Source organism: Nocardia sp. NPDC059236 (assembly GCF_042754085.1).
Classification (GTDB): Bacteria; Actinomycetota; Actinomycetes; order Mycobacteriales; family Mycobacteriaceae; genus Nocardia.
This window is the reverse complement of sequence record NZ_JBHZAF010000009.1, coordinates 1-55,224: the sequence shown is the minus strand read 5'-3', so window position 1 is coordinate 55,224 and position 55,224 is coordinate 1. Positions and strand designations below refer to the sequence as shown.

General features: G+C 67.7%; 56 protein-coding genes and 2 pseudogenes (1 of these 58 only partly in view). 20 read left to right on the top strand and 38 right to left on the bottom strand.

Annotation, left to right across the window (positions count from 1 at the left end; genetic code table 11):
* Window positions 1–571: the 5' portion of an expansin EXLX1 family cellulose-binding protein gene (locus ACFXIV_RS23830; RefSeq protein ID WP_379403268.1), read on the bottom strand. The gene continues 335 nt to the left of window position 1, outside the view; 571 of the gene's 906 nt are visible here — the first part of the coding sequence; its start codon is at window positions 569–571; the stop codon falls past the left edge of the window.
* A gap of 220 nt (window positions 572–791) precedes the next feature.
* On the opposite strand from ACFXIV_RS23830, the gene ACFXIV_RS23825 reads away from it, so the two are divergent.
* Window positions 792–1,649: a cyclopropane mycolic acid synthase family methyltransferase gene (locus ACFXIV_RS23825; protein ID WP_379403279.1), complete on the top strand. Its 858-nt coding sequence runs from the start codon at window positions 792–794 to the stop codon at window positions 1,647–1,649.
* Here ACFXIV_RS23825 and ACFXIV_RS23820 read toward each other — a convergent pair.
* Window positions 1,633–2,646: a zinc-binding alcohol dehydrogenase family protein gene (locus tag ACFXIV_RS23820; protein WP_379403278.1), complete on the bottom strand. Its 1,014-nt coding sequence runs from the start codon at window positions 2,644–2,646 to the stop codon at window positions 1,633–1,635. The two genes, ACFXIV_RS23825 and ACFXIV_RS23820, sit on opposite strands and share 17 nt — an antisense overlap.
* A gap of 264 nt (window positions 2,647–2,910) precedes the next feature.
* Here ACFXIV_RS23820 and ACFXIV_RS23815 point away from each other — a divergent pair, with 264 nt between their 5' ends.
* The gene (locus ACFXIV_RS23815; protein ID WP_379403267.1) at window positions 2,911–4,497 is read left to right on the top strand and encodes a glycosyltransferase family 39 protein; all 1,587 of its coding nucleotides are present in this window, start codon (window positions 2,911–2,913) and stop codon (window positions 4,495–4,497) included.
* 102 nt (window positions 4,498–4,599) lie between these two features.
* Here ACFXIV_RS23815 and ACFXIV_RS23810 read toward each other — a convergent pair whose 3' ends face one another.
* From ACFXIV_RS23810 to ACFXIV_RS23730, 17 genes are all read right to left on the bottom strand, one after another.
* A complete protein-coding gene (locus ACFXIV_RS23810; RefSeq protein ID WP_379403266.1) occupies window positions 4,600–5,352 on the bottom strand; it encodes an SDR family NAD(P)-dependent oxidoreductase in 753 nt (250 codons plus the stop codon).
* Window positions 5,353–5,444: 92 nt separating this feature from the next.
* Window positions 5,445–6,059 carry a methyltransferase domain-containing protein gene (locus ACFXIV_RS23805; RefSeq protein ID WP_379403265.1) on the bottom strand — a complete coding sequence of 205 codons (615 nt, stop codon included), beginning with the start codon at window positions 6,057–6,059 and terminating at the stop codon, window positions 5,445–5,447.
* 114 nt (window positions 6,060–6,173) lie between these two features.
* The gene (locus tag ACFXIV_RS23800) at window positions 6,174–6,812 is read right to left on the bottom strand and encodes a TetR/AcrR family transcriptional regulator (RefSeq protein ID WP_379403264.1); all 639 of its coding nucleotides are present in this window, start codon (window positions 6,810–6,812) and stop codon (window positions 6,174–6,176) included.
* Window positions 6,809–7,390 (bottom strand): TetR/AcrR family transcriptional regulator, encoded by a 582-nt coding sequence (locus tag ACFXIV_RS23795; RefSeq protein WP_379403277.1) that lies wholly within the window; start codon window positions 7,388–7,390, stop codon window positions 6,809–6,811. Before ACFXIV_RS23795 ends, ACFXIV_RS23800 begins: the two co-directional genes overlap by 4 nt.
* 62 nt (window positions 7,391–7,452) lie before the next feature.
* The gene (locus ACFXIV_RS23790; RefSeq protein ID WP_379403263.1) at window positions 7,453–8,142 is read right to left on the bottom strand and encodes a hypothetical protein; all 690 of its coding nucleotides are present in this window, start codon (window positions 8,140–8,142) and stop codon (window positions 7,453–7,455) included.
* Window positions 8,143–8,156: 14 nt separating this feature from the next.
* Window positions 8,157–9,107 carry an MlaD family protein gene (locus ACFXIV_RS23785; protein ID WP_379403262.1) on the bottom strand — a complete coding sequence of 317 codons (951 nt, stop codon included), beginning with the start codon at window positions 9,105–9,107 and terminating at the stop codon, window positions 8,157–8,159.
* The gene (locus ACFXIV_RS23780) at window positions 9,108–10,133 is read right to left on the bottom strand and encodes an MlaD family protein (RefSeq protein WP_379403261.1); all 1,026 of its coding nucleotides are present in this window, start codon (window positions 10,131–10,133) and stop codon (window positions 9,108–9,110) included. It abuts the gene before it with no gap.
* Window positions 10,130–11,059: an MCE family protein gene (locus ACFXIV_RS23775; protein ID WP_379403260.1), complete on the bottom strand. Its 930-nt coding sequence runs from the start codon at window positions 11,057–11,059 to the stop codon at window positions 10,130–10,132. The genes ACFXIV_RS23780 and ACFXIV_RS23775 overlap by 4 nt, the downstream gene beginning before the upstream one ends.
* Window positions 11,060–12,073, bottom strand: a complete 1,014-nt coding sequence (locus ACFXIV_RS23770; RefSeq protein WP_379403259.1) for an MlaD family protein — start codon at window positions 12,071–12,073, stop codon at window positions 11,060–11,062.
* On the bottom strand, window positions 12,073–13,080 hold the full coding sequence (locus ACFXIV_RS23765) for an MCE family protein (RefSeq protein WP_379403258.1): 1,008 nt from the start codon (window positions 13,078–13,080) through the stop codon (window positions 12,073–12,075). Before ACFXIV_RS23765 ends, ACFXIV_RS23770 begins: the two co-directional genes overlap by 1 nt.
* Window positions 13,077–14,105 carry an MlaD family protein gene (locus ACFXIV_RS23760; protein WP_379403257.1) on the bottom strand — a complete coding sequence of 343 codons (1,029 nt, stop codon included), beginning with the start codon at window positions 14,103–14,105 and terminating at the stop codon, window positions 13,077–13,079. Before ACFXIV_RS23760 ends, ACFXIV_RS23765 begins: the two co-directional genes overlap by 4 nt.
* A gap of 3 nt (window positions 14,106–14,108) precedes the next feature.
* Entirely contained in the window at window positions 14,109–14,978 is an 870-nt protein-coding gene (locus ACFXIV_RS23755) for an MlaE family ABC transporter permease (RefSeq protein ID WP_379403256.1), read from the bottom strand.
* Entirely contained in the window at window positions 14,978–15,808 is an 831-nt protein-coding gene (locus tag ACFXIV_RS23750) for an MlaE family ABC transporter permease (RefSeq protein WP_379384824.1), read from the bottom strand. The genes ACFXIV_RS23755 and ACFXIV_RS23750 overlap by 1 nt, the downstream gene beginning before the upstream one ends.
* A 299-nt stretch (window positions 15,809–16,107) precedes the next feature.
* Window positions 16,108–17,397, bottom strand: a complete 1,290-nt coding sequence (locus tag ACFXIV_RS23745) for an NAD(P)/FAD-dependent oxidoreductase (RefSeq protein WP_379403255.1) — start codon at window positions 17,395–17,397, stop codon at window positions 16,108–16,110.
* Window positions 17,394–17,576 carry a rubredoxin gene (locus ACFXIV_RS23740; protein ID WP_354849896.1) on the bottom strand — a complete coding sequence of 61 codons (183 nt, stop codon included), beginning with the start codon at window positions 17,574–17,576 and terminating at the stop codon, window positions 17,394–17,396. Before ACFXIV_RS23740 ends, ACFXIV_RS23745 begins: the two co-directional genes overlap by 4 nt.
* Window positions 17,573–17,758, bottom strand: a complete 186-nt coding sequence (locus ACFXIV_RS23735; RefSeq protein ID WP_379384828.1) for a rubredoxin — start codon at window positions 17,756–17,758, stop codon at window positions 17,573–17,575. Before ACFXIV_RS23735 ends, ACFXIV_RS23740 begins: the two co-directional genes overlap by 4 nt.
* Window positions 17,758–18,996, bottom strand: a complete 1,239-nt coding sequence (locus ACFXIV_RS23730; protein ID WP_379403254.1) for an alkane 1-monooxygenase — start codon at window positions 18,994–18,996, stop codon at window positions 17,758–17,760. Before ACFXIV_RS23730 ends, ACFXIV_RS23735 begins: the two co-directional genes overlap by 1 nt.
* A gap of 108 nt (window positions 18,997–19,104) precedes the next feature.
* Between ACFXIV_RS23730 and ACFXIV_RS23725 the strand changes: the two genes are divergently transcribed.
* The gene (locus ACFXIV_RS23725) at window positions 19,105–19,713 is read left to right on the top strand and encodes a TetR family transcriptional regulator (RefSeq protein WP_379403253.1); all 609 of its coding nucleotides are present in this window, start codon (window positions 19,105–19,107) and stop codon (window positions 19,711–19,713) included.
* 46 nt (window positions 19,714–19,759) lie between these two features.
* Here the strand turns inward: ACFXIV_RS23725 and ACFXIV_RS23720 are convergent, their stop codons facing one another.
* Window positions 19,760–21,709: a GMC family oxidoreductase gene (locus ACFXIV_RS23720; RefSeq protein WP_379403252.1), complete on the bottom strand. Its 1,950-nt coding sequence runs from the start codon at window positions 21,707–21,709 to the stop codon at window positions 19,760–19,762.
* A gap of 124 nt (window positions 21,710–21,833) precedes the next feature.
* Between ACFXIV_RS23720 and ACFXIV_RS23715 the strand changes: the two genes are divergently transcribed.
* The 5 genes from ACFXIV_RS23715 to ACFXIV_RS23695 all read left to right on the top strand — a co-directional run bounded on the left by ACFXIV_RS23715 (window position 21,834) and on the right by ACFXIV_RS23695 (window position 31,488).
* A complete protein-coding gene (locus ACFXIV_RS23715) occupies window positions 21,834–22,313 on the top strand; it encodes a pyridoxamine 5'-phosphate oxidase family protein (protein WP_379403251.1) in 480 nt (159 codons plus the stop codon).
* 113 nt (window positions 22,314–22,426) lie between these two features.
* Entirely contained in the window at window positions 22,427–23,092 is a 666-nt protein-coding gene (locus tag ACFXIV_RS23710) for a respiratory nitrate reductase subunit gamma (RefSeq protein WP_379403250.1), read from the top strand.
* Between the two features lie 102 nt (window positions 23,093–23,194).
* Window positions 23,195–27,484 carry a TIR domain-containing protein gene (locus ACFXIV_RS23705; RefSeq protein ID WP_379403249.1) on the top strand — a complete coding sequence of 1,430 codons (4,290 nt, stop codon included), beginning with the start codon at window positions 23,195–23,197 and terminating at the stop codon, window positions 27,482–27,484.
* Window positions 27,481–28,365, top strand: a complete 885-nt coding sequence (locus ACFXIV_RS23700; protein WP_379403248.1) for a DUF4231 domain-containing protein — start codon at window positions 27,481–27,483, stop codon at window positions 28,363–28,365. The genes ACFXIV_RS23705 and ACFXIV_RS23700 overlap by 4 nt, the downstream gene beginning before the upstream one ends.
* A 111-nt stretch (window positions 28,366–28,476) precedes the next feature.
* Window positions 28,477–31,488, top strand: coding sequence for an alpha-mannosidase (locus tag ACFXIV_RS23695; protein ID WP_379403247.1), 3,012 nt, complete (start codon window positions 28,477–28,479; stop codon window positions 31,486–31,488).
* A 55-nt stretch (window positions 31,489–31,543) separates the two neighbouring features.
* Here the strand turns inward: ACFXIV_RS23695 and ACFXIV_RS23690 are convergent, their stop codons facing one another.
* From ACFXIV_RS23690 to ACFXIV_RS23675, 4 genes are all read right to left on the bottom strand, one after another.
* The gene (locus ACFXIV_RS23690) at window positions 31,544–31,975 is read right to left on the bottom strand and encodes a hypothetical protein (protein ID WP_379403246.1); all 432 of its coding nucleotides are present in this window, start codon (window positions 31,973–31,975) and stop codon (window positions 31,544–31,546) included.
* A gap of 628 nt (window positions 31,976–32,603) precedes the next feature.
* Window positions 32,604–32,954 carry a hypothetical protein gene (locus ACFXIV_RS23685; protein WP_379384847.1) on the bottom strand — a complete coding sequence of 117 codons (351 nt, stop codon included), beginning with the start codon at window positions 32,952–32,954 and terminating at the stop codon, window positions 32,604–32,606.
* Between the two features lie 133 nt (window positions 32,955–33,087).
* A complete protein-coding gene (locus ACFXIV_RS23680; protein ID WP_379403245.1) occupies window positions 33,088–33,303 on the bottom strand; it encodes a hypothetical protein in 216 nt (71 codons plus the stop codon).
* A 115-nt stretch (window positions 33,304–33,418) separates the two neighbouring features.
* Entirely contained in the window at window positions 33,419–34,798 is a 1,380-nt protein-coding gene (locus ACFXIV_RS23675; RefSeq protein WP_379403244.1) for an ABC1 kinase family protein, read from the bottom strand.
* A 170-nt stretch (window positions 34,799–34,968) separates the two neighbouring features.
* Between ACFXIV_RS23675 and ACFXIV_RS23670 the strand changes: the two genes are divergently transcribed.
* Window positions 34,969–36,519, top strand: coding sequence for an acyl-CoA carboxylase subunit beta (locus ACFXIV_RS23670; RefSeq protein ID WP_379403243.1), 1,551 nt, complete (start codon window positions 34,969–34,971; stop codon window positions 36,517–36,519).
* A gap of 16 nt (window positions 36,520–36,535) precedes the next feature.
* Here ACFXIV_RS23670 and ACFXIV_RS23665 read toward each other — a convergent pair whose 3' ends face one another.
* Together ACFXIV_RS23665 and ACFXIV_RS23660 are read right to left on the bottom strand one after the other, a co-directional pair.
* A complete protein-coding gene (locus ACFXIV_RS23665; RefSeq protein ID WP_379403276.1) occupies window positions 36,536–37,915 on the bottom strand; it encodes a lipase family protein in 1,380 nt (459 codons plus the stop codon).
* Between the two features lie 159 nt (window positions 37,916–38,074).
* Complete coding sequence (locus tag ACFXIV_RS23660; protein ID WP_379403242.1) at window positions 38,075–38,908, bottom strand: acyl-CoA thioesterase domain-containing protein; 834 nt, start codon at window positions 38,906–38,908, stop codon at window positions 38,075–38,077.
* Between the two features lie 169 nt (window positions 38,909–39,077).
* Between ACFXIV_RS23660 and ACFXIV_RS23655 the strand changes: the two genes are divergently transcribed.
* The 3 genes from ACFXIV_RS23655 to ACFXIV_RS23645 all read left to right on the top strand — a co-directional run bounded on the left by ACFXIV_RS23655 (window position 39,078) and on the right by ACFXIV_RS23645 (window position 40,563).
* Entirely contained in the window at window positions 39,078–39,665 is a 588-nt protein-coding gene (locus ACFXIV_RS23655) for a hypothetical protein (RefSeq protein WP_379403241.1), read from the top strand.
* Window positions 39,666–39,735: 70 nt separating this feature from the next.
* Entirely contained in the window at window positions 39,736–39,981 is a 246-nt protein-coding gene (locus tag ACFXIV_RS23650) for a hypothetical protein (RefSeq protein WP_379403240.1), read from the top strand.
* Window positions 39,982–40,314: 333 nt separating this feature from the next.
* Window positions 40,315–40,563, top strand: a complete 249-nt coding sequence (locus ACFXIV_RS23645; RefSeq protein ID WP_354849849.1) for a hypothetical protein — start codon at window positions 40,315–40,317, stop codon at window positions 40,561–40,563.
* Window positions 40,564–40,686: 123 nt separating this feature from the next.
* On the opposite strand, the gene ACFXIV_RS23640 is transcribed toward ACFXIV_RS23645, so the two are convergent.
* Together ACFXIV_RS23640 and ACFXIV_RS23635 are read right to left on the bottom strand one after the other, a co-directional pair.
* Complete coding sequence (locus tag ACFXIV_RS23640; RefSeq protein WP_379403239.1) at window positions 40,687–41,574, bottom strand: helix-turn-helix domain-containing protein; 888 nt, start codon at window positions 41,572–41,574, stop codon at window positions 40,687–40,689.
* An 86-nt stretch (window positions 41,575–41,660) separates the two neighbouring features.
* Entirely contained in the window at window positions 41,661–41,891 is a 231-nt protein-coding gene (locus tag ACFXIV_RS23635) for a DUF397 domain-containing protein (protein ID WP_379403238.1), read from the bottom strand.
* A gap of 496 nt (window positions 41,892–42,387) precedes the next feature.
* On the opposite strand from ACFXIV_RS23635, the gene ACFXIV_RS23630 reads away from it, so the two are divergent.
* Both ACFXIV_RS23630 and ACFXIV_RS23625 read left to right on the top strand, forming a co-directional pair.
* Window positions 42,388–42,579, top strand: a complete 192-nt coding sequence (locus ACFXIV_RS23630) for a hypothetical protein (protein WP_379403237.1) — start codon at window positions 42,388–42,390, stop codon at window positions 42,577–42,579.
* Window positions 42,580–42,714: 135 nt separating this feature from the next.
* Window positions 42,715–43,008 (top strand): hypothetical protein, encoded by a 294-nt coding sequence (locus ACFXIV_RS23625; protein WP_379403236.1) that lies wholly within the window; start codon window positions 42,715–42,717, stop codon window positions 43,006–43,008.
* Between the two features lie 79 nt (window positions 43,009–43,087).
* Here the strand turns inward: ACFXIV_RS23625 and ACFXIV_RS23620 are convergent, their stop codons facing one another.
* Complete coding sequence (locus ACFXIV_RS23620) at window positions 43,088–43,864, bottom strand: GntR family transcriptional regulator (RefSeq protein ID WP_379403235.1); 777 nt, start codon at window positions 43,862–43,864, stop codon at window positions 43,088–43,090.
* A gap of 174 nt (window positions 43,865–44,038) precedes the next feature.
* Between ACFXIV_RS23620 and ACFXIV_RS23615 the strand changes: the two genes are divergently transcribed.
* Window positions 44,039–46,045 (top strand): APC family permease, encoded by a 2,007-nt coding sequence (locus tag ACFXIV_RS23615; RefSeq protein WP_379403234.1) that lies wholly within the window; start codon window positions 44,039–44,041, stop codon window positions 46,043–46,045.
* Window positions 46,046–46,048: 3 nt separating this feature from the next.
* On the opposite strand, the gene ACFXIV_RS23610 is transcribed toward ACFXIV_RS23615, so the two are convergent.
* Together ACFXIV_RS23610 and ACFXIV_RS23605 are read right to left on the bottom strand one after the other, a co-directional pair.
* Window positions 46,049–46,753: a polysaccharide deacetylase family protein gene (locus ACFXIV_RS23610; RefSeq protein WP_379403233.1), complete on the bottom strand. Its 705-nt coding sequence runs from the start codon at window positions 46,751–46,753 to the stop codon at window positions 46,049–46,051.
* Window positions 46,754–46,760: 7 nt separating this feature from the next.
* Complete coding sequence (locus ACFXIV_RS23605; RefSeq protein WP_379403232.1) at window positions 46,761–47,120, bottom strand: winged helix-turn-helix transcriptional regulator; 360 nt, start codon at window positions 47,118–47,120, stop codon at window positions 46,761–46,763.
* Between the two features lie 59 nt (window positions 47,121–47,179).
* Between ACFXIV_RS23605 and ACFXIV_RS23600 the strand changes: the two genes are divergently transcribed.
* Both ACFXIV_RS23600 and ACFXIV_RS23595 read left to right on the top strand, forming a co-directional pair.
* On the top strand, window positions 47,180–47,956 hold the full coding sequence (locus ACFXIV_RS23600; protein WP_379403231.1) for an SDR family oxidoreductase: 777 nt from the start codon (window positions 47,180–47,182) through the stop codon (window positions 47,954–47,956).
* A gap of 264 nt (window positions 47,957–48,220) precedes the next feature.
* Entirely contained in the window at window positions 48,221–48,862 is a 642-nt protein-coding gene (locus ACFXIV_RS23595) for a LysE family translocator (protein WP_379384876.1), read from the top strand.
* Between the two features lie 45 nt (window positions 48,863–48,907).
* On the opposite strand, the gene ACFXIV_RS23590 is transcribed toward ACFXIV_RS23595, so the two are convergent.
* The gene (locus ACFXIV_RS23590) at window positions 48,908–49,054 is read right to left on the bottom strand and encodes a hypothetical protein (RefSeq protein ID WP_379403230.1); all 147 of its coding nucleotides are present in this window, start codon (window positions 49,052–49,054) and stop codon (window positions 48,908–48,910) included.
* Between ACFXIV_RS23590 and ACFXIV_RS23585 the strand changes: the two genes are divergently transcribed.
* Window positions 49,053–49,403 carry a hypothetical protein gene (locus ACFXIV_RS23585; RefSeq protein ID WP_354849816.1) on the top strand — a complete coding sequence of 117 codons (351 nt, stop codon included), beginning with the start codon at window positions 49,053–49,055 and terminating at the stop codon, window positions 49,401–49,403. The two genes, ACFXIV_RS23590 and ACFXIV_RS23585, sit on opposite strands and share 2 nt — an antisense overlap.
* Here the strand turns inward: ACFXIV_RS23585 and ACFXIV_RS23580 are convergent.
* The 3 genes and pseudogenes from ACFXIV_RS23580 to ACFXIV_RS23570 form a co-directional block, all read right to left on the bottom strand.
* Complete coding sequence (locus ACFXIV_RS23580; protein ID WP_379403229.1) at window positions 49,400–49,621, bottom strand: hypothetical protein; 222 nt, start codon at window positions 49,619–49,621, stop codon at window positions 49,400–49,402. The two genes, ACFXIV_RS23585 and ACFXIV_RS23580, sit on opposite strands and share 4 nt — an antisense overlap.
* Before the next feature lie 4 nt (window positions 49,622–49,625).
* Window positions 49,626–50,411 carry an oxygenase MpaB family protein gene (locus ACFXIV_RS23575; RefSeq protein WP_379403228.1) on the bottom strand — a complete coding sequence of 262 codons (786 nt, stop codon included), beginning with the start codon at window positions 50,409–50,411 and terminating at the stop codon, window positions 49,626–49,628.
* 14 nt (window positions 50,412–50,425) lie between these two features.
* Window positions 50,426–50,665: pseudogene (locus ACFXIV_RS23570) on the bottom strand (oxygenase MpaB family protein); the annotation flags it as partial.
* A 65-nt stretch (window positions 50,666–50,730) separates the two neighbouring features.
* Between ACFXIV_RS23570 and ACFXIV_RS23565 the strand changes: the two are divergent.
* On the top strand, window positions 50,731–51,390 hold the full coding sequence (locus tag ACFXIV_RS23565) for a TetR/AcrR family transcriptional regulator (protein ID WP_379403227.1): 660 nt from the start codon (window positions 50,731–50,733) through the stop codon (window positions 51,388–51,390).
* A gap of 108 nt (window positions 51,391–51,498) precedes the next feature.
* On the opposite strand, the gene ACFXIV_RS23560 is transcribed toward ACFXIV_RS23565, so the two are convergent.
* From ACFXIV_RS23560 to ACFXIV_RS23550, 3 genes are all read right to left on the bottom strand, one after another.
* Window positions 51,499–52,644 carry an RNA-guided endonuclease InsQ/TnpB family protein gene (locus ACFXIV_RS23560; protein ID WP_379403226.1) on the bottom strand — a complete coding sequence of 382 codons (1,146 nt, stop codon included), beginning with the start codon at window positions 52,642–52,644 and terminating at the stop codon, window positions 51,499–51,501.
* 66 nt (window positions 52,645–52,710) lie between these two features.
* Complete coding sequence (locus tag ACFXIV_RS23555; RefSeq protein ID WP_379403225.1) at window positions 52,711–52,929, bottom strand: FAD-dependent oxidoreductase; 219 nt, start codon at window positions 52,927–52,929, stop codon at window positions 52,711–52,713.
* Window positions 52,930–53,000: 71 nt separating this feature from the next.
* Entirely contained in the window at window positions 53,001–54,533 is a 1,533-nt protein-coding gene (locus tag ACFXIV_RS23550) for an LCP family protein (RefSeq protein WP_379403224.1), read from the bottom strand.
* Between the two features lie 318 nt (window positions 54,534–54,851).
* On the opposite strand from ACFXIV_RS23550, the pseudogene ACFXIV_RS23545 reads away from it, so the two are divergent.
* Window positions 54,852–55,145, top strand: a pseudogene (locus tag ACFXIV_RS23545) (IS110 family transposase); the annotation flags it as partial.
* Between the last annotated feature and the right edge of the window lie 79 nt (window positions 55,146–55,224).

Below are 55,224 nucleotides of genomic sequence, written 5' to 3'. Positions count from 1 at the left end.
TGGGCGAGGAGCTCGGCTGCACCCGGTAGAAGAGCTCGGGGGCCGGATCGGGGTCACGCACCTGGCTGATCCGGATCGGCGCGACACCGTCGGCAGCCTCGGCGATGACCTCGAAAGCCGAACGGCTCAAATCGTATTGGTCCGGGCCGCAACCGGGGCAGCGGTCCACAACCAGGGCGCGGACGCTGCCGAGCGGGCCGTCGATATCGACGTAGGAGCCGCAGGGGGCGGAACCGTCGTACTGACCGGTCGGGACCCCGACGTAGTAGCCGTCCAGCGGCAGACCGGGCAGCGAGCACGCCGCCACGCCCTGATCGAAGGCGTAGAACCGGGCCTCGCCCGGTTCCGGGGCCGGTTCCGACTCCTCGATCTGAATCTGCTGTGGAGTAACCGAACTCAGTGCAGCAGCCGCGGGAAGCGTGATGACGGTTGTGGTGGGTGAGGCCGTACTACAGCTGAGGGACTGCGGTCTTATCCACCACGTGGCCAGTCCCACCACCACCGCTCCCACCAGAATCGTCCACAACCATGGCCTGCCAGAATGGACCTCTTCGCGTCCGGTGCGGTGCATGGCCGGTCCCCAACCCTCCGTATTGTGTTTGCTGACGCGATGCTGCACTCACATCAGGAAAGCAGCCGACGCCGTTTCGCCGGGCTCGAATCGGAAAGTCGGAGGAAAAACGGCGGCGTGTTGCCGGTGTGTCCTGGAGTTAGAACCGCAGGCCACGGCGCTTCGTATGTCCGGGTATCCCGCATTTCCGGATGCCCGCTCGCCTCAGGAGATCGCCGCCATGGCCCAGCTCGCGCCCTTCTACCGGCAGGTGCAGTCCCACTACGACCTGTCGGACGCCTTCTACGCGCTGTTCCTCGACCCGACCATGACCTACAGCTGCGCCTACTTCGACCGCGCGGGCATGAACCTGGAGGAGGCCCAACTGGCCAAGATCGACCTGGCCCTGGGCAAGCTGGGACTCGAGCCCGGGATGACACTGCTCGATGTCGGCTGCGGGTGGGGGTCGACCATGATCCGGGCGGTGCTGACCTACGGGGTACGGGTGATCGGACTGACCCTGAGCCGCAATCAATTCGAGTCGGTCCAGACACGGCTGCGGGAACTCGGTATCTCCGAAGCCGAAGTGCGGCTGCAGGGTTGGGAGGAATTCGAGGGCACCGCCGATCGGATCGTCAGCATCGGGGCCTTCGAGCACTTCCGCAAGGAGCGGTATGCGGAATTCTTCACCCGGTGCCATCGGATGCTGCCCCCGGACGGACGCATGCTGCTGCACACCATCGTCGGGCGCACCCTGGCCGAGCTGCGGTCCGCCGAGATCCCGGTCACCCGCGAGGATGCGCTGTTCCACATCTTCGTCAAGCGGGAGATCTTCCCCGGAGGCCAACTGCCGCAACCCGATACGGTCCCGCGGGAGGCGGAGGCGGTGGGCTTCCGGACCTCGCGGATCCAGTCGCTGCGGCCGCACTACGCCAAGACCCTCGACCTGTGGGCGGCGGCGCTGGAGTCGCATCACGACGAGGCGGTCCGGATCACCTCCGAGGAGGTCTACCAGCGGTATATCCGGTACCTGACCGGGAGTGCGTACTACTTCCGGGCGGGCCACCTGGACGTCGTGCAGTTCACCCTCCAGAAGTAGGCACCAGGACCGCTGCGCCCGCGAATCGCCCGTGGGCCAGATCCCGGAGGGCCCGATCGGCGGCCTCGAGCGGGTAGGGATGGACGGTCACCTCGAGGCGATGGCCGCCCGCGAAGGCGAGGAAATCCCGGGCGTCCTGCCGGGTATTGGCGGTGACGGATCGAATCTCCCGCTCCTGGAACAGATGCCGCTGGTAGTTCAGCGGCGGAATGTCGCTGAGGTGGATGCCGGCGATCGACAGCACGCCACCGCGATCCAGCGCCGCCAGGGCGGGCAGCACCAGATCACCCACGGGCGCAAAGAGAATCGCCGAATCGAGCGGCTCGGGGGGTGCGTCGGCGGCACCCTGCGCCGAGGCCGCACCCAGCTCCAGGGCGAGCTCCCGGGCCTCCTTGTCGCGGGTCATCACGTGAACTTCCGCGCCCTGCGCCAGCGCCACCTGCGCAGCCAGATGGGCGCTCCCGCCGAATCCGTAGATACCGAGACGTCCACCCTGCGGCAGCGCCGCCCGTCGCAACGCCCGGTACCCGATGATGCCCGCACACAGTAGCGGCGCGAGCTCGGCATCGGTGTATCCGCCGGGCAGGGGTAGCGCGTAATCCGCTGGCACGGTGGCGAATTCGGCGTAGCCGCCGTCGGCGTCCCAGCCGGTGTAGCGCGACTCGGGGCACAGGTTCTCGTCGCCCCTTCGGCAGAACCTGCACACTCCACACGTGTGCCGCAGCCAGGCGATCCCGACCCGATCGCCCACCCGGATCTCGCCGTCCACCCCCGCCCCCACCTGCACGACCTCACCGACGACCTCGTGTCCGGGGACCACCCCGGGCCGATGCACCGCCAGATCCCCCTCGGCGACGTGCAGATCGGTCCGGCACACCCCGCATGCCAGCACCCGGACGAGCAACTCCCCGGCGGCGGGTTCGGGTACGGACATCTGTTCGAAGATCACCGGCCGCTCATCGACCGGGCCCGGCCGCTCGACCCGCCACGCTCTCATCGTCGCCATTCCTCCAGTTTCCTCCCGACGGGCTCGCGGCCGGGAGAAACCGCCCTGGTTCCAGGGCGTCGCGAGGGCCGCGATCAGGGGTTGACCCGGGGTTTCGGCGTGGGCATCGTGGGCGACCGGTAGCGCCTGGGCAAGCCCCGGAAAAGAATGGGGCGACCAAACCGGCGGAAACCAGTTATTCTGCAGCCTGATCGACGCCCGGCCTCGCCGAAAATTCGGTGTTGCCGGGCGTTTTTTCGTGGTCCGGGAGGATGGATGTCAACGATCGACGCGGCGCCCGAGGTGGACGCCGCCGAAACGGCAGCCGATCCGGTGCCGTTCGCCTGGCGCGGCGTGCTCGCCGTGTCCCTGGGCTTCGCCATCGTGCTCGGCGTGCCCGCGGCGCGGGTCAATTACTTCGGCGATGAGCTGTACTTCCTGGCGGCCGGTCGGCGGCTGGCGTGGGCCTATCCCGATCAGGGGCCGCTGGCGCCGTTCGTCGCGCACCTCATGGATGTGATCGCGCCGGGTTCGGTGCTGGCGCTGCGGATTCCGGCGCTGTTGCTGATGGCGGCCGCGGCGGTGGTGGCGGCCGCTACCGCGCGGGAGCTGGGGGCGGGCGCGCGGTATCAGGTGCTCGCCGCGGCGGCCTACGCGGTCTCGCCGCTGGCGTTCAACCAGATGCAGCTGATCACGCTGACCTTCGACATTCCCCTGCAGGCGGCGATCGTCTGGCTGCTGATTCGCTGGGTGCGGACCCGGCAGGACTGGCTGCTGATCGTCGCCGGCGTGGTAGCGGCGGTGGCGTTCCAGGCGAAGTGGATGATGCCGGGTGTGTGGGCGCTGCTGGGTCTGGGCGTGCTGATCGCCGGACCTCGCGAGTTGCTGCGCCGCCCGGCGCTGTACGTCGGCACGCTGATCCTCACGGTCTCGATGATTCCCGGCATCCTGTGGCAGATGGACCACGACTGGGTGGAATCCAAGATGACCGCGATCATCGCCCAGGAGCAGTACGCCGCCCACACCGGACCGCTGGTCTGCGCGGTGGAGATCGCCGTCCAGTGCGGCCTGCTCGGCGGCCTGCTGAGCATCCTGGGCCTGTGGGGCCTGGTGCGGCTGGAGTCGTTGCGGCCCTACCGTTTCGCCCTGATCGCGGGCGTGGGACTGCTGGTGATCGTCCTCGTCGAGAACGGCCGCTCGTACTACGTCGCGGGCTTCTGGCCGGCCCTGATCGGCGCGGGCGCGTTCGCGCTGAGCACGGTCGAGGCGCGGCGTCAGGTGCGCAAGGCGGTGAACGCCGTGGCGGTGCTGTCGGCCGTCCTGTACACGGCGTGGATGTGCGCGATCCCGGTGCCGTACAGCTGGGCGTGGGCCCGGGACTTCACCGGGATCGATCGCCCGATCACCGACCAGGCCCAGTACTGGCAGCGCGAGTCGCTGACCGGCCCGGCCGGCTACGAAACCTTCACCAAGGCGGTCGCCGACGCGGTGGCCGGACTGCCCGAATCCGAGCGCGGCAACACCGCGGTGGTCGCGACCGCGTACGTGCAGGCCAGCGCGCTGGAGGAATTCGGCCGCGCCTACAACATGCCGCCGGTCTACAGCCCCAACCGCGGCTTCGGCTACTTCGGCCCGCCGCCGGACTCGGCTCGCACCATCGTCTACCTGTCCGTGGACGGCGTGGGCGACAAGGAGTTCCTCGCCAAGTTCGCCTCCACCACCCAGGTCACCCGCCTCGACGACCCCAACGGCCTCCCCGGCCTGGAACGCCTGGTCACCGTCTACGTCTGCCACGATCCCCTGCAACCCTGGTCCGGGGTCTGGCCGGGCCTGATGACCCTCACCTTCCCCAGCGGAATCTGAGCTACCCGAGCCGGTGTGCGGCCGCGGCGTCACCCGCCGCGGCCGTACTCGTTTCGCTGCCGGACGGCTTGCGGCGGCTGATTCCGCGGTCGCGGGGTGGGGTCAGAGGGACATCTTGCCGTTGTCGACGGTGTAGATGGCGCCGTGGACCGCGGAGGCTTCCTCGGAGCAGAGGAAGGTGACGACGTTGGACACCTGGGCCGGGTCCATGAGGCCGCGGGCGGACGCGGTTTTCATGATGAGGGTGTAGTCGGGGTCCGCGGGGAAGGTGAAGTTCTCCAGGAGGGGCGTGGTCATGCCGCCGGGGCAGACGGCGTTGATCCGGATTGCGCTGCTGTCGAATTCGAGGGCCATGGCCCGGGTGAGGCCGATGAGGCCGTGTTTGGCGGCGCAGTAGCCGGCCGAGTAGGCCTGGCCCTCGAGGCCGGCGATCGAGGCGACGTTGACGATGCAGCCGCCGCGCTCGAGCAGCTGTGGGAGCGCGGCACGGGAGAGGAAGAACGGCGCGCTGAGGTTGACGGCCAGGTCGTACTGCCACTCCTCGTCACTGACCTCGGCGGTGTGCCGCATGGTGTGCGCCCCTGCCGCATTGACCAGAATGTCGATCCCGCCGAATCGCTCCGTACACGCCCGCACCACCGCCGCGGACGCGCCCGGATCAGTGAGATCCGCTGCCAGCCAGCCTGTTTCGTCGCCTTCGAGTGCCGCCTTCAACCGTGCCTCGTCGCGCCCCACCCCGAACACCCGAGCCCCGCCGTCACGCAGCGACTGCGCCACGGCCCGCCCCAACCCGGAGGATGCCCCGGTCACCACCGCGACCCGGTCCTCGAACCGCCCGGCACCATTGCCCGCCATACCGTCTCCATTCCATCCCCGGGCAGCCACGAAACCGCCACCCGCTCGAGCGGCCTCCAAAGTAGCTCAGTCGGCAGCGATGACCGACAGCCTCATCGCGACCTGTCGAAGACGAACAGGTCGCGCCCGCCGAAGGGGGCCGGCCAGCGGTCCGGGTCGTAGGCGATCTCCCGTAACCCGGCCGCCCGCGCTGCGGCTCGGACATCGTCGCGGGACAGCACGCGCCGTACCTGGAGGGCGATACCCGCCGCCATGCCGGAATCCACGAAGCCGACCAGCCGGGAGAGTTGAAAGGCCAAGCGGCCGAAGAAGAATCCGCGCACCACCAGCGACGCGCGGCCCAGCCGGCCGTCCGAGGTGGACTGGAGCACGATCACGCGCGACGCCACCCGGGCCGTCTCACCGAGCACGGCCGCGGGATCGGCGGGAGACTGCAAGACGTGCAGGACCAGCGCTGTCTCGAAGGCGTCACTGGGAAACGGCAGCACGCCGTCCGCGCACAGCACCGGCCCGTGCCCCACGACATGCATGTCCACGACATCGGTTTCGATCACGTCGAGCCCGGTGATCTTGCGCAGCAGGTCCGCATTGTGGCCGGTCCCGGAGCCGACGTCGAGCACCCGCCCGGCCGCGGGCAGATACGGTGCGATCCGCTCGGCGATGCGCGCCGCCCGCTCGCCGGCCGCCCGCTCGAGCCGGGCCTTCACGCCACCCGCTCGGGATCGTGCAACAGCCCGGTCACCTCGAAGCCCACAGTTGATCTTCTCCCCACCCGGCGAACATAGCACCGTCCCCGGAGGGCCCTGGGCAGCCGCGCACGGTCATTCCGGGTCGCCGGCGAGTGCAATCCGGAGAAAGCAGACCAGTTGGGTGCGAACACGGTCCTGGGAGAGCCCGTCGGATCCGGCACGTAGCGCCGACAGCAACGCCGAGACCAGGATCGAGAGCAGGACCTCCCCCGCGATCTCCGGATCGAGCGACGGATCCAGGTACCCGTGGGCGATCCCGCGCCGCACCACCTCCACCGATTGCGCCCCATAGGCGCGGGCATGGTGCAGGCAGCGGTCCAGGACTCGATCGTCGATCGAAGAGGCCTCCAGCAGAAAGAAATTCACCAGCCCGCGTTCGGTCTCGACCAGGTCGTAGCAGCGGTCGACGACGCGGGCGTAGCGCGCGCAGAAGGCGTCGAGGGTGGCGGGGATGTCGTCCCCCTCGGGCCCCAGCAGGCGGGTGCGAATGAGGGTGAAGCAGTGGTCGATGACGGCGTCGAGAATGTCGCGCTTGTTGGCGAAGTAGTTGTAGAAGGTGCCGTGGCTGACCCCGGCGGCCGTGGCGATGTCGTCCACGCCGATGCCGCGGAAGCCGCGCGTGACCACCAATTCGTAGGCGGCGCCGACCAATTCGGCCCGGCGCTGTGCGGCGCGCGGGTGGCGGCCGCGCTCTGCCCGGCCGGCCGTCACGGCGGGGCGCTCCGGGGGCGCAGGGTCTTGTCGAGAACGTCGATCACCGCGGTCATGCTGCGCTCCCGGATGCCCGGATTGGCCGCGCCCAGCAGTTCCCGCATGATCCACGGCCCGACCATGGTGAGGATGGTGTGCCCCAGCACGTCCGGGTCGATATCGGGACGAATCCACCCTTCCTCCCTGCCGCGTGTCAGTTCCCCCGCGATGAGCGAGGCGGTCAGCGCCTCCAGCCCGAGCAGCCGGTGCGCCAGCTCCGGATCGATGGCCCCGGCCTCCACCACCAGCAGCCGCAGCACCTGCGGCTCCCGTTCGAGCAGGTCCCAGAGCCGGTCGAGGGCCGCTCGCACCGCCGCGACCAGCTCGCCGACCTCGCCCGCGGCGCCGAGGACGGTGTCGAGTTCCATGGCGTCGGTCACTTTCTCGATGCCGAGATCGATGACGTGGTCGAGGATTTCGCGCTTGCTGCCGAAGTAGCGGTAGACGGTGCCCTGTCCGATCCCGGCCCGGGCGGCCACCTCGGAGATGGCGGTGGCCTCGTAGCCGTTGGCGGTGAAGACCTCGAAGGCGGCCTCGATGATCTGCCGGCGGCGCCGCGACGGGAGTTCGGGCTGCGGCGGCCGCCCGATGCGTCGCGAGGTTATTTGGCGGCCCCGCCCTTCTGGCCGAGGTCCTTGGGGCCGTAATCGGTGACCAGCCAGTCGCCGCCGCTCTTGGCCACGGTCAGCACCAGCAGGTTCGGCACGGTCGCCGGCTCGGTCTGCTGCACGTTCTGGGTCTTCTGGGTGGCGTAGACGGTGACGGTGTACTGGTCGTTGCCCTTGGCCTCCACCGAGCTGCCGACCACATCACCGGTCGCCACCACCTGGGCGTCGGTCATGATCTTGGCCAGGGTGTCGTGCACCTGGGTGTACCTGTCGCGCAGCGCATCCGAGGTGCCGCGCTCCACGCCGTCGAAGAAGGCGGGCAGGTTGCGGTAGTCGTAGGTGAGCGAGCGCAGGGTGTAGTCCTTGGCCACCTGGGCGGCGCGGTCGCGGTCGGCCTGGCCGTTCTTCAGCGCGTGGTAGTCGCCGGAGGAGTTGTGCCAGAGCACGCCGAGGACCACGGCCACCACCGCGAGCACGGCGGCGGCGACGGTCGCCACCGGGTAGGCGCGTTCGCCGAAACTCTTGGCGGGCACGGTTTTCGAGGGCGCGGGGACCGGAATCGAGATCGGTTCCGCCGCGCCGGTCGGCTCGGCTGCGCCGGTCTGCTCGGTCGCGCCCGTCTGCTCGGTTGCGCCGGTCTCCTCGGTCTCGTCGTTGTGCGCGGTGTTCTCGTTCTCACTCACGAATTGCCTTCTCTCTAGCGAGGAATGTCGATGGCCACATGGGCGGCGCCATCGCCGGGGAACACCGTGGACAGCAGGTCCACGATCGAGCCGGCGTCGACGCGCAGCGGTTTGATCGCGCTGGTCGCGGGTTTCAGGACGGTGGCGATATGGCTCAGGTCGGGCCCGATCAGCTGCAGATAGTCATTGATCTTGGTGACCAGCGGCCCGATCGGATCGTCGTAGATCTTTTCGCCGATGTAGGAGTAGTTCTGGAAGGCGGCGATGATGTGCAGCAGCTCCGGCAGCGCGGTGTCGATGTCCCCGGCGGCCGCGCTCAGGGTGAGGGCGCGCCCGTCGAACTTGTCGCCGAGGTTCTGCACGTTCGCGTACAGCCGTGCGATGGCATCGCGCTTGTCCCGCAACAGGTTCGCGGTGCCGACCAGCGCCCTGGTCAGGTTGGCGACATCGGCATCGCGGCCCTCGAATCCGGCGGCGACCGTGGTGGCCAGGTTCTGCAGCTTGGCCGGATCCAGTTGCGCGGTCAGCGCGTCCAGCTCGGCGAGCGCGTCACCGACGGTGGTCGCGATCTTGACCTGTCGGTTCGGCACCACGCTGCCGTCGTGCAGGAACGGCCCCTGGGTGCCGCTCGGCCGGAAGTCGAGGAATTGCTCCCCCGCCGCCGACAGGTTGGCGATCCGCACCACGCTGTCCACGGGAATCCGGTATTTCGAGTCGTATTCGAGGGTGACGGCCAATCCGCGTCCGGTGGCGCCGATATCGCGGACCTTGCCGATGGGCAGGCCGCGCAGCGTCACCTCGGAGGTCTTCATCAGGCCGCCGGAGCTGTCCAGCAGCACGGTGACGGTGTTGTGCTGGCGGCGCGGGTCCAGATTCAGCACGCCGACGGCCATGTAGCTGCCGCAGACCAGGGTGAGCACCAGCAGCATGACCAGCGAAACCGGCCCGGAGAGTGAGAGTTTCATCTAGGGCACCATCCCGATCGAGCGCAGTGTGGTGATCAGCTGGTCGGCCTGCACATCGGCGGACACCCGCTGCACCTTCACATCCGGCGCGCCGAGGAAGGGGATGATCTTCTCCTTCAGCAGGGTGTGGAAGGTGTCGAGGTCGGCCGCCAGGGTCAGGTCGGCGTATCCGGCCGTGACCGCGGTCGGCGCGAGGATCGACACGATCGACCGGAAGTCGCCGACGTGCGGCAGCAGCAGGTCGCCGGCGTTCTTGGCCAGCGGGCCGCCGCTGATGATCAGGTTGACCACCGCCAGCAGCACATCCGACAATCCGGCGGCCCGGTCGGGCCCGAGCGTGAGGATCTGGTCCACCGCCCCGCGGCCGGATTCCAGCTTGGCGGTGATCTGCTGGGCCGAGGTGAGGATGCGATTCAGATCGTCGGTGTGCGAGGCCATGTCGTGCAGCGCCGCGCGGCCCGCTGCATTGATCCGGTCCAGCTCGGCCGGATCCGACGGGAACGCCGCGTTCACGTCGGTGACCAGCTTCTGGATATCGGACCAGCGTCCACCGGTGATGATGTTGGACAGTGCCCGCAGAATGTCCTCCACATTCGTGGCGGGAATGGTCTGCGACATCGGGATCACATCGCCGTTGGCGAGAAACGAGGTGTCCGCGTGCTGGGGCGCATCCAGCGCGATGTGGATATCGCCCAGAATCGTGGACTGCCGCAATTCCGCGGTCGTGTTCTTCGGCAGTTTGGCGTCGGTGTGCAGTTTCACCGTCGCCACCGCGGTGGTGCCGATCAGATCGATGTGGTCGAGCATGCCGACCTCGACGCCGTCGGCGATCACCTTGGCGCGGTCCGGCAGGTTCAGCACCGAGCCGAATTCGATTCGCACGGTATAGGTGTCGCCGGAGGGATAGGTGCCCGGAATCGGGATGTCGGTGGCCTTCACCCCGCAGCCGGTCAGCACCAGCGCGGCCGCCGTGATGAGCGGCGCCAGCCGGATCGCGGTGCGTCTCAGGACCGGTACGCGCCTCATTTCGCACCCACCTGCGGGAGTTGCGCGGCCAGTGGCGGCAGGGCGGCCAGCAGCGAATTGATATCGCCCTCGTGCTGTTGGACGAAGGTGTGCGCCTGCGGCAGTACCGCATCCAGCAGGCCGTAGATCTGCTGATCGTATTTGCCCACATTGCGGGCGATCACCGGCAGGAACTCCACCGCGATATCCACCGCACCGGAGAATTCGGCCGAGAACTGCCCGATCAGCTGGAGCCCGGCGCGCAGATTGTTCAGCACCTCCGCCATATCCGGCCAGTTGGTCACGAACATCGTGGTGAGCTGGTCCAGATTGTCGACCAGCCGCCGGAAGACGGCATCCTTCTGGGTGGGATCGCCGATCACCGCGGACAGCCGCTGCAGCAATTGATTCCACTGCTGCCCGGTGCCGTCGATGGCATTGTTCGCCGCGGTGAGGGTGTCGTCGAGCAATGTGTCGGGTTTGCCGCCGGTACCGCCGCCCCCGGTCAGGTCACCAGCGAGCTTTCCCATGGCGTCGAGCGCCTCGCTGATGCCGATCGGCGTCCTGGTCCGCTCCAGCGGAATGCATTGCGAGGTGTCGAATCGGGTGCCGCCGGTGTACGGCTTGGTGAGTTCCACATGCCGGTCCGTCACAATGGAACTCGACATGGTGACGGCCTGGATATCGGCCGGGAGTTTCACCGAATCCTCGACGCTCATGGTGACCCGCATGCGGTCGCCGATGCCCTCGATCTTGGCGACGGTGCCGACCTCGACACCGAGCATGGTCACGCTATTGCCCTGGTACAGGCCGACGGTATCGGTGAATTCCGCGCACACGCTCTGTTTCGGATCGCGTTTCGAATTCGCCCACGACACCCCGGTCACCCCGGCGGCCACCACCGCGACGGCGACGCCGGCGGCGAGTGCTGCTCTGCCCCATTTCATTCAGCACGCCTTGCCTTCGTAGGGAATGCACAGCTGGACTCCGGCGGCCGGCTGATCCACTCTCAGCTGGGTGCCCAGCATTCCGTTGAGCCGGTTGATGACATCGCGCATCCCGTTGATGACGGTGTCGATCCGATCCGGGTCCGCGGTCACCTTGGAGACCAGCTGCTCGAATTGCGTCACCGACGGCTCGATGCTGTCGCCGTAGGCCGTGATCGGCCGGTGCAGGATGACCAGCAGCCTTTTGAGCAGGTTGAACATGCTCACGATGTCGTCCTTGCGATTGCCCAGCTGGTCGGCCACGGCGCCCAGCTGTTTCACGAAATCCGCGAGCAGCGCCTTGTCGTCGGCGATGGCGGCGATGTACTCGTCGGACACATCGAGCGCGCTGTTGAGCTGGTCGGTGCGCTCGGCGAGCAGCCCGGTCAGCTCATCGGCATTGCCGATGACCCCGCGCAGCGCGTCGGGCTGTTGCGCCAGCGCCGAATTCAGCTGCCCGATGGTGCCGCGCATGGTGGCGGCGTCGACCTTGCCGAAGATCGGGGTGCCCTTGTCGAGAATGTCGCTCAGCTCGAACGGGGTGGCGGTTCGCTCCGGCGGAATGTGCTTCGCGGCGAGCTCCTTGTCCCCGGCCGGGGACAGCGCCAGGTAGTGGCCGCCGATCGGGGTCAGCATCTTGACCTCGACTGCGGACCGATCCCCCACGCGCACATCGTGATTCACCGTGAAGCTGACCTCGACGTGGTCGCCGACCAGATCCACGGCGCGAATCTTGCCGACATTGATGCCGGCCACCCGCACCTCGTCCCCCGAGCGCGCACCACCGGAGATCTTGAAGTCGGCCACGTAGGTGCGCTGGCCGAAGGGGATCACATACAGCGCCCCGGCGATGGCCAGCGCGATCACGCACACCACGACACCGGCCATCCCCCAGCGTAATTGGGTGTTCTGGTCCCCGCGCCCGGTGAGCACGTCCCGAATCAGCTCGCCGGCATAGGCGATCAGTGCTCTCATCAGTTGCACACCACCAGTTTCTGGTTGGACAGGATGACGCCGACCACGGCCGGGAGCGCTGCCTCACCGTGCGAGCACGTGATGCGCGGCTGGTAGCCCTGACCCGGCACCGCTTGGTTCAGCCCGGTCACCAATTGCGGCGTGAGGGCAAGGATCTGGGTGAGCTGATCGGTCTGCGGCACCAGCCGCCGCAACAGCCCGTCGACCGGTCCGTAGCCGGTGTCGTAGGCGTCGCGACCCTCCTCCAGGATCGGAACCATCGGCCCCAGCACGCCTTTCGCGGTGTCGACCGCGTTCAGCATGGCCTGGGTCTTGGCCGTGAACTGGTGCAGGATGCCCGAGAGCTGCTGCACCAGATCGCCCACCGCCTTGGATTTGCCGCCGAGGGAATCGGCGACCATCCCAAGATTCCGGATGAGCAGCACGATCACAGCCTCGCTGTTGCGGGCGTGCTTGGTGAGTGTGTCCAGATCCGCCAGCACCGGCCCGATACCCGAGCCGTCGCCCTGGATGACCCGCAGCAGGTTGGTGCCGAACTGGTTGAGTTGCGCCGGGTCCAAGGTGTCGAACATCGGCTCGAAGCCGTTGAACAGCTTGGACACATCGAAGCTCGGGATCGTCCGCTCCACCGGAATCGTCGCTCCGGCAGCCAGTTTCGCTCCACCCTGCCCCTCGGTGAGCAGCTCGACGTACCGCTGTCCGATGAGGTTCTGATAGCGCACGGCGGCCTTGGTGTTGTCGTACACCGGCCGCGTCCGATCCACCGTGAAATGCACCCGTGCCCGAGTACCGTCCAGCGACACCGACTCCACCTTGCCGACGGCGACGCCGGACATGCGCACCGAGTCGCCGGCGAAAAGCCCGGAGACATCGGTGAACACGGCATCGTAGCTGACCTTGTCGCCGGGGATCGGGGTGCGCAGCGCCGTCACGATGAAGGTGGTGCAGGCGGCCACGATCACCAGGAAGACGGTCAGCTTGAGGGCCGATTTGGTGATGTCGCTCATTTCGCCCCTCTCGCCAGCGAATCGGCCAGGTACGGCATGGTTTTCGCGATCAGCTCGAGCTGCAGCTGGACCCGGCCGTCCAGCACCGGGAAGGCACCGTCCATGGCCTGCAGCAGATTCGGCACGCGGTTGCAGGCCGGGGCCACCGACCCCACCGACACACTGATCGGCACCGCCAGGTCCAGAATGCTGTCGAGGATCTTCTCCAGATCCGGGTTGTTCTGCTGCAGCAGGTTCGAAAGCCCCACCAGCACCGCGTCGTTCACACCATCGGTGGACTTGTTGGTGCGCGCCTGGTTCTCCGGATCGCCGAAGTAGGCGCTCTGCTCGAGCACGGCCAGGATGGCGTGCCCGGCTGAGGGGGTCAGGTCCCGGAACGCCCCGGTCATGTCCCCGCCGATGCGCAGGTAGTGGGCCAGGGTGTTCTGCTGACCGTCGGCCAGCAGCTTCGCGGTCGCGAAGAACGACTCCAGTACCGGGCCCATGCTCGGGGCATTGTCGAGCAGCAGGTCGAACAGCCGGTGCACCGCCGCCGAATCCAGCACCTGGGTCAGGCGCGCGGCGCGCCGGAAGACCCCGGCCACGGTGGCATTGGTGGCGTTCGCCCCGATCTGTAGCACCGTGTGCTCGCGCAGCTTCCTGCCGTCGGTGCCCGGCACCAATTCGATGGCGCTGGAACCGAACACGTTCGACGAGGTGAAGCGTGCGCTGACGTCGTCGGTGAGGGCGTCGGCCTGGCGGCGCTCGATCGCGAGATCGATGCGCTGATGCCCGTAGCCGACGGTCTCGACCTTCTCGACGGTGCCGATGGCATAGCCGCGGAACTTCACCTCCGCGCCCGGGGCCAGGCCCTCACCCAGCGTCGCGGCATCGACGGTGACCTCGAACCGGTCCGAGAAACCGCCCCGCGCATAGGAACTCACGACAATCGTCACAGTGACGAGCACGATGGCGACCACCAGGCCGCGCGCCCGCAACATCCAGGGACCGGCGCTACGGCCGGAATAGTCCTTGAACACGGCCATGTTTCACCCCGAGATCCGGATGCCGACATCCAGGCCCCAGATCACGATCGTGAGGATCATGTCCAGGATGACCACCAGCACCAGGCTGGCGCGAATGGCCCGGCCGGAGGCCCGGCCCACGCCCTCCGGGCCGCCCGAGGCGTAGAAGCCCTGGTAGCCGTGGATGAGAATGATGACGACCACGAAGATCGTCGCCTTGACCAGCGAGGCCAGCACATCGCCGGGCTGCAGGAAGGCGTCGAAATAGTGGTAGTAGGTACCCGAGGACTGCCCGTGCAGCACGTTCACCACGGTCGCGCACGACAGGTACGACAGGATCAGCGTGAGCAGGTGCAGCGGCACGATGGTGATCACGCCCGCGATCACGCGGGTGGTCACCACGAAGGGCATGGGCCGGATGCCGATGGCCTCCAGCGCGTCGATCTCCTCGGAGATGCGCATGGCCCCGATCTCGGCCGTCATGCGGCAACCCGCCTGGGCCGCAAAGCCGATGGCCGCCACCATGGGCGCCATCTCGCGGGTATTGGCGTAGGCGGAGACGAACCCGGTGAGCGGGCCCATGCCGACCATGTTCAGCGCGGTGAAACCCTCCACCCCGATGGAGCCGCCGACCGCGATGCCCAGGAACGCCAGCACCGCGACGGTGCCGCCGCCGACGATGATCGCCCCGGAGCCCCAGGTGATGTCGGACAGGATGAGCATGGTCTGACGCCGGTAGATCCGCAGCGTGTGCGGGACGGCGGCGAGCACCTCGTAGACGAAAGTCGCCTGGTGGCCCAGGGATTCGAAGACGGACATGGGCGCCTGCGCGCTCGCGCCGATGACCCGGCCCGCCGTCCCGAGCGGCGCGTATCTGGCGGGTACCTGTGTCATCAGCCCACCTGCGTCGGGATGAACATCGAAACCAGCTGGGTGATCACCAGATTCACGCCGAAGGCGGCGATCACGCCGATCACCACCGCGGCGTTCACGGCATTGGCCACCCCGCGCGGGCCGGCCGTGGCCTCGAGTCCGCGCTGACAGGACACCACCAGCACGATCACCCCGAAGACGATCGACTTCGCGATGGCCACCCACAGGTCGGTCAGCTTGGCGAAGGCCGCGAACGCGGACAGGTAGGAGCCGGGCGTCACGCCCTGGAAACCGACGGCGATCACATAGCCGGTGAACACGCCCATGAAGATGATCAGCATGCACAGCAGCGGCGTGAGCGCGATCATGGCCGCCAGCCGCGGCGCGACCAGCCGGCGCACCGGGTCGATTCCCATGACGCGCAAGGCATCCACTTCGTCGCGAATGGTGCGCGCACCCAGATCCGAGGCGATGGCCGACCCGGCCGCGCCGCCCAGCAGCAGCGCGGTCACCATGGGCGCGCCCTGCCGGATCACGCCCAGGCCGCCGGCCGCGCCGGACACCGAACTCGCGCCCACCTGCTGGGTCAGGCTCCCCACCTGCACCGCCACGATGACGCCGAACGGAACCGACACCAGCACAGCGGGAATCGCCGTCACGCTGACGATGAACCAGCCCTGCTGTAGCGTGTCACGCCACGGATGGCGCAGTGTGACGATGTCGACGACCAGGAACCGGAACGCCGCGATCGCCAGCTGAATGGTGCGTCCGAATGTCCGCAGCCCCGAGAGAACGAATTCGATTGCCTGCCGTACCAACGGTTCCGGCCCCCGAACAGCCTTGTCGACCAATGTTCACCACCCCACAGCCCCACTGTTGGTCGATGCCGACCGGTCCCTCTGCTGACCGGTTCGAACTGACCGAGACAGTAATACAGATTTCGGACTGACGTGTCAGTCTTCACGGAAATACTCGCGCACTTGACAGGGGCCCACCGGCCGGGGAAAGATGCGCGCGCCGCGCGAATAGCATGTCCTACCAGCAGGTTTCAGCAATGAGTCGGCAAATGCGAAATGCCGCTGAACCATTCGACTGGTCCAGCGGCATTTCGGATTTTGCGGGCGGTTAGCTCAACTGCGGGCGCATGCCCTCACGACTGTCCGGACAGTGCGACCGCCTCGGCCAGCGGCCGGGATTCGTCGACGCAGGCACCGGGATCCAGCACCGCGCCCCGCCCGATCAGGTCCCTTGCGGCCCGGAACTCCGCCGGCCGGGCAATGGCCACCGCACCGGTCGCGCGGCCCTCGCGCAGCGCGAGCACCGTCGCGTCCCCGGCCTCGACCCGGCCCCGCACCACCAGCTCGTCACCGGCGTGGATTACGCCCGCGAACTGCACGTTCCGGCCATACTGCATCGACCAGCCCCAGGGGACCTCAGCAGCCGCGGCGGGCAGTCCCAGCATCGATCGGGCCGCCGCCGCACCCTGGGACTGGGCGCTGTTCCAATGCTCCTCGCGCCGATACCCGCCCGACACAGGATCGAATCGGGCCACCGCGTCACCGGCCGCATAGACCCCGGGCGCGGATGTCCGATAGTGCTCGTCCACCCGAATCCCGTCACCCACTGCGAGCCCGGCGGCCTCGGCGAGCCGAGTGTCCGGGACAGATCCGATCGCGACCAGCATCGCGGCCGCCGTCCAGGTGCTGTCATCGGCGGCCACGGCGACCACCTCCGCACCGTCCTGGGCGAGATGCGTCAGCCGGACGTCGGTGTGGATCGCGACCCCGTTGTCCGCGTGCAACTTCCGGAGGTAATCGCCGATCGCCCGTGGCGCGACGCGCTCCAGCGGCACGGCCGCCGCGTCCAGCACCGTGACCTCCGCACCCAGCCCCCGTGCGGTTGCCGCGACCTCGCAGCCGATCAGCCCGGCCCCGACGATCAGCAACGATCCACCCTGTGCGATCGCCTCCCGCAGGACCTCCGCATCCGCCCGGCCGCGCAGCATGTGGATCCGCTCGCTCGTGTCGGGACGCCGTCCCCCGATCTCGACACCCCTGCGGTCGAGATCGGGGCGGACCGGCGTGGCAGCCATCGACAATGCGCGCGGCCGGGCTCCGGTGGCCAGTAGCAGGGTGTCGTAGCCGATCGCCGTGCCGTCGGCCAGCCACACCAGCGCCGGGCCCGGGTCGATGGATTCGACCGTGGTGCCGGGGCGCAGGTCGATCCGGTGGGTGTGCCAGAAGTCCATGGGCTGCAACAGGGTCCGGCGGTCCTCGACGGTTCCGGCAAGGAGTTCCTTCGACACCATGGGGCGGCGGTACGGGTGGCCGGGTTCCGCGCCGAGCAGCACGATCTCGCCGGTGTAGCCCTCGGTGCGCAGGGTGCGGGCGGCGGTGGCACCCGCGACGCCTGCGCCCACGATGACGATGCGGCCGCTCACGCGCGGCTGACCTCGACCATCTCGAAATCGCTCTTGGCAGCGCCGCAATCCGGGCAGGACCAGTCGTCGGGGATGTCGTCCCAGCGGGTGCCGGCGGCGATGCCGTCCTCGGGCCAGCCCAGGGCCTCGTCGTATTCGAAGCCGCACTGCAGGCAGCGGAAGAGTTTGTAGTCGCTCATGAGTGGTGTCCTGTCGAGGTGGAAGTGGGTTCGAAATCGACCTTTTCGCGCACCCCGCAGTCGGGGCAGCACCAGTCGTCGGGGACGGCGGACCAGGGGGTGCCGGCCGGGAAGCCTTCCCGCGGCGCGCCTTTCGCCTCGTCGTAGACGTAATCGCAGACCGGGCAACGGTAGGACGACATCACGCCACCCCGTACTTCGCCAGCACGCGCGCACGCTTGCGGGGCTGGATGTTCACCTTGGTGATGTCGCCCGAATAGTGGTCGAGCACCCGATGATCCATCACCCGCCGCCACAGTGGCGGGAAGTAAGCCAGCGAGATCATGCTGGCGTAGCCGCTGGGCAGGTTCGGCGCGCCGTCCATACTGCGCAGCGTCTGATAACGGCGGGTGGGGTTCGCGTGATGGTCGCTGTGCCGCTGCAGGTGGTACAGGAAGATATTCGTGACGATGTGATCGGAGTTCCAGCTGTGCTCCGGGGTGCACCGCTCGTAGCGGCCGCTGGCGGTCTTCTGACGCATGAGGCCGTAGTGCTCGAGGTAGTTGACGGTCTCGAGCAGGGTGAAACCGTAGATCGCCTGGATCACCAGCCAGGGCAGCACCGCCGGGCCGAAGACCGCGGCCAGCACGCCCCACAGCACCACCGACATCAGCCAGGCGTTGAGCACGTCGTTTCGAATCGTCCACGGGCGCTTGCCCAGTCGCTCCAGTCGCTTGGCCTCCAGCTCCCACGACGAGCGCAGGCTGCCCCACACGCTGCGCGGCAGGAAGGACCAGAACGTCTCGGCGAAGCGGGCGCTGGCCGGATCCTCGGGCGTGGCCACCCGCACGTGATGGCCCCGGTTGTGCTCGATGTAGAAGTGGCCGTAGAAGGTCTGGGCGAGCGTGATCTTCGACAGCCAGCGCTCCAATTCGTCCTTCTTGTGGCCGAGTTCGTGCGCGGTGTTGATGCCGACGCCGCCCATGACACCCATGCTCAGCGCCAGGCCGATCTTGGAGACCACGCCGAGGCCGCCGTCGATGCCCAGCCAGGACAGGTCGCTCGCGGTCCACAGGTAGCAGGCGACGGTCAGGCTCAGCAGCTGGAAGGGAATGTAGGTGTAGACGCAGTACCGGTAGTACTTGTCGTTCTCCAGGTACTCCATCACCTCGTCGGGCGGGTTCTGGCCGTCCGGGCCGAAGAAGCGGTCCAGCACCGGCAGCAGCCCGTACACCAGCAGCGGGCCGATCCACCACCAGACCGGGGCGACGACCGACCAGCCGAGTTCGTTGAACGCCCACACCAGCACCATCGCCACGAACAGGGCGGTCGGGGGTACGAGACCGAACAACCACAGATACCGCTTGCGGTCACGCCACTGGGGGCGGGCCGAAGCCTCCGGCTCCCGGCTGCGTCCAACTCGAGAACGAGACGTCGTCATTGCCGTACTCCTTGCATTTACACTTTCCGAAGAACTGTATTCATTAGATACACTGTGATCCAGTCTGTCAACGACGGGACGAAAGTTGAGCTCATGTACCATCAGGACGTGGTTGAAGCGCCGAACTTCCAGACAGAGATGCGGCAGTTGCTGCGCGAGCGGATCGTCGAGGCCGGGCGGCGCATAGTGATCACCGAGGGCTGGGGCGCGGTGAACATGTCACGGCTGGCCAAGGAGGTCGGCGTGAGCCGGCCGGTGCTCTACAAGGAATTCGCCAACAAGCACGAGCTCGCCGAAGTGGTGGTCCAGCAGGAAGTCGACGAGTTCCTGGTCGGCATCGCCGAGAGCCTGGCCGCGCATCCCGCGGACGTGGCGGCCGGCATGACCCAGGCGGTCGATTTCACGCTGCGGACGGGCGCCGACAACACTTTGCTCAAGGCGGTGCTGGCCGGGCGATCGGCGACCGATACCGCCCTGCTGCCGGTCTTGATGACCGAGACCGAACCCGTGCTGGGCCGCGCGATCACCGCGGTGTCGGCGGCCATCCGGGCCCAGTACGGGCTCGCCGGGATGGACGACGCCGAACTGACCTCGATGACCGAGGTGCTGGTCCGGCTCGCCCTGAGCCATCTGTTCCAGCCGACGGGCCCGATCGACCGGGCCGTCGGCCAGATCCATCGGGTGATCGTCGGCGCCTTCGGCGCGGCGCTGGAATAGGCTGCCGCGCAGGCGGATCGGGCTATCTCGCCACGTCGGGACGAAGTCAGGTCAGGCGCGCGGCGAGCCTGGTGGCGTTCATGTGGGCGATGGCCTCGATGCTGACCATCGGGTTCACGCCGGAGGCGGTCGGGAAGCAGGAGCCGTCGGCCACCACGATATTCGGGACGTCCCAGGTGACACCGTCGGGATTGGTGGCCGAATCCGCGGGTGAGCCGCCCATGCGGGCCGAGCCCATGATGTGCAGCGCGCCCATCGAGCACCGGCCCGGCGCGTACCCGGCCGCGGCGGCCTGCGCGGCGAACTCCTCGTGCGAACCGCTCGCGCCGGGCTCGTAGCCGACGCCGGCCTGATGGCCGGAGAAGATCCGCTCCGCCCCGGCCGCCTCCAGAATGCGTGCGGCATTGACGATTCCGATGTGCGTGTGGGCGGCGTCGCGGGCGGAGATCCGGTAGCGCACCACCGCCTCACCCCGGCGGTCGGTCTCGACCGAGCCGTGGTCGCGGTCGCGGGTGATCACGCCGACGGCAACGGTATTGGCGAGCTTCAGCATGCGGTCGCGATGGGCGGCCGCGCCGGTCCAGGCCTGGAAGCCGACCGACATGCCCGGTGTCATGGGGCCGGTCTCGTAGATGACGCCGTAACCGTTCCCGTCGAGGTCACGGTCCTGCTTGGAATACCGGGTCTGCATCCCGCCCTCCCAGGGGCGGATGTCCTCGTCGAAGACCCCGAAAACCGCTGTGGCCGGGTGCAATCGGAGGAAGTCGCCGATATTGCGGTTACCCAGGCCGGAACGGCGCAGCAGGGCGGGGGTCTGGATGGCCCCGGCGGCGACCACCACCGCACGGGCCCGCACCCAGACCGAACGACCCTCGGCCGTCACGGCTTCCACGCCAGTGGCACTGCCATTGGCGACCACGATGCGCCGCACATCGGTGCCCACGAACAGGCGCGCGCCCGCCTCGGCCGCATCCGCCAGCCAGGTCTTGACCACCGACTGCTTCGCGCCGATCCGGCAGCCGAAACCGCACCGCCCGCATTCGATTCCGGCATCGCAGTGGGTGACATTGCGGGGCAGCGGCTCGACGTGCCAGTCCAGCTTGCGCAGGCCGCGCTCGAGAATCTCGTCGCGGTGCGAGGCGGGTGAGTGGTCGAGGTTCACCCCGAGACGCGACACCACGGCCTCGAGGGCGTCGGTGTACTCCTGCTCGGCGAACTGCCGTGCGCCCAGCTTGGCCCATTCCGCGCGGACATCGTCCGGGGTGCGGAAGGAGGTGGTCCAGTTGACCACCGTGCCGCCGCCCAGCGCCGTCCCCGCGACCAGCCCGAGCTGGCCTTCGGCGGTGGCGGCCGGGCCGGGGGCGTACAGCTTCAGGAAGCCTTCCTTCTCCCCGATGCCGAAATCCGGATCGTCGTAGTACTCACCGCGTTCCAGCACCACCACGTCGAGCCCGGCCCGGGCCAGCACCGCCGCGGCGGTGCCGCCGCCCGCGCCCGACCCGATGACGACCACATCGCACACGACGGTGGTGTCGGCATCCGGACGCTGCGGGCTGAGCCCGCGCTGCGCGCCCTCGACCGGTCCGAAGGCGGGCGGAATACCGATCCGATCCCACACCGGATTGATCCCGGTGGGGCCGGGCGTCAAGTAATAGGAGGTGACCGCCGCCCCCTTCAATGCCTGGAACAGCGCCCGCTTCTGTTCGAGCCGCGAATTGGCCATCGCCAGCAGCCACCGCTCCCGGTCCTCGGCGCTCAGCCGCGAGAACTTCCGCCAGCCCGCGCCGTTGAGCAACCCGAACAGCCGTGAATCCCATACGCGCATCAGCAGTTCGAACTGCCGCCGCTCCGCGTCCCGCGGATTGCGCCCGAGTAGTTCGGTGACGGTGTCGACCACCCCCAGCTCGGAGGCCGCCGGCAGATCACCCCCGTCCCCCGGCGCGAAGCTGTCACACACCATTCCGAGTACGGCACGCCGCGCCGCGTCTGAAGCCATGCCGCCATCATGCGCCACACCCCCGCCGCTGTCCCGCCAAATGCGGCACACCGCCCTCACTTGTCTCGCCGGAATCCGGTTACCCTCGAATCGCCCCATCCGTCCGAACCGGTCAGGACCACGCGTGACACTCGACCAGAACTGGGATCGCATCCGCGACACCGTATCCCGCGCCGGACACTGCGCGATCGCCTCGGTGAATGCGGACGGTTCGCCGACTGTCACGCCGATCGGCACGGTCTTCCTGGGCGACACCGCGACCGGGTTCTACTTCGATCAGTACACCGAGGCGCTGGCCCGCAATCTCGATGTCGATTCCCGGGTGTGCGTGCTGGCCGTGGACAGCAGTCCGCTGTTCTGGTTCCGGTCCCTGCTGACGGCGCGCTTCCCCGCCCCGCCCGGGGTCCGTCTCTACGGCACCGTGGGCGCGAAGCGCCTCGCCACCGACGAGGAACTGCGGCAGGTACGGAATCGGGTGCGAATTCCCGTGCGCCTCAAAGGTGGCCGACTGCTGTGGTCGGATTTCAGCCACGTTCGGGATCTCACCTTCACCGATTATCGACCGGTTCGGTACCCGCACATGATGTCTCATCTCTGGCAGTAGTGGAGCCCGAGCGGGTCCGCCGGGTTGGCACGATTCGACACTTCTCTGCAGGCGTCGGGCGTGCGAAAGTTGCTCGGCGAGTAGTGCGGATTCCGACTCCGTGAGGTGAGGGCATGATGATCGCGTTGTGGGTGGCGCTGCCTTACGCCGCCATCCTGTCGTGCGCGATCGGGCATGTCTGGCGGTATCGGCGCGACGGGTTCCGCGGGTATCTGTATGGGCCGCACATCGATCGCGCACAGCGGGCCGGGATCACGGCGGTGCGCGCCGGCTTCCCGACCGTGTTCGTGGTGCGGGTCGTGGAAATGCTTGCGTCCGGGCCGCATTCGCGACCCGGCCACGGTATCCAGCTGGTGCTGGCGGCCATTCAGATCGTGGCCATCCCGGTGACCATCGCGGGGGTGGCGCTCATCCTGATACCGCCGCTGATCGACGCCGATATCCGGCAGCGGGTGACCCCGGTGGACCGAATCACGCTGCCGCTGCTGGCGGCGGCACTCATATCGGCCGTGCTGGTGACCTTCGACGGCGGGTCCACCGACGGCCGATACCGCACCGCCGAAACGCTTTTCACCTGGGCGCGCTCGCTGATCGCCCTGCATCCGGAGCCGGCGGTCATGGACCACGCCCCGATCCTGTACCAGGCGCGCGGACTCATCGTGGTGCTGATCATCGCGGTCTGGCCCTACACCCGCCTGGCCGGCATCCTCACCGTCCCCGTGGTGCGCGTCGTCCGCCAGGTCGCCGCCGCCCCCTACCGGTCCGCGCCGTCGGTCTGATCCTCCCGGACCGCGATTTCCGGGAGGTTGCTCCCATTCCCTGAGCAATTCGAGTAATGCGGTACTCAGGACGCGGCCGCCGGAGTTGGCAACACTCGGGCAATGGCGCGCATTTTCCTCAGCCATTCCAGCCGGGACAACCGGCAGGCTATCGCGCTGAAGGCCTGGCTCGTCGAGCAGGACCCGGCTCTGGTCGACGAGATCTTTCTCGACCTGGATCCCGACACGGGTATTGCGCCCGGGATCCGCTGGAAGGATGCCCTGGTCCGGGCCACTTCCCGGTGCGAGGCCGTGATCTGCCTGATCTCGGAGACATGGGATTCGTCGGCGGAATGCCGCACCGAGGTCCGGACGGCGGAGAACCTCAACAAACGAATTTTCGCCGTGCGTCTGGAACCGTTCGTGAGCCGCGAATCCACCCGGGAGTGGCAGCAGAGCGATCTGTTCGGCCCCGGCCCCATGACAGCCATCCCGGTGCCCGGGGGTCCGCCCGTCGAATTCGCGAGCGAGGGCCTGCGGCGGCTGCGGCGCGGATTGCGCGAAGCAGGTATCGGGGCCGAATACTTCGAGTGGCCGCCGCCGAATGATCCCGGGCGCGCGCCCTATCGCGGATGGGAGCCGTTCGAAGCGATCGACGCGGCCGTGTACTTCGGCCGGGACGCCCAGATCGTGCGCGGCCTGGACATGCTGCGCGGCATGCGGGCCGCCCGCGTCGAGAACCTGTTCGTCATCCTCGGCCCGTCGGGCGCCGGCAAGTCGTCGTTCCTGCGGGCGGGACTACTCCCCCGGTTGCGCCGCGACGACCGGCATTTCCTGGTGCTCGACATCGTCCGGCCCGAACGCGCCGCGGTGACGGGTCCGATCGGCCTGGCCGCAGCACTGTTCGAGGTGCGGCAACGGCTGGGCCTCACCCGACCCACCCTCGGTGCGATCAAGGCGGCATGCGCGTCCGATCCGAGGCAGGTCACCACCTGGCTGCGAGAGGTACAGGCGGCCGCTACGGACGGCTCGCCGGATTCGAGCGACACCGCGCCGCCGACCCTCGTGCTCCCGGTGGATCAGGCCGAGGAACTGTTCGGCGGTGAGGCCGGACCCGAGGCCGGGCTGTTCCAGTCGATTCTCACCCGGCTCGTCGCCGACGGCCTGGATCTCATTGCCGCACTGACCATTCGGGCCGACCGCTACGAGCCGCTGCAGACCTCGCCCGCGCTGGCGGCAGTGAAGAGCGTGGTGTTCGACGAATTGCGTCCCCTGCAGCCCGCGCGGTTCGCCGAGGTCGTCCAGGGCCCGGCAGAGCGCGCGACCGCGGCCGGCAATCCGCTCGTGGTGCGCGAGGATCTCGTGGAACGGCTGCTCGCCGACTGCGCGGACAGCGCGAATCCGCTGCCGCTGCTGTCCCTGACACTGTGGCGGCTGTACCTCGACTACGCCGCCGCCGGAGAACTGACCGTCGCCGACTACCAGGCGATGGGCGGGATGGCGAACGTGGTCGAGTCGGAGATCGATTCGATTCTCACCCAGGACGACTCGGTCCGGCCGCGGCAACTGGCCGAGTTGCGCGCCGCCTTCGTGCCCTGGCTGGCCACCATCGCCCCGGACCACGACCAGCCGCTGCGCCGCATCGCGCGCCTGAGCGACCTACCCGCCACCAGCCGCCCGCTCATCGCCGCGTTCGTCGACCATCGGCTGGTGGTCCAGGACGAACGCGGCGGCGAGGCCACCGTCGAAGTGGCGCTGGAAAGCCTGCTCAGCGAATGGCCCGCGCTCGCCCAATGGCTGCGCGAGGAGGCCACCGATCTGCGCACCGCCGACGGCCTCGACCGCGCCGCCGCCGAATGGGAGAACAGCGGACGCGACGAGGCCTGGCTGATGGCGGGCGCCCGGCTCCACGAGGCCGAAAAAGTCGCCGCGACACCGAATTTCGCCGATCGACTGGCCTGCGCGCGTGAGTTCCTCACCGCCTCCCGGCAGCGGCAGGACGCCGAGACCGCAGCCGAACAGCGCCGCCACGACAAGGAACTGAACGACGCGCGCGCCTACGCCGCCGGACTACGCCGCCGGTCACATATCCTGCGGGCGGTGCTGGCGCTCACCCTCATCGCGGCCCTGGTCGCCGGATTCTTCGCCGTCCGAGCCACATTGGCGCAGAACGAGGCCAGTCAGCGGCTCCACGAAGCGACCGCACTGCGCCTGGTCTCCGAGGGGCAAGCCATGCTCGCCGGGGCACGGCCCGGCGGCGACACGCGAGCCATACAGCAGATCCTCGCGGCGCGCCAGATCGGCTCGCATCCCGACGACGGCGCGGTCCTCGACGCGCTGTCCGTCACGGCCGACGAAGTGAAGATATTCAACACGCCCGCACAGAATTCCGTCACGGCATTCGCCGTCAGCCCGGATGGGCGGCGTGCGGCGTCGGCGAGTGCGGGAGCCATACAGCTGCGCGACGGCAGCACCGGTCAGGCGACGGGGGCATCATTCACCGCGCACAACAACAGCACGGTGACCGGTCTGGCGTTCAGCGCGGATGGGGCCCGGCTCGCGTCCGCAGGCAATGACGGAACAGTGCAGGTATGGGACGCACGGAACGGCTTGCATCTCGCCGGTCCGTTTCGGACTGGAAAGTACGCGGTCATTTCGATCACGTTGAGTTCCGACGGGCGCCGCTTCGCGGCAGGAATGTTCCCCAGCACCATTCAGATATGGGATGTGGATACGGGACAACAGCTCCACGTCGTGCAGGGAACCGGAACACCCCTGCAGATCGCGTTCCTGCCCGATGGAAAACACCTTGTCGCCACTGCCGATTCCGGATTGCAACTCTGGGACGCGGAAACCGGCGACGCGGTCGCACACACACCTGACCAGGACTACAACGCCGCATTCGCCGTCGCCGTATATCCGGGCGGCAGTCTTGTCATGTCCGGCGGCATCGACAACCTCGTCCATTTCTGGGACGCGACCACCTTGCAGCCGGTCGGGTCGGTGCTCAGCGGCCATGCGGACAGCGTGGGAGCCGTCGCATTCAGTGCGGATGGGCGCCGCGTGGTATCCGGCAGCTTCGATGGAACGATCCTCGTGTGGGACGCCGCATCCCGGCAGCCAATCGGCCATCCTCTGCTCGGGCATCGTGGGGGTGTCACCGGCGTGGGTTTCAGCGCCGACGGGCATGTCGTGCTGTCGGGCGGCGATGAAACCGTCCGGGTATGGGACGCCGATGCCGCCGCCACCATCGGCACGACCTTGGCCACCAACGATGACGCGGTGACGTCCATTCATTACAACGCGGACGGCACTCGACTGGTGTCGACCGGCTCCCGGAACAATCGGGATACGAGTATTCCCGGCATCATTCGCTTGTGGGACGCCGGCACCGGGACCCTCCGAACGAGCATTCCCACAGACCCGATGATTCCCTACAATGCGTTCTTCAGTCCAGACGGCAATCGGATCATCGCCTACGAAATCGGATTCGAAGCCCCGTCAGTTCCCGTCGTCACGAGCAGCTATGACCTGAACTTCGCCTACGCCCTCGCAACCTTCGACGCCAACACCGGTGCACCATTGAGCAAATGGGAGATCGACGCTCAGAAATCGGTCAGCGCGACGATGCTGAGCCCGGACGGAACCACCCTCGCCACTGTCGGCGGCGTGGTGCCGAAGAACTTCCTCACGGAGGGCGTCCGGGCGTACGACCCCACCTCGCCATCGTTCGGGCTGGATTTCAGCGTCGACCTGTGGGATTCGAGCAGCGGGCATCCTATCGGAACTCCGATCGATGAGCATTCGGCGGTCAGCGCCGTCGCGTTCAGCCCGGACGGGCGGCGCATTGTTACAAACGGCGGTTTCGCCCAACTCCGGATGTGGGATGTGGATTCTCACCGTCAGATCGGTGAGCCGTTCTCCGACATCGATTCTCCCAGGTTTCTAGCGTTCAGCCCCGACGGCCGCCGACTCGCGGCGGCGACCGACGAATCCATCCGTCTGTTCGATGTCAATTCCAGGAAGGTCATCGGCGAATCGATGCGAGATCCCATGCGGGCGATCGACGCCATCTCGTTCAGCTCTGACGGCCGATACCTGATCGCGGCCGCAGGCAAGACGATTCGAATCTGGGATGCTGCCTCGGGCCTGAGCATCGGAAGGCCGATGGCCGGCCCCGCCGACACTATCACCGTTCTGGCCGTCGACCCCGACGGCCGCCAACTGGTGACCGGCAGCGACAAGGACGGAATCATCAGCGTGTGGCCCGGTCCCGCCGTCTGGCCGGAGCGGTTGTGCGACAAACTCAGCGCGAACATGAGCCACAAGGAGTGGAACAAGTGGGTGTCACCGAGCATCCCCTACCGCAAGGCTTGCCAGAACCTGCCGGTCGCACCGGACGCGGGCACATGAGCACGAACGACGACGAGGTCGTCGCCGAACTCTGGGCCGAACGACTGCGCTGGTCACAAACCGCCGGGCGGCTGAAACACCGCCTCGATCGGGCGCGGATCACCGCGTTCGCGGCCGGCACCCTCGGAGCGTTGTGCACGACCACCACCGCGACCGTGCTGCATTCCGGCGGCCCGGCACGAACCTGCGCCGCCGCCCTCGGCGCGGTGTGCCTGACCCTCGCCGCCTTCGTCGGAATCCAGTTCCTCACCCCCGATACCGTCCGGGCATGGACGCGGGCGCGCGCGACCTCGGAGGGCATCAAGCGGCTGATCTACGAATTCCGCGCCGGCGCCGTGATCGGCATCGACGCCCTGCGTCACAAGGCCGCCGAAATCGTCACCGCCGCGACGGATCTGCTGCCCTACGTCGACTCCGATGCGATGCCGGGGACCCCGCCGCCGGCCGCCATGACACCGGAAACATATGTTCAGCAACGGATTCGGGGTCAAATCGACGACTACTACCGGCCGATGGCCCGCCGGTACACGCAGCGCACGGTGCGCTGGCGCCGGTTCGCGATAGCCCTGGGCATGGCGACCGCGCTGATCGCGGCCGCCGCCGCCATCACCCCGGGCACCGGACCCACCGCCCTGGCGCCCTGGGTCGCGGTCCTCACCACGGCCACCGCCAATATCGCCGCCTACCTGACCGCCCAGCGCTACGACTACCTGGCCATGACCTTCCTGGCCGCCGCCCATCACCTCCAGAGCCTCGCCGACGACCGCGCCACAAGCGTGATCACCGACTGGCCCGCCTTCGTCGCCGCCTGCGAATCCGTCATCGCCACCGAGAACACCGCCTGGATGGCCAAGTGGTCCGAACAGGACAGCGCCCGTTGAGAATCGGCCCGCGCCAACGGTGCGATCTTCCCGGCCCGCGGACCCCGGGCCGCTAGAGTCGGGCTCGGCACGGTTTGCCGGTCCCGACCCACGCCCGAGGGAGCCACCGTCATGCACGATGACCGCCGGTTGATCGAAGACAGGCTCGGGCGAGTGCTCGACCGCATCGTCCCCGCCGTGTATCCGGAGTCGGTGCCGCTGCGGGCATCGATCTGGGCGGCGCCGGGCGAACCGGTGCCGGTCGCCGAGGGGCTGGCCGCGCCTCGGATTCCGACCGGGCCGGGCGCCTGCTGGGGTGCGCCGTGGGGCACCAGCTGGCTCACCGTCGAGGGGACGGTGCCGCCGAGCTGGGCGGGCCGGACCGTCGAGGCGATCATCGATCTCGGGTTCGACCAGGGCATGACCGGATTTCAATGCGAGGGCCTGGTGTATCGCGCCGACGGGACGCCGGTGAAGGGGCTGCATCCGCGGAATCGGTGGGTACGCGTGGCGGCGCCCGCGGCCGGGGGCGAGCAGGTGCTGCTGCATGTGGAGGCGGCGTCCAATCCGGTCATTCCGTTCTTCGGGCCGACCGCGCTCGGCGATCGGGAAACCGCCGGGACCGAGCCCCAATACCGTTTGGGCCGCATGGATCTCGCGGTGTTCGACGAGGAGGTCTGGCAGCTGGTGCAGGACCTCGAGGTGCTCGGGGAACTCATGCACGAGATGCCGGAGGATCCCGCGCGGCGCTACGACATCGTGCGGGCCATCGAGCGCGCACTCGACGCCATCGATCTCCAGCACGTGAACGCGGGCGCGAGCGCCGCCCGCGCCTGCCTGGCCGAGGCGCTGGCCCGGCCCGCCATCCCCTCGGCACACCGCATCTCCGCGGTCGGGCACGCGCACATCGACACGGCCTGGCTGTGGCCGTTGCGCGAGACGGTGCGCAAGGTGGCGCGGACCGCCGCCTCCATGACCGCCCTGCTCGACGACGACCCCGACTTCATCTTCACCATGTCCCAAGCGGCGCAATACGACTTCCTCAAACAGCACCGGCCCGAGATCTACGCGCGGGTCAAGGCGGCGGTGGCCGAGGGGCGGTTCGTGCCGGCCGGCGGCATGTGGGTGGAGTCGGATACCAATATGCCGGGCTCCGAGGCCATGGCGCGGCAGTTCGTGCACGGCAAACGGTTCTTCCTCGCGGAGTTCGGCATCGAGAACGAGGAGGCCTGGCTGCCCGACACCTTCGGCTTCGCGGCCGGGCTGCCGCAGATCATCAAGGCGGCGGGCTCCAGATGGCTGCTGACACAGAAGATCTCGTGGAGCCAGACCAACCAGTTCCCGCACCACACCTTCCTGTGGGAGGGCATCGACGGGACCCGCATCTTCACCCACTTCCCACCCGTCGACACCTACAACTGCTCGATGCAGGGCCGCGAAATCGCTCATGCGGCACGGAATTTCAAGGAGAAGGGGCGGGCGACCCGGTCGCTCGCACCGACCGGGTGGGGTGACGGCGGCGGCGGAACCACCCGCGAGATGGTCGCCAAGGCCGCCCGCATGCGCGATCTCGAGGGCGCGCCCACGGTCCGGTGGGACCGGCCCGCCGATTTCTTCGCCGCCGCCGAGGCCGAGTACCCGAATCCGGCGGTGTGGGTGGGCGAGCTGTACCTGGAGCTGCATCGCGCGACCCTGACCAGCCAGGCCAGGACCAAGCAGGGCAATCGGCGCAGTGAGCATCTGCTGCGCGAGGCCGAACTGTGGGCCGCCACCGCGGCCGTGCGGACCGGGTTCGAGTACCCCGCCGCCGAGCTGGACCGGCTCTGGAAAACCGTACTGTTGCACCAGTTCCACGACATTCTGCCGGGCTCCTCGATCGCGTGGGTGCATCGGGAGGCCGAGCGCACCTACACCGAGGTCGCCGCCGAGCTGTCGGCGATCATCGAACGCGCACAGTGGGCCCTGGGCGGTGAACGGTCGGGGCCGAACGTCTTCAATCCGGCGCCGCACGCCTGGCGCGGAATTCCCGCCGGTGGCGCAGCGACCGAGGAGCCGGGCCGGGACTGCACCGTGGCCGAGCGGACCGGCGGCGGGTTCGTGCTGGCGAACCGCCTGGTGCGGGCCGAGGTGGACGGGCGCGGACTGCTGGTGTCGCTGTACGACATCGAGCACGACCGTGAGACCCTGCCGCCCGGTGCGGCGGCGAATCTGCTACAGCTGCACCAGGATTACCCCAACTCGTGGGATGCCTGGGATGTCGATCGCTTCTACCGCAACAGCGTCGCCGACCTGGCCGGCATCGACTTCCTTGCGGCGGAGACGGATTCACCGGCAGCGGTCGTGATTCGCCTCGGGCGGTCCTTCGGGTCCTCGACCGTCGAGCAGACCCTCACCCTGCGATCGAACGACCCGGCCCTGGAGATCGCCACCTCCGTCGACTGGCACGAGACGGAGAAATTCCTCAAACTCGCCTTCCCCCTGGACATTCACGCCGACCGCTACGCGTCCGAAACCCAGTTCGGCCACCTCTTCCGACCCACCCACACCAATACCAGCTGGGAGTACGCCAAGTTCGAGGCGTGCAATCACCGCTTCGTCCACCTGGCGGAACCCGGCTGGGGCGTGGCCCTGGTCAACGACTCCACCTACGGCCACGACCTCACCCGCACGATCCGGCCGGACGGGGGCGCCACCGTGACCGTGCGCGCCTCCCTGCTGCGTGCGCCGCGATTCCCCGACCCCCATACCGACCAGGGCACCCATCATTTCCGGCACGCCCTGGTCCCGGGCGCCTCGATCACCGACGCGGTCCGGGCGGGATACCGAATCAACCTGCCGCCCTTCACACCCGGCGTCGCCGAGCCCGTCGCCCCGCTGGTCACCGTCGACAACGACGATGTGGTGACCAGCGCTGTCAAACTCGCCGACGACGGATCCGGCGATGTGATCGTGCGCGTCTACGAGGCCGGTGGCGGCCGCGCCTCGGCGCTGCTGACCCCCGAGTTCGCGACCACCGGATACCACTGCTGCGACCTGCTGGAGCGACCACTGCCCGGCGAGACGACCGCGACGCCGGAGGGCCGGGGAATTCGATTGCGACTGAGGCCTTTTCAGCTGGTGACTCTCCGCTTCGGCCGTCGGTGACCCTATTTCGTTCCGAACTCCGAAAACCCATGTCCCACAGTGGACATGACTTATTTCAGGTCGACCGCACATAGTTGAATCGCCGACCACTCTGATCGAGCGAACTGAAATTCCCGACCATGGTTCCGGGCCCCGGACAGATGAAGGCCGTACTCTTCACCATCGCCGTCTGATTGCCCGGCCGCGCGACATCCTCGCCACTGTCGGTCAGACGCAGAGTGGCCGAGAATCCACCGGACGGAATGACCGTGTAGATGCCCTCACCGTTCCCGAGCCTGGCACTGCGGAAAGCGATGCCGCCCGTGCCGTCGAAACTCAGTACATTCGTCGAGTCCTCCGCCGCGGTGAATTGACCGCGATAGTCCCCGAGGCTCGCCCCGCACGATCCCGCGGCGAGGCCGGAGGGCGCGGTGGCGGTCAGTGCGGCGGAAAGGGCCAGCGTGAGCGCCCCCGCGATGGCAATCCTCGAACCCGGCCCAGCGGTCATTCGGCTTCCTCCCGGTCGGACAACCCGGGTAGTGAACAATAGAATCGGGCAAATCTCCCGCAGACACGCCAGTTCGTCATCGAAACGTGCGCTGGTACAGCCCATAAACCAATAGTCCGAAAACGATCTATTCCGACCGATCAGTCTTTTTGCGCCGCAGCCGAATTCACAACCCTGAACACATGATCAGCAGGTCGGCGACATTCCGAGGCGACGTAGCCTCCCACGAATTGCATTGAGCTGGTTGTACCGTCGCATTCCATGACACGAAAGAAAGCCATCGGCCTGCTCGTGAGTGCATTCGTTTGTGCAGCCGTGTTCACCATGAACCCCTCCGCGGCGTGGGGTTCGGGTGACATCGGGACACCCGATCCCGGAGCAGGGGCTCCCCACTCCTCAGTTCCCGCCGGCAATGTCCCGGCGGCACCGGCGCCGGAAAGGATCGTTCCGGTCCCGCCACCCGCCGGTGGATTCCTCTGCCCGACTGCCTGACACATTCCCGCGTCCGTCCACCCGTCCACTCCCGCTCGCCTCGTGCCGTAGCCCACGCGAGAAAGGCTTCCGGCACGAGCGGCTTCGGCCCTGGGGAATGCCGCCGCCGAGATCGAATCCGGCCGCAGTCACCCGATCAGGCCGCAATCGCCGAGGAGAGCTGCCGCAATGCGAGCTGCGGATCAGCGACATCCACGACCAGGCGGGTGATCTCCGACCCCGCCAGATCGATCAGCACGCCCTGACCGTCGAAACGCGTATCCCAGAACTCTTTCCGGCCCTTGCCCCGGAAGATGCCGGCGGCGATCACGCCCGGGAAGAACGTGCCCGGCGCCCGCACCCACGGCGGGCGCAGATCCACCGGCGCGGGCGCGAGGGCGGTGACCTGCGACAGGTCGAAGCTCACGTGATCACGCAGCGCGAGCAGCCGGTGAGCGCCGGTGACCCGCACCGTCACAGTGGTTCCGGTGACCTCGATTTCGACCATTCCGCACCTCACGCGCTCGCCCGACACTGTTTCCGTCATCCACAGTGCCGGGCGATACTGGTCGTAGCCTGAGCGTTTCCTGGCTCTTCTCTCAGGCTTTCACACCGCGGCCGTACGCCGTCCCGGCCGGCCGTCACGCCTTTCCGGTCAGCTCCGCGACCATGCGCTTCGCCTGCGCCCGCGCCTCCGCGCGCACCTCCTTCACCTCGGCCCTGCTGAGCCGCGGGAACGGCTGCTGCCCGGCGCGCGCCCGGGCCACCGACGCGGCCCGCACACTCTGCTCGGCCCGGGTCCGGGCCTGGTCCAGCCGGCCGGCGATCATCTCGGCGAGGACGTTGTTGTTCGACATCGTTGTTCTCCTTGTTCCGGTGCCGGAGCTGGTGTTTCCGGCTACGAGAAGAACAATGACGCCCGCCGCTGACGAGCCACCGACAGCGCGCTGACCACGCCCGCGGGGGCCGCTGTCAGTCGGTGGGGAGGGTGACGCCGTCCTCGGCGGCCTTGGCGGCCACCTCCGCGGGGAAGATGTTGCGGAACAGGTACAGGTCGCGGCCGAGCTTCCAGCCGGGGGCCAGGGCCACCGCGTAGCGCTCGAAGTAGCCGAGCTGCTTGCCCATCATGACCAGCTGCTGCGGGCCCGACGTGCCGCGGCGCTTGCCGAATTCCAGCAGGCGGGCCGAGACCACGCCGAGGTCGAGCTTGTCGAGGCTGCCCGAGAGCACCGGGCCCAGGGCCACGGCGAGCTGGCGGCCGATGGTGGCGTCGTCACCGCTGTCGTCGGCGACCAGATCCAGTGCGCGCAGGGCGCGGGCGACCGGACGGAAGTCGTTGTCGATGGAGCTGGCGTAGAACAGGGCGCGCACGAACTCGCGCCACTCGGACTCCATCCGGCCGACGATGCCGAAATCGAGCATGGCGACGCGGCCGTCGTCGAGCAGCCACAGGTTGCCGGCGTGCACGTCACCGTGGAAGAGACCGTGCACCGCGACCGATTCCATCCACGCCTTCACCAGGCGGCGGATCAGCAGCTCCGGCTCGGGGTGCGCCGCGCGGATATCGTCGAAGCGGTCCAAGGGCATGCCGCGCATGCGTTCCATGCACAGCACCCGGGGTGCGCAGTACTCCCAATACACCTCGGGCACGGCCACATTGGTGTTGTCGCCGAAGGCCGTCAGATGGTCGCGGGCGCGGGTCTGGTTGTCGGCCTCGATGAGGAAGTTCAGCTCGGCGACGGTCGCCTCGTACAGATCCCGCACCACCGCCTGGGCATTGGCGACGCGGGCGTTCTCCGACCGCTTCTCCAGGGTGCGGGCCAGCCGCATGGCCGCGCGCAGATCCACGATCATGCGCCGGGCGATCTCGGGCCGCTGCACCTTCACCACCGCGGGCCGGCCATCGGCCAGCACGCACGCGTGCACCTGTGCGATGGAGGCCGCTGACAGCGGCTCGTCGTCGAACTCGCGGAACAGCTCCGAGATCGGCTTGCCCAGATCGGCCTCGATGATGGCGCGGGCGTCCGCGGCCGGAAAGGGCGGGACGTCGTCGAGGCAGCGCAGGCAGGCATCGGCCAGCTCGCGCGGGAACGCGCCCGGCGAGGACGCGATGAGCTGGCCCAGCTTCACGAACATCGGGCCGAGCGTCTCGAAACCGTTCACCAGGCCCTCGGCCGCGGCACGCTTGCGCTTGGCGGGACGCAGGCCGCCGCGCAGCACGCTGCCCACGACCGAGCCGCTCAGTACCACACCGACCACGGCGGTTCGCCGCCATTCCGAGAACCCGAAGGTGTCGAGGTCGGGCCGGATCACCTCGGGCGTCCCCGCTCGCACAGTCATAGGTGAGCTCACGCGCCGCAGTGTATCGCTGACATTGCTAACACCGCGGCACAGGTTACCGACACGTTCAGTAGTTTCTGGTCCGCACCGCACGGTACCGTGGTCGGTCGAGTCGCGATCCGGCTCGACACGGGCGCGATCGGGCCCACTCTGACTGTTGGCGGAAAGGCAAGACAGAGGTAATGACGGGTACAGCGGAAAAGCTGGCAGAACTGCGCAAGCTCCTGGAGATCGCCGAAGAACCCACCGGTGAGAAGGGCATCCAGAAGCGTCTTGCCAAAGGCGTCGCCAGCGCCCGAGAACGCGTCACGATGCTGCTGGACCCGGGCAGCTTCGTCGAGATGGGCGCGCTCATGCGCTCGCCCGGCCAGCCGAATGCCCTCTACGGCGACGGCGTGGTCACCGGGCGCGGCACCATCGACGGCCGCCCGGTCGTGGTGATCTCCCACGACTCCGGAGTACAGGGCGGCTCGGTCGGCGAGACCTTCGGCCGCCGCGTCCGGATCGCCATGGAATTCGCGTACAACAACGCCTGCCCGGTGGTCGTGATCAACGACTCCGGCGGCGCGCGCATCCAGGAGGGCGTCACGGCGCTGGCCTGGTACGCCACCATGTGCAGGCTGCAGGAGGACCTGTCCGGCTACGTGCCGATGGTCGCGGTCATGTTCGGCAAGTGCGCGGCCGGTTCGGTGTACGGGCCGGTGAACATGGACGTGCTGGTCGCCACCGACGACTCGTACATGTTCGTGACCGGGCCCGAGGTCATCAAGGGCATCACCGGCGAGGAGATCTCCGCCGAGGAGCTGGGCGGCGCGGCCGTCCAGGCCCGCAACGGACTGCTGCACCACGTGGCCAGGACCGAGGCCGACGCCCTGCAGTGGGCGCGCGAATACCTGAGCTACCTGCCGAGCAGCTGCCTCGAGCAGCCGCCGATCATCAACCCCGGCCTGGAGCCCGAGCTCACCGACTCCGACCGCGAACTGGACCGGATCATCCCGGATTCCGATCGCCAGGGCTACGACATGCACGAGGTGCTGCTGCGCATCTTCGACGACGGCGGGTTCCTCGAGATCGGTGAGGCCGCCGCGCAGAACCTCATCACCGGATTCGCCCGTGTGGACGGCCGGCCGGTCGGTGTCATCGCCAATCAGCCGATGGTGCTGGGCGGTGCGCTGGACGCGGCATGCTCGGACAAGGGCGCGTACTTCATCCGGCTGTGCGACGCCTTCAACATCCCGCTCGTCTACGTGGTCGACACCCCCGGCGTGCTGCCGGGTCTCGAGGAGGAGCGCAACGGCGTCATCAAGCGCGGCGGCCGTATGTTCCGCGCGCTCATCGAGGCCACGGTTCCGATCGTCACCATCGTGACCCGCAAGGCGTACGGCGGCGGGTACGCGGTCATGGGCTGCAAGCAGCTCGGCGTCGACATCAACCTGGCGTGGCCGACCGCCCGCATCGCGGTCATCGGCGCGGACGGCATGGTCACCGTCACCGGTAAGAAGACCCTCGCCGCCACCCCGCCCGAGCAGCGCGAGACCGTGCGCCAGCAGATGGTGGACTTCTACAACGCACTCATCGACAACCCGTGGGTGGCGGCCGAGCGCGGTTACATCGACGCGGTCATCGAGCCGTCGGCCACCCGCCTCGAGATCCGCAAGGCGCTGCGCCTGCTGCGCGAGAAGGACGCCGTCCGCAAGCACAACCCGCGCAAGCACAACCTGTTCCCGATCTGAGAACCGTTGCCCGCGGTCAACATTCGTTGGGCGCGGGCACACCCTGCAGGCGCTGGTCCAGCCAGCTCAGCGATTCCGGATAGCCGGTGGCCGCGGCGATGAAGTGTTCGCCGAACACACTGCGGTAGACCGCCGGCACGCCGAGTGCGCACTGTTCCTGGTAGAGGTTCTTCGCGCCCACGGCGGGTACCCAGAACTCCTGCTCGCCGTTGTAGATGAACAGCGGCACAGGGGATTTCCTACCGTCCATGCGGGTGATGCTGTAGATCTCGTGCGCCAGATCGCTGTCCAGCGGGTCCGGGATGTTCGCCGCGACGTCGATGGGCAGCTGCAGCACGCCCGGCACCGCAAAGACCTCGCTGCACTGGCTGTTGAGCGCCGACACCGCCGCCCACTGCCCCAGATGGTTCATGCGGGCCAGGATTTCGGGCCGCTCGCGGCCGATCCCGAAGACTGCGCTCAGGAACACCCCCGAGGCCAGATTGGCGTTCATGGAGTGCGCCAGCAGGCTGAAGTCCGCGGGCACCCCGCCCAGGGCCGCGCCGACCACCACGTCGGCCAGCTCGGGCGCGTACTCGGACATGAGCTTCACCGCGCCATTGGTGGCGATGGCCCCGCCGGAGTAGCCGATCATGCCGAACCTGCTGTCGCCCAGCTCATCCGGCAGCTGATTGCGGACCGCGCGAATGGCGTCCAGGATGGCGTGCCCGGCCACGATGGGCTCGGCGTAGGCCATGCGCGGACCCTCGTGGTCGGTGATCAGCACCGCGTAGCCGCGCAGCAGCGCCAGCTGGGTGGTGGGCAGGATGTACCCGGTGAAGTTGGAGGCCCGGGAGAAGCCGTGTGCGAGCGTGTAACTGGGGTTGCAGTCGCGGCCCAGCGCGTCGATGGGCAGGTTGTTGACCACCACCGGCCGCTCCCCCGGCCCGGTCCACTCGCCCACCGGCAGCACCAGACTGGCGATGCCGTAGGAGGGCTCGTCGTGAGAGTCGTTGGTGCGGTACTTCAGCTGCAGTACCTGCCGCACGGGCACGATCAGTGTGGGTGCGGCCGTGGCGGTTACGTCGCGGACCGCGACGATGCCACCCGGGTCGACGCCGTCGAGGCCGTCGGGCCAGTCGTCGACGAAGGAGTCGCCGATGGCGGCGGGCATGGCCGCGGCCCGCAGCGCCGCCAAATCCGGTGGCAGCTGGGCGGTGTCGACCAGCGGCGAGTCCGCCGGGGCCGGTGCCAGGGGCGGCGCGGGGATCACCTGGTCGATCCAGTGCTGGATGTCGGGCAGTGAGGGCAGGGCGATTCCGGGCGGACCGGGTGGGACCGCCGGTGCTCCGGTGTCGGGTGTTTGCGCGAATCCCGGTGCGGCACCGTAACCGACGATCGTGCACCATCCGATCATCAAGGCACCGGCGATATTTCGCAGGCGACGCAGCACAACACCCCCACGGATCAGAACTGTCTTCGAGGCGCCCGAGCCTACTGGGACACTCTGATCCGCACTCCGGACTTGTCGGTTCGACGCCACATCGAGACCGGCCCGTGCCCGGAGGGTCTTGTTTCACATCCTCCGGCGCATCACCATGTCCAGCTGCGCATTGCTGATCTGGCGACCGGCATTGGACACCGAGGCGACCATGCAGCTGCCGAAGGAGCCGATCCGGTCGAACAGCGTCGCGACGCCGACCGCCAGGCCGCGCTCACTGAAATGGCTGTCGGCCTGCACGCCGATCTCGGTGCCCTCGGGCTGGCGGGAAAGGCCAAGCGTCATATCGGTATTGATGAACCCGATGCCCTTGTCGCCCCAGTTGGTCATCATGCTGGTGGCCTCGGCCACCACCCCGACCCGCACGAACGGGGTCAGCTCCTCGCCGGTCACCACCCGGATCGGGTTCTGCCAGGTGCGTTTCCGGAGGTTGTTCTCGTGCTCGGTGGGTATCGAGCTCCACACCGGCGAGTCCTCCCCGCTGTTGAACAGCGGGGTCTGCGGCAGCGGCGAGGGCGGCGCGATCTCCAGCGACGGCGGCTGCGGCTCCTGCTCCCGGTGCCACAGCTCCCCCGGCGGCTGCTCGGCCGGCTGCAGCAGCACCGCGGTGGCGCGCGCGGCCACCGTACCGCCCTGCACCACGCTCACGTCCGCGACCCGGATCCGCCGGCCGTCGCGCACCCGCACGGTCGGGGCGGTGGTGTGCTCGAAGCGCGCCGCGCTGAACAGGTCCACGGTCAGCCGCACCGGCACGAACCCGTCGGTGGCGTGCGCGCGTTCGAGCTCGCGGGCCAGCAGGCCGGTCAGGGCCGGGCCGACCACCTGCGCCGAGGACCACTGGCTGGCCGCGAACGGCGTCGGGAAGAAACCGCCGTCCACCTCGTCGAAGTACGCGGGCACATCCACCACGGCACCGGCTCCCGTCCACTCAGGTTGATCGATCCACTTCTTTTCAGACCTAACACACGCGTGAAACCCGTATCAATCCAGGGCCCGCTGGCCGGGCCGATCCGGGGCCCGCCGGCCGGGCTGGCGGCGGTTCCGGATTAGCCCGCGAGACCACGGGTACGCCACCGCTATGGTCCGCAATATCGACCGGCTGCTCGGCACCCTGACGCTCACCGTGCAGGTCCTGCAGGACAACGACATTCCCTGTGCGCTCACCGGCGACTGCGCGGTCTACGCGCGCGGCGGGCCGGTGACCGGCCCGCACTCCGAGGTCGATGTGCTGCTGCTGCCCGCGGACGTGGCCCGCGGGCAGCGCCTGCTCGCCGCCGCGGGACTGCGGCCGCCGCTGCCGGCCGCCGACGCCGAGCGGACCACGCTCTACGACCGCGATATTCGCGTCGATCTGGTGTTCCGCCCCAACTACCGTCCCATCACCGATGAACTGCTGGCCCGGGCGGAGCGGCTGCCCATCGGATCGATCGCCGCGCCCGTGGTGACCGTCGCGGACTTCCTGGTGGACGAGCTCACCGTGTCCGATCCACAGCGGCTGGATTTCACCCGGCTGCTGCACATCGCGCGGGAATTGCGCGCCCAGGTCGATTGGGGGCGGGTGCGGGCCGAAACCGCGGCCTCGCCCTATGCGCGCGCGTTCCTCGGCCTGCTGGACGATCTGGGTATCACCGACGGCCGGTGTGAACACGGGTCTACAGCGGTGTGATTCGCCCGAACCGGCCCGGGTATCCAGTTGTTATCGGCTCTGCAATACCCCCGGAGAAAGGACAGTGTTGATGCCTGTCACTCCGCCCGCCTACGACGACACCCGTAATCTCCCGGGACCGATTCTGGCCGCGGCCGGAATCGTCGCGATCGCTTTGACTTTGACGACCGCCGGCTACGGCGCACTCAGCTGGAGTGCGCTGTGCGGGCTCGCCGGCGCGGTGTGTCTGCGTTTCGGAATCGGCCTGATGATCATCGAACATCGCCGGCTCAAAGCCGCGATGCGGCGAGACGCCGCCCGTCAGGGAAGAGTTTGAGCATCTCGAGGGCCGAGTTTGATCTTCCGCTAATTCCTGGATAAAGCGGAACAGTCCATTCTCGCCGGAACTTTCGATCGGAAGTACTGGAAAAGCCCTGCTCGGGGGCGAATGCAACCTCTTGCCAACCCTCGTATCGCAAACTCATAGCACACCGAAAAATGCTCTGGCGCTGCGAATTCGATGTTGCAGATGTACTTGCATCTGCGCAATGCACGGTCATAGACTCATCGTGCAAGGCACCAATAAGGGGACAACCAGAGAGCCGAGCGGTGAATCACCGGCGATTCTTCGCCCACGGGTAGCCGTCGGCCTGGCGTCAGGGGCGTTCGAATGAATCAGCCAATCAACCTCAGCCGGCTCGGGTTTGCCGACAGAAGTCAGCCGGAGCAAACCTATTCACGTGAGACGGCAACCGCTTTCGTCATCCGCCAGGTCGAATCCACTGGAGCGGCCACTCGGTATGACTTCGACATCGAGCGGATCGTCACCACGGCGCACGCCATGGTGAACGACTGGGATCTGCACTGCATGCAACCGGAGGCGTTCTGGCGCATCGCCTCCAGTTTCATCAGGCAGTAATCCGAATCCGGCCGTGCCGCAGGCCGACTCGTCAGGTCGACGGCACGCTGATAGGGGCCTCGCGAGGGGCCCCTTATCCATGTGTACGGACCTTCCGTCCGCGGCTGGGGACCAGCCCGGAGCTCAGTCGAGCTCCGCAGCAATCCGCGCCAGCTCTTTGCGGGAGCGCTCCGGCGGCTCCGCCTGCACGCTCAGCTGATCCATGACCTGACGGTAGAGCTCCAGATCCTGGCGGCGATCCAGGTACAGCGCGCTGGTCAACTGCTCGAGGTAGACGATGTCGGGGAGTTCGGTCTCGGCGAAGCGGAGCATGGTGAACGAACTTCCCGCAGCCGCATGGCCACCCGCCGCGTAGGGCAGCACCTGGATGGTCACATTGGGCAATTTGGACATGTCGATGAGGTGCTCGATCTGGCCGCGTAGCACGCCGGGACCGCCCACGGGACGGTGCAGCACCGCCTCGTCCAGCACGGCCCAGAAACTCGGCGCGCCGTCGCGGGTGAGTAGCTCCTGGCGGCGCCGGCGCAGCGAGACGCGGCGCTCTCCATCCGCATCGTGCCCGAGGGCGACGATCGAGCGAGCGTAGTCCGGGGTCTGCAGCAGACCCGGGACCAGCTGACCCTCATAGGTACGAATGGATTTCGCCGCGTGCTCGAGGCCGAGATAGGTTTCGAACCAGGGCGGCAGCAGGTCGCTGTAGCGATGCCACCATCCCGGCTGATTCGCCTTGCGGACCAGTTCGAGGAACTGCTCGCGCTCACCGGGATCGTCAACGCCGTACAGCGCCAACAGATCCCGGATATCGCGCTCCTTGAATCCGGTCCGCCCCAGTTCCAGACGACTGATCTTCGCGTGCGAACCGCGGATGTGGTCACCCGCGGCCTCGCGTGTAATTCCGCTGAGTTCCCTCAGCTTCCGTAGCTGGCTGCCGACCGCGATACGCAGTGCAGTCGGGCCACGTTCGGCGACAGCGGAATCCGCCCGATCGTGGGCAACGGGTTCTGCGATCATGGGGTCCACTCCGATGCTCGGGTTTGCCGGCAGTGGACTCACAACCGCTTGTCGCGAACCACCGCGCCGATTGCCAATGCTACCGCTCAGCGCGCGAGGTCGTCGAATTCTCCACTCTTCGCGCCGCGCAGGAACGCGTCGATCTCGGGCCGCGTGTACACGATCAGCGAGCCCTCGGGGTCTCGGGAATTGCGCACGGCCACCTGCCCATCGGCCATGGGAGCCATCTCCACGCAGTTTCCACTGGGATTGCTGAAGGTGCTCTTGCGCCACAACAGGTTCGAGCGATCGATCGAGGTTGCCGAGATGTCCGTCATTTCAGACTCCTTGCCAGTACCGCCCGCAGACGGTGGTCCCAGTACTTGCAAATGTTCGATCAGGTGTACTTACAGTTGCAACCGCAAGCACGACGATAGCACGCAGATTGCTCGCTATCGATGCCTCGGAGCGGCACATCCTTTGCAACACAACAGATTTGATCTTGGTTCACCGGAAAGCCAAGCGAAGTTGCGAAGGATTTCAGACAATCCCGGCTAGTTGGTCCCGTTCGTCCGATTACTCCGGGAACCATGCGTCCGAAAAGTCACGTGACGCGGACATCCTGCGAGGGCAGTGGATTATCCTGCGGGGACAGCGGATTCGAGACCCGTGGCGACATCGGTTCGCATCCGCAGAGATTCCGGGTCGCTGCCGCGGAGAAACCGGGTCACGCCCAGGGAGACACCGGATTCGAGCGTGCAGATGTGCTTGCATCTGCACGATCCGAGCTCCTAAACTCGGTGGATCATCCCCCTAATCGGCCAGAGGCATCCCATGACGCAGATGCTCGTCCGTTCCACCGATGTCGCAGCTCGCGACGATAGTCCCGGTGATTGTGCGGTCGAACCGCGCACCCTCACCTATCGTCAGGCCCGCACCATCCTGCGCGCGCACGATCAGCACTTCGCGTGCCGGCAGTATCTGGCGGCCATAGCCTATCTGTCTGCGGACAACGACGTGGACTGAGTGCACCGGGCGCGCGCACTATTGCTTTCGCGTGTCCACGCCCGATGACCGATCAGAGCGCGACTTCCCTTGCGCGGCACCGCCTCCGGCGAGTACCCCGGAGAAGGACATGCCATCACGTGGAAGAGCGCCGCGATGTTACTTACTGCCGCCCACGAGTTGCTGACGCAGCTTCAGCACGCGCAGATCTTCGATCCGACTCCAGAGACGCCGCCGGTGGCCGACAAGCTGCTGCGCCTGGTCCGGTATTTCACCTGGTTCGTGCTGCTCTCCGGAGTGCTGGCCATCACCTACGCGGGTGGCCGCTTCGCCTGGGAGAAGTGGAGCGGCGGCGGGGTGCAGGCACCCAAGCAGGTCGCGGGCGCGCTCATCGGCGGCATTCTCGCGACGAGCGCGGGCACCATCATGAACGCCGTGATCGGGCAATAATTTCTGCCAAGCGGGGTTGTCTGAGACGAAACCGACCCGTCGGATTTGAAACGGGCGTGATCGGGTCGGTCCAGCCCCTTCAGGCCGTCGCGGCCACCTCGCCGGCCGACTCGGCCCCGGCCGCGCCGACCAGTTCCTCGAAGCGCGCCACCACCTTCCGGTGGTACATGCCGAACAGATCCTCGAACAGCGCCAGCTGCGCCTGACTCGGCCCGCTGTCGGACTCCCACACCGCGACCAGCGCCCGCCACACCAGCACGTGCAGATCCGGCGAGACCGCGAAGTAGGCCTCGACCGCCTCCGGCACCTCCAGCACCATCTCGCCGATGGAGTTGAGCACCGCGCGCTGCACCGTGTGCCCGAGCGCGGTGAGCAGCCGGCGCAGCAGCCCGAGCTCGATGCCCAGCATGCGGTGCGGATCCGGGTCCGCGCCGCGCGCAAGGGTTTCCAGTTCGTCGATCTCGTCCTTGAGGACCGCCGGATCGAGGGCGCGCTCGCCGCCGGTGTACGCGAGCAGCGCCTCGAGCGCGATGCCGCGTTCCTCGTCGACGATATTGCCGAACATGTCCGCGGCGATCTCCGGATCCGGCATGGACAGCCGGAACAGCCGCCGGTACACATCGACACCGCCCTCGGCGCGCACATCTCGGATGACGAACCCCTTGCCGCGGTACGCGTCCACGAATCCGTAGGATTCGAGGCGGCCCAGAATCAATTGCGCCGTCGCACGATTCAGGTCGAATTCGTCGGCGACCTGGCGGACGGACGGCATCAGACCACCGGGCTCGTACTCCCCGGATGCCACGCGGCGTGCCAACTCGTCGGCAACGTCGGCGACGACCGTCCGGTCTCCCATCGTGTCACCTCTCCATAAATCCTCGACTACGTCCCAGACAGTCTAGGTGGTTGTTCGATCAACTGCACAAGTCTCGAAACTGGCAAGAGAAAGCACCGGACTGTTCAGTATCTTTACGAAATCCATACGGCATGGGGTTCCGATTCATGCGGTTTTCCGCCCTAGGCTCCGAGCGTGGTTTCACCGATCGACGTAGCCAAACGACTCGTGCTCGGACGCCCGTTTCGCAGCGATCGGCTCGGGGAGACCCTGCTGCCCAAACGACTCGCGCTGCCCATTTTCGCCAGTGACCCACTGTCGTCGGTCGCCTACGCCACGCAGGAGATCCTGCTCATTCTGACCCTGGGCGGGCTGGCCTACCTCCATCTCACCCCGGTGGTGGCCGCGGGCGTGGTGGTGCTGCTGGCGGTGGTGGCGCTGTCGTATCGGCAGGTGGTGCAGGCGTATCCGTCCGGCGGCGGCTCCTACGAGGTGGTGGCCGAGAACCTGGGCGCGCTGCCCGGCCTGGTCGTGGCGGCGGCACTGCTGGTCGACTATGTCATGACCGTCGCGGTATCGGTGGCCGCCGGAGTGGACAACATCATTTCCGCCATTCCGGATCTGAATCCGTACCGGGTGGCCGTCAATCTCGCATTCATCGTTTTCCTGACCGCGATGAATCTGCGCGGCGTCCGGGAATCCGGGCGGGCTTTCGCGATTCCCACCTACGGATTCGTTCTCGGCGTGTTCGTGCTCATCGTGGTGGGTCTGGGCCAGACACTGCTCGGGCACACGCCGGTGGCGGAGAGCGCGCACTATCAGATTCACGCCGAGCAGGTCGGGCTCTCGACCGCGGGCGTGGCGTTCCTGCTGCTGCGGGCGTTCTCCTCCGGATGTACCGCGCTGACCGGCGCCGAGGCCATCTCGAACGGGGTGCCCGCGTTCCGGAAGCCCAAGGCGCTCAATGCCGCCCGCACCATGACCGCCATGGGCATCATCGCCATCGCCATGTTCTCGGGCGTCACGGCGCTGGCCATGGTCACCAAGACCCGGGTGGTCGAAAATACCTGCGATCTCATCGGATTCGAGGGCGACTGCCGGACCGACGCGCAGAAGACCGTCATCGCGCAGATCTCGGCGGCGGTGTTCGGCGGGCACAGCGTCGCCTTCTACTACCTGATGGTGACCACGGCGCTGATCCTGATCCTGGCCGCCAACACCGCATACAACGGCTTCCCGCTGCTGAATTCGATCCTGGCGCAGCGGCGCTACATGCCGCGGCAGCTGCACACCCGCGGGGACCGGCTGGCCTTCTCCAACGGCATCATTCTGCTGGCGGTGGTGGCCGGCGGGCTCATCTACGCCTTCGACGGGTCCACCACGCGACTCATCCAGCTCTACATCATGGGCGTGTTCACGTCGTTCACACTGTGCCAGACGGGCATGGTCAGGCATTGGAACAAGGAGCTGCGCACCGTCGACAGCCCGGCCGAGCGCCTGCGAATCCACCGGGCGCGCTTCATCAATGCCTTCGGCGCCTGCTTCACCGGGGTGGTGCTGGTGGTCGTCATGATCACCAAATTCACCCATGGCGCCTACCTGGTGGTCATCGCCATGCCGGTGCTGGTGGCGATCATGTGGCTGATCCACCGGCACTACTCGTCGGTGCGGGCCGAACTGGAGATCGACCGGGACGATCTGGAGACGCTGCCGGGGCGGGTGCACGCGCTGGTGCTGGTGTCGGGCTGGCACAAGGCGACCCAGCGCGCGGTGCAGTTCGCGCGCGCCACCAGGCCCGACACCTTGACCGCGGTGACCGTGAACGTGGACGACGCCGACACCCGCCACCTCGCCCAGGACTGGGAGACCTACCAGGTCGGGATTCCGCTGAAGGTCATCGAATCGCCGTATCGCGAAATCACCCGGCCGGTGCTGGAAGAGATCAAACGCCAGCGGAAGTCGCGGCCACGTGATGTGGTGAGCGTGTTCATCCCCGAGTACGTGGTCGGGCGCTGGTGGGAGAACCTGCTGCACAACCAGAGTTCGCTGCGGCTCAAGGCGCGGTTGCTGTTCGAGCCGGGGGTGATGGTGACCAGTGTGCCGTGGCAGTTGCGTTCCTCGCACGCGCGGGCCATGCCGCGCGAAGCGCACACGGCCGGTGAGATCCGGCGCGGTATCACCGGATCCGGCGATGCGGCCTGAGCGCTAGCGCGCGAGCAGCCGGGAGACCGTGACGAAGCGGTAGCCCTGATCCTGCAGCGCCCGGGCGATGCGGGGAATGGCGGCGAGCGAGGGACCGCCGGTCGCATACATGGTGTGCAGCAGGATGATCGAGCCCGGGCGCACCTTCGACAGGGTCTCCGCCACGATCTGGTCGGTGGTCGGCGCCTTGCCGGAGTCGGGCTCGACGTCCCAGGTGACCGTGGTGCGATCGTGGCGGGACAGGTACCAGGGCAGGGCGAAGAGCTTCTTGCCGTTGGGCGGCCGGAACGTGATCGGGCCCCGGTAGCCGGTTTTCGCGATCTCGGCGTCGGTGCGCTCCACCTCATCGCGGACGAAGCCGGGGGTCACGAAGACCATGCGCTGGTGGTGGTAGGTGTGATTGCCGATCTCGTTGCCGGAGGCGGCGATGGCCCGGCCCTGGCCGGGATGGGCAGCCAGTTCGCCGCCGATGAGGTAGAAGGTGGCCGGAATGCCCACGTCGGCAAGGGTTTTCAGGATCTCGGGGGTGCGCTCGCTGGGGCCGTCGTCGAGAGTCAGGGCGACGATCTTGTCGGTGGTGTCGACGCGCGGCACGATGCGGCCGGCCACCTGGTAGGTGCGTGAGTTCATCAGGGTGTACAACCCGACGGAGATCAGGGCCAGCACCACCAGCGTGAGCGCGCCGCCGATGAGCAACCTGCGTTTCATCCCGTTCCTACGCCTCGTCCTCGCCCCCTGCGCGCTCGAGGCTACCTGCCCAGCGCTCCGACCACCGCCAAACCCGTTCCAGGGAGTCGCCCAATTCCACTCCGGCAGTGGTCAATTCGTAGGACTTGTCGGGCTTCTTGTCCACCACACCGGCTTCCACCAGCCGCTGCAGTCGCACCGACAGCATGCTCGACGAGCAGTTGCCCATGCGCCGGCGCAGTTCCAGGAAGCCGAGCGGGCCGGGCTCGAGTTCCCAGATCACGCGCAGCATCCAGCGCTGGCCGAGCAGGTCCATGGCGGCCAGTAGCGGGGTCGCGGAGGCGTCGGCGCGGCTGTTGGCGGGGGGTGGCTGACTTGCGCTTCTCATTTCGAAGTACCAATCTAGTACTTCTGGATTAGAAGCAACTCACTGGATGGAGGTCGCTGATGGCGACAACGGATACCGGGCGGCGCATCGTCCTGATCACCGGGGCCTCCCGCGGCATCGGTGCGGAAACCGCGCGGGTGCTGGCCGCCCGAGGCGACCACGTGGTGATCAACTACCGCGAGAAGCGCAAACGCGCGGAGACCCTGGCCGCCGAGATCGCCGCTGGGGGCGGCAGCGCGTCGGTGGCGGGGGCGGATATCGCCGACCCGGACAGTGCGCGGTCCCTCATCGACGGGGTGATCGCCGAGTTCGGCCGGCTGGATGTGGTGGTGCTCAACGCCTCCGGCGGATTGGAACGCGACGCCGCCCCCGGCTACGCCATGCTCCTCAACCGCGACGCGCAGACTCGCCTGACCCGGCTCGCGCTGCCGCACCTGCCCGAGGGCGGTCGCATCGTCTTCGTCACCAGCCACCAGGCCCACTTCTCCCCCACCCGCGAGGTCCCGCCCGGCTACGAGCCCATCGCCGCGAGCAAGCGCGCCGGCGAGGATGCCCTGCGGGCCATGATCGGCGAATTCACCAGCCGCGGTATCGGTTTCACCGTGGTGTCGGGCGACATGATCGACGGCACCATCATCGTGCGCCTGCTCGAACGCCGGGACCCCGATGCCGTCACCACGCGGCGCGACCAGGGCGACCTGCCGACCGTCGAGGACTTCGCCACCGCCGTCGCCGACGCCACCACCCTCGAAACCCCACCCGGCCACACGGTGTACGTCGGCGGACAGGACTACCTCTCCGAGGCGGGCAGCGCACCGGCCACCGCGCAAGGCTGACTCTCCGTCCGCGCCTCGGCGTGGCGATCCGCCCGCGCCCGAGGCGGCACAGCAGGCCGATATCTCCCGAAGCGGCGCGTCAGGCCGGATGTTCGAAGGGACGAGGTGGCGGGCACTGGAACATGGCAGGCGGCAGGCGAGGGTCGGGGTCCGGCTGGGCGAATGATGGCGTGTCGTGGCGAGACTCGCCGGATGGGGTGCGAAGTCGGCTCGTGCGGCGGAATCCGCTGGCCGGGCCGGGGGCGGCGGTGACAGCATCGACGGATGCCGCATTGGATCGAAGTACTTCCCGCCTTCACGCTCGCCTGTTTGATTCTGGCTGCGCTGCCGGGTCCGGCGACCGCACTGTTCCTGCAGCGGTCGGTGCGGGACGGCCGCGCCGCCGGACTGGCGGCGGTGGCGGGCAATGAGATCGGCATCTTCGGCTGGACACTGGCGGGCGGCGCGGGGCTGTCGGCACTGCTGGTGGCCAACCGGGTGCTGAATGTGGGCATCCATCTGCTCGGGGCGGTCGTGCTGGTGTGGCTCGGCATCCAGGCCTGGCGCGGATCGCGGGGCGACGACGCTTTCGGCGCCGCGCTGACCTCGGCCCTGCCCGGCGGCCGCACCCCGGCCTCCGCCTTCCGGGCATCGCTGATCTCCATTGCCGCCAACCCGAAGGCCGCGGTCTTCGGCCTGACGATTCTCCCCCAATTCCTACCCGCGAGCGGCCCGGTCCTCCCCACGGTGCTGATCCTGGCCGTCATCCAGCTGGCCATCGACACCACCTGGTGCATCGGTGTGGTCCTCGCCGCCGACCGAGCCGGAACCTGGCTGCGCCGCACCGGAATCCGCCGCCGCATCGAACGCACCCTCGCCGCCATCCTCGTCGGCTTGGGTCTCGGGCTCGCCGCCGACGCCCGCTGACCACGGACCCTGCGCACCGCCAGCGCGGCAGCATCCGGTGGAGTTTCAGCCGCAGCATCCGGTGGAGTTCACAGGAAGCGAATCAAGGGGGACGAAGAGGTGGTGTTCGGCGTGGCAGGAGGCGGCGCGCAGGACGACCATGGTGGTATCGGCGGGTGCGGATCGGGCGCTGAGCGGAGGTGGTGTGGTCATGGTGAACGACGTGGAGAAGCGGTGGAACGATCCATCGATGTTGCGGCATGCCACCACCTATGTGCTGGCCGTACTCGGCGGGACCGCGGTTGTCGCGGTCGTCGTGCTGGTCTGGGCGGCGGCGCGACCTGCATGCCTGAATGCCGGGTCGAGTCTGTGTGATGGCACCTCGCGGGTTGTGGTGGGGCTGGGACCGGGTGGGGTTTTGCTGTTCGGGGGGATCGGGGCGTTGGTGATCGCATTCCGGGCGTGGCGGGCAGAGCGGGCGTGGCCGATCTGGCAGGGGGCGGCGTGGTTTCTGTTCACGATCATGGTCGTGTACCTGAGCATTGCCGGGACGCAAGGTTAGGGGATCAGACCGGGCAGCGGTCGGCTTCGGCGGAGGTGTCGTGGCGGGGTGTCGGCGGGCTCGGGGCGCACGTCGATCCACGGACCCAGCATGGCCTTTCGCGGTTCGAACCACAGCTCCGAGGACACGGCGCGCGGCGGTGGCGGGCGCAGCGGCAGGCCCGGGCGGTAGTAGTAGTCGCAGGGATGCGACGGTGTCGCTTCGAGACCCTCGGTCATGGCGTCAAAACCCTGTCAGCTGGCGGAATCTGGTGATCGAGTCGGCGTCGCGGTCGGCGTGGACCGGGCAGTAGTGCTTGGGGTCTGCGCGGTGTCCAGCGGCGGGCCACAGCATTTCGGGCGCTTCGGGCGGCGGCAGCCACGCGGGACGTTTCCCGGCCACGCGGCGGCGAGCGGCCTGGATTCGGGGGAAGAAGTATTTGACCGAGTCGGGTGTCACCCGGTTCATGGCCGACAGTGTCCGGCACAGCCGGTCGAAGCGGCGCTGGTTGCGGGCGGTCCAGGTGAACCCCATGGTGTGGCGGATCTCCGGATCGCACAGGCCGATGGTGACGAACCGGTAGAACTGTCCGCCGGCCGGACGGATCAGGTGTTCCCACAGCGGTTTCGGCAGCTGCCGCACCAGGGGGAACGGCGGCACCGGCACGGTGTCCACGAGATGGAAGACATCCCGGGCGGCCTTGGTCGGTTCCAAGGTGTCGCGGCACATGTCGCGCCAATAACGTTGGAAGGCGGGCCAGCTCGGCGGCACCACCCGCATGCTCATGCCGTACAGCTCGTACCAGCGGTAGTGCTCGCACCAGAGTTGTTCGCGCTCGCCCTCGCTCAGCCCGCCCATGAACAGGTCTGCGGCGCGCAGGTTCTGGGCGAAGAACACCGCGTGTGCCCAGTAGAAGGTGCCGGGATCCAGGGCGTGATATCGGCGCCCGCGCGCGTTGACGCCCTTGATGTCGCGGTGGTATCCGACGATCTCGCGGGCCGTGTCGCGGGCGCGGTCGCCGTCGAACACCCCCCGTAGATCGGGTACAGCGAACGCAGGATCCGCTGATAGAACTCGTCGTGGATCTCGGAGTGAAATTCCACGCCGGCCCCGAGCCCGGGATGCATGTTCTGCACCATGCCGACGAACAGGGCGCTGGGCAGAAAGTACAGCGACCCGAAGGTCTTCCAGGCCAGCGTTTCCGGCCCGAGCGGCAACGGATCGCATCGAAGGGGGTGCGCCGGTTCCTTGCCCTGGTCCGACACCGCGCTGTGTGACACCATGTTTCCACGCTGACACGACTGTTCACTCGCATTCAATTCGCATTCCGAATCTCGCCCCGAACGCCATGACATCGAAACGCCGCACCCCGAAATCGCCTGCGCCACCGCCGCGCCGCACCCCACAGCAGGAACGCTCACGCGCCATGGTGGCCCGCATTGTCGATGCCGGGCAGCAGGTGCTGATCATCCACGGCTACGACGGCGCCTCCACCAATCGGATTGCCGCCGCGGCGAATATCAGCCCTGGCTCGCTGTATCAGTACTTCCCGAACAAGGACGCGGTGGTGGCGACGATGATCGAGCGCTACACTCGCGAGGTGACCGAGCGGGTCCGGGCGCGGGTGCTGTCGAATATCGGCAGACCGCCGGAAGTGTCGGTGCCGGAAACCATTTCGTATCTGATGGATGCTCTGGGCAATGACCGCGAGCTGCTGCGCGCAGTCGTCGAGCAGACGCCGCGGCTGGGTGCGGACGGGCCGGTGGTGGCGTTCGAGCAGCAGATCGGTGAGCTGGCCCGGGTGGCGCTGGCCCTGCGGCCGTATCCGATTCCGGCCGAGGTGGACGCCGATGCCGCGGCCTGGATGCTGGTGCGCACGGTCGAGCATCTGACCATCCGCTACCTGCTCGACGCTCCGCCCATTCCCCGCGAACGGTTCCTGGCCGACATCACGCGGCTGATCCTCAACTTCTTCCGGGAGCCGCCAGTGCGAGCAGAACGCGAGTAATCGGAAAAGATGCTCTTGACATCCTCTCGACCTCGAAGGGCCGGGATTCCGAGCGGACCGCTGCGCAGCCCCTCGGTGGGTTCCTGTTTCACAGGGATTTGCTTCCCGCTAGCCGGAAAGACTGACGGTCCCTCCGCAGGCGTTTAGCCACTCCGCTCGTCCAGCGGCGTGAATGTTCTTCGCGGCGTTCACATCCCGATCGTGGGTGGTGCCGCACGTGCACGTCCATTCTCGAATATGCAAAGGCTTCTTCCCGCTTAATGCTCCGCACACCGAGCACAGTTGCGTGGACGGAAACCAGCGGTCGACCTTGCGGAAGACACGACCATATCTTGCCGCTTTCTCCTCCAGCATGCGACCGAACATGCCCCACCCCGCGTCGTGCACCGACTTCGCCATACGAGTCCGCGCCAAACCTTTGACACACAGATCCTCGACATAGATCGCTTGGTTCTCGCGAACGATCGCCGTGGACTGCTTGTGCGCCCAATCGAGGCGAGAATTCTTCACCCGGGCGTGAACCTTTGCGACACGCCCGCGCGCCTTGGCCTGATTCCTGGAACCCTTCTCCTTGCGGGACAAAGATCTTTGCGCCTTGCGGAGCTTGCGTTCCGCGCGCCGCAGGAAACGCGGGCTCTCGATCGTCTTGCCGTTCGACAGCACCGCGAACGCCGTCAGCCCCAGATCGATGCCGACCTCGGAGTGCGATCGCGGCAGTGTCACCGCCTCCGCCTCGACCACGAACGACGCGAAATACCGGCCAGCCGGATCCTTGATGACCGTCACACTTGACGGCTCCGACGGGAGCTCACGCGACCACCTGACCGGCACATCACCGATCTTCGGCAGCCTCAACTTCCGGCCGGATGTCACCGCGAACCGTGCGTTCTTCGTGAAGCGGATCGACTGCCGATTGTCCTTGCGGGACCGAAACTTCGGCTGTCCAACCCTTGTGCCCTCGCGTTGGCCGCTCGTTGAGGTGAAGAAGTTGCGGTAGGCGGTGTTCAGGTCGGCAAGCGCCTGCTGAAGAACAACCGCCGACACCTCCCCGAGCCATTCCCGCTCCGGGGTCCGTTTCGACTCGGTGAGCCGCTTCGACAATTCGCCATCGCTGATCCGCTGGCCAGCCTGAAACGCTGCCTGACGTACCCGCAATGCATCATTGAACACCACACGCGCGCATCCGAATGCTTTCGCCAACGACTTCTGTTGTCCCACTGTGGGATACAGGCGGAAGTTGTACCGAAGCTGCACCCCGCGATCTTACCGTCGGTTTATGACCGGATGCAGCAATATTCGAACTGGCATGCACTGCGACTTCTAGCTTGCACACATGGCCTCAGTAGCCCTGGCGATCACGTGCTGGCCGTTGTCGGGGATGTCGCGCAGCGGTGCGACCTCCAGCGCGTGGGTGCGGCCGCCGAGGCGTCCGCGCCGTTCCAGGAGTGTGACCTGTTTCCCGGCTTCGGCCAGCCAGACCGCCGACGCCAATCCTGCCAGTCCCCCGCCGATGACCACGTAGCGCCGCGGATCGTTCATGTTCGCCCCTCGAACCATAGCCTGCACCAAGAAAGCTACGCCCGCCGTGCCCGGGGCATGCGCGAATTCGGTTACCTCACACAGGGAATGCCGCCGGTATCCATCTGCGACAGGTCGGTGGCCTCGGGCGCGTTGGCGCCGGGGGCGGTGGCCGAGACCGGGACGGGCGGGGTGGTGGAGGTGGCCGGGGTCCGGGTGCGGGTGGCCGAGGTGGTCGGATCGGTCTGGTCGACCGGCACATTCGCGAGGGGTCCGCTGCGGGCGTCGCTGCCGAGGGTGAGCTGGACGGCCTGGGCTTCCACGGCCGCCGAACCGGTGGCGGTGAGTCCGAGTTGGGCCGCGAGGGCGGTGGCGGCGGATTCGGCGCCCGCGCCGTAGGTGAGCGTGGTGGTGTCGCGGGCCGCGCCGGTGGTCGCGGCGCCCTGCGTGAAACCCCGTGTGGCCAGGGCCTGTTCGACCTTGGCGGCCAGGCCGTTCTCACCGGAGCTGTTGACGACGTTCAGCACGATGCCGGTGGCATCCGGGATGGCGGTGGTGGCGGGCGCGGGTGTGGTGGTCGTGGTGGCGCCGGAGTCGCCCGGGGACAGCAGGTTTCGCACGATGCCCTTGATCTCGTCCGAATCCACGATATTGATCGACTCCCCCGCGTCGTCGGTGCCGAAGTCCTTGACCGGCAGCGTGTACAGCGACAGCCCGTCGTCGAGCAGCGCGGAGGCCCGCTGCGCGAACGACAGTGGGTCCAGGCCGCTGTCGATGGCGGTGTTCTGCTTGGCGATATCCAGCAGCGCGCGCAACTTGCCGGGACTGCTGAGGGTGCCGCCGTCCTGCAGCTGCCGGGCCAGGGACACGATGAAGGCCTGCTGGCGGCGGGTGCGGTCCAGGTCGGTGAACAGCGGCTGATCCGGGTCGCGGCGCTGGCGCACGAAGGCCATGGCCTGCGCGGCGTCGATCTGCTGCTTGCCCTTCTTGAAGTTGGCGCCCGAGTAGCCGTCGGAGGTGTCCTCGTTGAGGCACACGGTGATCGGCTGTTCGGCCTCGGCGATCTGGAAGAAGGCAGCCAGGGTGATCTCGACGAAATGGTCGACGGGCACATTGCCGAGGAACTTACCGACCGTATTGCTCTCTGCGAGGCGGCCCGCGTCGCGGGACTTCTGATCGAGTTCCAGCGGATCCTTGACCCCGGCGGCGGCGAGCTTGTCCTTGGCCCGAGCGTAGGCGAATCCGTACGCCTGCTTGATCTTTCCCTTGCACGGGGAGGTGGCGCACGACGCGGGATCAAGGGTGACGTAGTCGTCGCGGGGAATGGAGATGGCGGTGGATTTGGAGCCGTCGCCCGGAATGTGCACCAGAATCAGCACGTTCGCATTGAAGCCGCCCTCGCTGTCGTCCCCCGCGTGCAGCGCGTCGTACATGTCCTGGGGCAGTGGATTGCCGTGCTCGTCGAGGCGGCTGTCCAGGCCCATGACGAGGATGTTCTGGGTCTTGCCGCTGGATTTGGGGCCGTCCGGAGTGACACCGGAGATGGTCAGGCCGCTCAATTCCTGATGGTATCTGCGCCAGGCCGCGCCGGTAGCGGTCAGCACCGCGACCGCCAGCAGGGCCATTGCCACCCGCCCGGCCGCCAGCGCCCGGCGTGTTCGCTCGGGGCGTTCACAAGGGCGGCGGGCGGCGGGCGGGCGGGGTCTGGACCGGCTGGGTCTCGTCGACCTGCCAGGCCTCGTCGGGCGTAGCGGCACCGTGGCGGGGTCGTACGCAGCCGATTGCCTCCCCCGACGATCTCGAGCATGCGTCATGCCCACCGAGACTAGACGGTATGAGGGCCCACTGAGTTGGGGCCGGAGGCCTCGTTCTGCAAAGCCGCGTGGGTTGCCGGGGTGAAACTCACTTCGGTAGAGCCACATTTGCAGGTCAGGAGGCCCCCGGTGAGTATCGAGCGTACGAGTGTCGGCTTGGATGTGCACGCGTTGTCGGTGGTGGCGTGTGGGATCGACAACGAGACCGGGCAGCTGAGCAGGCAGCGATTGTGTCCGGATCCGGGACAGATCCTGGCGTGGCTGGCGGGGTTGGCGGGGCCGGTGAAGGTGGCTTATGAGGCCGGACCGACCGGGTTCGGCCTATATCGGGCCTTGAGCGCGGCCGGAATCGAGTGTGTGGTGGCCGCACCCTCGAAGCTGCAACGCCCGGCCGGAGACCGGGTCAAGACCCAATGCCGGGAAGTTTGGCTGCTGGAGTCGTTGTCAAGCTGTGTCGGCGAAGTCGAGGTAACAGGGCGGGGCTCCGCGTAGGACGGACGTC

Excerpts from the sequence above, each read along its gene's own strand:
- ACFXIV_RS23655 (WP_379403241.1), top strand. The coding sequence starts at position 39,078 with ATGGTCCGCAATATCGACCGGCTGCTCGGCACCCTGACGCTCACCGTG.
- ACFXIV_RS23705 (WP_379403249.1), top strand. The coding sequence starts at position 23,195 with ATGGCGCGCATTTTCCTCAGCCATTCCAGCCGGGACAACCGGCAGGCT.
- ACFXIV_RS23625 (WP_379403236.1), top strand. The coding sequence starts at position 42,715 with ATGTTACTTACTGCCGCCCACGAGTTGCTGACGCAGCTTCAGCACGCG.
- ACFXIV_RS23820 (WP_379403278.1), bottom strand. The coding sequence starts at position 2,646 with ATGAGAGCGTGGCGGGTCGAGCGGCCGGGCCCGGTCGATGAGCGGCCG.
- ACFXIV_RS23760 (WP_379403257.1), bottom strand. The coding sequence starts at position 14,105 with ATGGCCGTGTTCAAGGACTATTCCGGCCGTAGCGCCGGTCCCTGGATG.
- ACFXIV_RS23565 (WP_379403227.1), top strand. The coding sequence starts at position 50,731 with ATGACATCGAAACGCCGCACCCCGAAATCGCCTGCGCCACCGCCGCGC.
- ACFXIV_RS23620 (WP_379403235.1), bottom strand. The coding sequence starts at position 43,864 with ATGGGAGACCGGACGGTCGTCGCCGACGTTGCCGACGAGTTGGCACGC.
- ACFXIV_RS23770 (WP_379403259.1), bottom strand. The coding sequence starts at position 12,073 with ATGAGAGCACTGATCGCCTATGCCGGCGAGCTGATTCGGGACGTGCTC.
- ACFXIV_RS23585 (WP_354849816.1), top strand. The coding sequence starts at position 49,053 with ATGGTGAACGACGTGGAGAAGCGGTGGAACGATCCATCGATGTTGCGG.
- ACFXIV_RS23635 (WP_379403238.1), bottom strand. The coding sequence starts at position 41,891 with ATGACGGACATCTCGGCAACCTCGATCGATCGCTCGAACCTGTTGTGG.
- ACFXIV_RS23720 (WP_379403252.1), bottom strand. The coding sequence starts at position 21,709 with ATGGCTTCAGACGCGGCGCGGCGTGCCGTACTCGGAATGGTGTGTGAC.
- ACFXIV_RS23550 (WP_379403224.1), bottom strand. The coding sequence starts at position 54,533 with ATGGCCCTGCTGGCGGTCGCGGTGCTGACCGCTACCGGCGCGGCCTGG.
- ACFXIV_RS23755 (WP_379403256.1), bottom strand. The coding sequence starts at position 14,978 with ATGACACAGGTACCCGCCAGATACGCGCCGCTCGGGACGGCGGGCCGG.
- ACFXIV_RS23815 (WP_379403267.1), top strand. The coding sequence starts at position 2,911 with ATGTCAACGATCGACGCGGCGCCCGAGGTGGACGCCGCCGAAACGGCA.
- ACFXIV_RS23630 (WP_379403237.1), top strand. The coding sequence starts at position 42,388 with ATGACGCAGATGCTCGTCCGTTCCACCGATGTCGCAGCTCGCGACGAT.
- ACFXIV_RS23665 (WP_379403276.1), bottom strand. The coding sequence starts at position 37,915 with ATGATCGGATGGTGCACGATCGTCGGTTACGGTGCCGCACCGGGATTC.
- ACFXIV_RS23695 (WP_379403247.1), top strand. The coding sequence starts at position 28,477 with ATGCACGATGACCGCCGGTTGATCGAAGACAGGCTCGGGCGAGTGCTC.
- ACFXIV_RS23670 (WP_379403243.1), top strand. The coding sequence starts at position 34,969 with ATGACGGGTACAGCGGAAAAGCTGGCAGAACTGCGCAAGCTCCTGGAG.
- ACFXIV_RS23600 (WP_379403231.1), top strand. The coding sequence starts at position 47,180 with ATGGCGACAACGGATACCGGGCGGCGCATCGTCCTGATCACCGGGGCC.
- ACFXIV_RS23740 (WP_354849896.1), bottom strand. The coding sequence starts at position 17,576 with ATGAGCGACTACAAACTCTTCCGCTGCCTGCAGTGCGGCTTCGAATAC.
- ACFXIV_RS23765 (WP_379403258.1), bottom strand. The coding sequence starts at position 13,080 with ATGAGCGACATCACCAAATCGGCCCTCAAGCTGACCGTCTTCCTGGTG.
- ACFXIV_RS23710 (WP_379403250.1), top strand. The coding sequence starts at position 22,427 with ATGATGATCGCGTTGTGGGTGGCGCTGCCTTACGCCGCCATCCTGTCG.
- ACFXIV_RS23785 (WP_379403262.1), bottom strand. The coding sequence starts at position 9,107 with ATGAAACTCTCACTCTCCGGGCCGGTTTCGCTGGTCATGCTGCTGGTG.
- ACFXIV_RS23730 (WP_379403254.1), bottom strand. The coding sequence starts at position 18,996 with ATGACGACGTCTCGTTCTCGAGTTGGACGCAGCCGGGAGCCGGAGGCT.
- ACFXIV_RS23735 (WP_379384828.1), bottom strand. The coding sequence starts at position 17,758 with ATGTCGTCCTACCGTTGCCCGGTCTGCGATTACGTCTACGACGAGGCG.
- ACFXIV_RS23555 (WP_379403225.1), bottom strand. The coding sequence starts at position 52,929 with ATGAACGATCCGCGGCGCTACGTGGTCATCGGCGGGGGACTGGCAGGA.
- ACFXIV_RS23610 (WP_379403233.1), bottom strand. The coding sequence starts at position 46,753 with ATGAAACGCAGGTTGCTCATCGGCGGCGCGCTCACGCTGGTGGTGCTG.
- ACFXIV_RS23595 (WP_379384876.1), top strand. The coding sequence starts at position 48,221 with ATGCCGCATTGGATCGAAGTACTTCCCGCCTTCACGCTCGCCTGTTTG.
- ACFXIV_RS23810 (WP_379403266.1), bottom strand. The coding sequence starts at position 5,352 with ATGGCGGGCAATGGTGCCGGGCGGTTCGAGGACCGGGTCGCGGTGGTG.
- ACFXIV_RS23775 (WP_379403260.1), bottom strand. The coding sequence starts at position 11,059 with ATGAAATGGGGCAGAGCAGCACTCGCCGCCGGCGTCGCCGTCGCGGTG.
- ACFXIV_RS23590 (WP_379403230.1), bottom strand. The coding sequence starts at position 49,054 with ATGACCACACCACCTCCGCTCAGCGCCCGATCCGCACCCGCCGATACC.
- ACFXIV_RS23645 (WP_354849849.1), top strand. The coding sequence starts at position 40,315 with ATGAATCAGCCAATCAACCTCAGCCGGCTCGGGTTTGCCGACAGAAGT.
- ACFXIV_RS23825 (WP_379403279.1), top strand. The coding sequence starts at position 792 with ATGGCCCAGCTCGCGCCCTTCTACCGGCAGGTGCAGTCCCACTACGAC.
- ACFXIV_RS23690 (WP_379403246.1), bottom strand. The coding sequence starts at position 31,975 with ATGACCGCTGGGCCGGGTTCGAGGATTGCCATCGCGGGGGCGCTCACG.
- ACFXIV_RS23605 (WP_379403232.1), bottom strand. The coding sequence starts at position 47,120 with ATGAGAAGCGCAAGTCAGCCACCCCCCGCCAACAGCCGCGCCGACGCC.
- ACFXIV_RS23685 (WP_379384847.1), bottom strand. The coding sequence starts at position 32,954 with ATGGTCGAAATCGAGGTCACCGGAACCACTGTGACGGTGCGGGTCACC.
- ACFXIV_RS23650 (WP_379403240.1), top strand. The coding sequence starts at position 39,736 with ATGCCTGTCACTCCGCCCGCCTACGACGACACCCGTAATCTCCCGGGA.
- ACFXIV_RS23580 (WP_379403229.1), bottom strand. The coding sequence starts at position 49,621 with ATGACCGAGGGTCTCGAAGCGACACCGTCGCATCCCTGCGACTACTAC.
- ACFXIV_RS23640 (WP_379403239.1), bottom strand. The coding sequence starts at position 41,574 with ATGATCGCAGAACCCGTTGCCCACGATCGGGCGGATTCCGCTGTCGCC.
- ACFXIV_RS23680 (WP_379403245.1), bottom strand. The coding sequence starts at position 33,303 with ATGTCGAACAACAACGTCCTCGCCGAGATGATCGCCGGCCGGCTGGAC.
- ACFXIV_RS23780 (WP_379403261.1), bottom strand. The coding sequence starts at position 10,133 with ATGAGGCGCGTACCGGTCCTGAGACGCACCGCGATCCGGCTGGCGCCG.
- ACFXIV_RS23700 (WP_379403248.1), top strand. The coding sequence starts at position 27,481 with ATGAGCACGAACGACGACGAGGTCGTCGCCGAACTCTGGGCCGAACGA.